Raw genomic sequence first — 55,666 nt, forward strand, 5'->3', positions numbered from 1 at the left:
TCCGTCGGCACGACCTCGAGGCCCGGCGCGAACAGCTGCGCGCGGATGAGGAGCGCCATCACGCCGCCGATGGCGAAGTAGATGAACGACGTGATCAGGTACATGTACCCGATGGTCTTGTGGTCGGTGGAGGTGATCCACTTGACCAGCACGTTGCCCTTGCGCTCAGCGCTGGTGCTGATGGGGCTCTGCGTGCTCGTGGGCGATGCCGTGGCGGTCATCCCTGTCACTCGCCTTCCGTGGTGTCGACGTTCTCGTCGCGCTCGGGGTCGATGTTCCCATCGCCCGTGAAGGGGTTGATCGACTCGTCGATCGGGCCGACGTTGCCCTCGGCCTCGAGGCTCTCGAGGTAGGCGTCGTACTCGGCCGGGCTCACGAGCTCGACGTTGAAGAGCATGGCCGAGTGGTACTCGCCGCAGAGCTCCGCGCACTTGCCGCGGAAGACGCCCTCCTGCGAGCCGGTCTCGAAGTACATGTGGTTCGTGACGCCCGGGAGCATGTCCTTCTTGTAGAGGAACTCCACGATCCAGAACGAGTGCGCCACGTCGCGCGCCTCGAGGGTGATCTCGATCGACGAGTCGGTCGGGAGCACGAGGGTCGGGAGCGACTCCTGCTGCAGCTGGCCCGTAGCAGGGTCCTCCTGCGCCTGGATGCCCTGGAAGTGCACCGGGTCCTGGCCCTCGCGGTCGTAGACGAAGTCCCACGACCAGCGCTTGCCGTAGACGGTGATCGAGTAGTCGGGGTCGGCGTTCGGCTCCTCGATGATCGCCTGGTCGCGCGCCGTGAAGGCGAAGAAGCCGGCGACGAGGATCACGGGCACGATGGTGAAGAAGATCTCCATCGGCATGTGGTAGCGGAGCTGCACGGGCAGGCCGACCTGGCCCTTGCGGCGACGGTACGCGATCGCCGCGAAGATCATGAGGCCCCAGGTGATGATGCCGACGGCGAGGAGCACGATCCACGAGGTCGTCCAGAGGCCCATGATGCGGTCGACGTGGTTCGTCAGGCCCGGGTCTGCGGGCATGAAGCCCTGCAGCTGCGCCTGGGTGCAGCCCGCGAGCGCGAGGGCGACCACCACGGCGACCGGGGCTGCGATCCAACGAGATCGACGATTGCGCACTGTCTTCCTCCGAGTCGGTGAACGTCGGTATCGATCCTAGTACCCACAGCGCACGCTCAGGCCCCCGCGACGCCCCTCAGAGCGCCGGATGCGAGCCCGCCCGGGGACGCGCGAACGCCGCCGGCCGGGTGGCCGACGGCGTGTCGCGGGATGGGGCGCTGCGGATGCCTAGTGGAACGAGTCTCCGCAGGCGCAGGAGCCCCGCGGCGCATCGCGCTGCGCTCGCGGGGTCGCTGCTAGTGGAACGAGTCTCCGCAGGCGCAGGAACCCTGCGCGTTCGGGTTGTCCATCGTGAAGCCCTGCTTCTGGATGGTGTCCTCGAAGTCGATGGTCGAGCCGTCGAGGTACGGGACGCTCATGCGGTCGACGATCACCTCGACCCCGTCGAAGTCGCGCACGACGTCGCCGTCGAGGCGGCGCTCGTCGAAGTAGAGCTGGTAGATCAGGCCCGAGCATCCGCCGGGCTGCACGGCGACGCGCAGCCGCAGGTCGTCGCGGCCCTCCTGGTCGAGCAGCCGACGCACCTTGTCGGCGGCGGTGTCGGTGAGCGTGACGCCGTGCGTCGCGAGATCCGTCATCTGCGTGCTCCTCTCAGCCTCGAGCGTTGCAGCGCCCGAGGGCTCCAGTGTATTCCCGCCGTCGCTCAGGCGGAGCGGTCGCCGGCGCGGGCGAGCAGCAGCGCCTCGGCGCCGATCGCGCGGCGCAGCACGTCGAGGTGCTGCGACTCGTTGGGGCTGTGCGCCATCGTCGCCGGGTCCTCGACGCCGGTGACCAGGATCTGCGACTCGGGGAACTGCGCGACGAGGTCGGCGATGAACGGGATCGAGCCGCCGATGCCCGCCTCCACGGGCTCCGCGCCCCACGCGTCGGCCATCGCGCGCTTCGCCTCCGTCGCGCCCCAGCCGCTCGCGTCGACGAGGAAGGGGTCGCCGAGGTCGATCGAGTCGTACTCGACGTGCGCGCCGAAGGGCGCGTGGGCGCGGATGTGGCGGTCGAGCGCCGCGAAGGCGTCCTCGGCCGACTGGCCGGGCGCGATGCGGGTCGAGATGCGGAAGCGCACGGTGGGCAGGATCGTGTTCGACGCGTCGGCGACGCTCGGCGCGTCGATGCCCGTGAGGGTCACCGACGGCTTCGCCCACACGCGGCTCAGCAGCGGGCCCGAGCCGATGAGCTCGACGCCGTCGAGCACCGCGGCCTCCTCGCGCACGTGCGCCTCGGTCTGCTCGGGCACGTCGAGCTCGGCCTCCGTGAGCCCCTCGACGGCGACCGAGCCGTCCTCGTGCCAGAACGACGCGGCGAGGCGCGCGAACGCGAGCATCGCGTCGGGCACGAGGCCGCCGACCATGCCGGAGTGGCTCGCGTGGCCGAGGGTGGAGACGCGCACGTTGAACGCGACGTTGCCGCGCAGGGCGACGGTGAGCGAGGGCGTGTCGACCGACCAGTTGTCGGAGTCGGCGACGACGATGACGTCGGCGCGGAGCGTGTCGGCGTGCAGCTCGAGGAAGCGCTGGAACGAGCGGGAGCCGTGCTCCTCCTCCCCCTCGATGAACAGCGCGATGCCGAGCTCGGGGTCGACGACCTCGGCGAGGGCGCGGACCGCGGCGATGTGGGCGATGACGCCCGCCTTGTCGTCGGAGGCGCCGCGGCCGAAGAGGCGGCCGTCGACCTCCGTGGGCTCGAACGGCGGGGTGCGCCACAGCGCCTCGTCGCCCCAGGGCTGCACGTCGTGGTGCGCGTAGAGCAGGATCGACGGCTTCCCCGCCTTCGGGGCGCGCACGGCGAGCACCGCGGGCTGGCCGAGCGCGTCGGTGTCGCCGATGGGCGCGCGCTCGATCGTGACGCGCTCGAAGACGCCGGTGCCCTCGGCGAGCCGCTGGACCGCCTCCGCGCTCGCCTGCACGTGCGCGGGGTCGTAGGCGTCCCACGAGACGCTCGGGATGCGCACGAGCGCCTTCAGGTCCTCGACGGCGCGGTCGAAGCCGGCGTCGACGGCGGCGAGGACGGCGCGATCGCGCTCGGACAGGGCGGCGGCGCCGTCGGCGAGCGGGCGCGCGGTGGAGGTCTCGGGAGTCGTCATGCGCACGATCCTAGGCGCCGCCGTCGGCGCCCTGCCGCGGTACCATGGGACGATCCCCGCTCCAGCGACGCAAGGACCCGACGTGCCCCTCTTCAGCCGCTCCGACGCCAAGAAGGCTCAGCCCGAGCCGCAGCCGGAGGGCCGCCGCACGCCGAAGCAGTCGGAGCAGATCGCCCGCAACCGCCGCCCCCTGGTCCCCGAGGACCGCAAGGAGGCGCGGCGCCAGATGCAGGACAAGATGCGCGCCGAGCGCGAGAAGGCCCGTCTGGGCTTCGAGCGCGGCGAGGAGCGCTACCTGCCGGTGCGCGACCGCGGCCCGATCCGCAAGTACGTGCGCGACTGGGTCGACGCCCGCCTCTCGCTCGGCACGCTCGCGATGCCGATGATGATCGTCGTCCTCGTGCTCACCTTCATCAACGACCCCCAGTGGCGGGTCGTCGCGAACATCGTCCTGTGGGCGTTCGTGCTGCTCGTCGTGCTCGACTCGGTGTTCATGGCCTGGCAGCTGCGCCGGGTGCTCAAGTCGAAGTTCGGCGCGAAGGACGCGAAGGGCCACGGCTGGTACGCGACGATGCGCGCGGTGCAGCTGCCCTTCATGCGCATGCCGAAGCCGCAGACGAAGCTCTTCCGCTACCCGGAATGATCGCGGGCCGCGCCCCGGCCTAGCGGCCGGCGAGCCCGCGGTTGATCTCGCGCGCCCAGCCGGGCCCGCGGTAGACGAACGCCGTGTAGCCCTGCACGAGGCTCGCGCCGGCGTCGAGCCGCGCGCGCACGTCGTCGGCGGTCTCGACGCCGCCGACCGAGACGACCGCGACCTCCGCCGGCAGCGCCGCGCGGAGGCGCCGCAGCACCTCGAGCGAGCGGGCTGCCACGGGAGGCCCGGAGAGGCCGCCGGCGCCCGCCGCGGCGACGACGGCAGGGTCGGTGCGGAGGCCCTCGCGCGAGATCGTCGTGTTCGTCGCGATGACGCCCGCGAGGCCCAGCCGGGCCGCGAGCGCGGCGATGCCGTCGACCTGCTCGTCATCGAGGTCCGGGGCGATCTTCACCAGCACGGGCACGTCGCCCGCCTGCGCTCGGATCGCCGCGAGCAGCGGCTCGAGCACGCGCTCCTCCTGCAGGCCGCGCAGGCCCGGCGTGTTCGGCGACGAGACGTTGACGGCGAGGTAGTCGGCCACGGGCGCGAGCGCCCGCGTCGAGGCGAGGTAGTCGGCCTCGACGGCGACCGCGTCGTCCGCGTCGACGACGCGGCTCTTGCCGATGTTCACGCCGATGACGGGGCGCGAGCGCGCCTCGCGCGCGGCGGCGATGCGGTCGGCCGCGGCCGCCGCTCCCCCGTTGTTGAAGCCCATCCGGTTGACGAGCGCCCGGTCGTCGACGAGGCGGAAGAGCCGCGGCCGCTCGTTGCCGGGCTGCGGCTGCGCGGTGAGCGTGCCGACCTCGACGTGGCCGAAGCCGAGCGCGCCGAGCCCCGCGATCATCGTCGCGTCCTTGTCGAAGCCGGCGGCCACGCCGAACGGCGTCGGGAACGCGCGGCCGAGCGCTCGGGTGGCGAGCGACGGGTCGGTGCGCACGCCGGGCCGCGCGGCGCCGGCAGCTCGGATGACCGCGGCGCCGAGGTGGTGGGCGCGCTCGGGGTCGACGTGCCGGAAGCCGTGGCGGAAGACGAGGTCGTAGGCGGTCACTCGGTGCGCTCCTGCTGCTCGCGGCGGTCCTCGCGGAGCCCCGCGATGGCGGTCTCGAAGTCGTCGAGCGACTCGAAGGCCTGGTAGACGCTCGCGAAGCGCAGGTAGGCGACCTCGTCGAGGTCGCGCAGCGGCGGCAGCACCGCGAGGCCGATGTCGTTCGCGTCGATCTGGCTCGCGCCGGTCGCGCGGATCGTCTCCTCGACCGCCTGCGCGACCTGCGCGAGGTCGGCGTCGCTCACGGGCCGGCCTCGCGCGGCCTTCCGCACGCCCTCGACGACCTTGTCACGCGAGAACGGCACGAGCACGCCGTTGCGCTTCACGACCGAGAGGCTCGCGGTCTCGGTCGTGGTGAAGCGGCGCCCGCACTCGGTGCACTGGCGCCGGCGGCGGATCGAGAGGCCGTCGTCGCTCGTGCGCGAGTCGACGACGCGCGAGTCGGGGTTGCGGCAGAACGGGCAGTGCATCAGCGGGCCTCCTCGACGCGGCCGGCTTCGAACTGGGCAGGTTCGAAGCGAGCGGTGATGGCCTCGCCGTGCGCGGGCAGGCCCTCGGCGCCGGCGAGCGCGACGACCGCGTCGCGCACCGCGGCGAGCGCGGCCCGGTCGGAGCGCACCACCTGCTGCGGGCGCAGGAACGTCGCGGCGCCGAGGCCTGCGACCCGGCGCGCCTGTCCGCCGGTCGGCAGCACGTGGTTGGAGCCGGCCGCGTAGTCGCCGAGGCTCACGGGCGCGAACGGGCCGAGGAAGATCGCGCCGGCGTGGCGGATGCGGGCGAGCACGGCGTCGTCGTCGGCCGTCTGGATCTCGAGGTGCTCGGGCGCGTAGGCGTCGCTCACGCGCGCGGCGTCGTCGAGATCGCGCACGAGGACGATCGCCGACTGCTCGGCGCCGAGCGACGCGATGACGCGCTCGGCCGCGTGCGTCGCGACGGCGCGCCGCTCGACGGCGGCGGCGACGCGGTCGGCGAGGCCGGCGTCGTCGGTGACGAGCACCGCGCTCGCGAGCTCGTCGTGCTCGGCCTGGCTCACGAGGTCGGCGGCGACGAGCTCGGCGTCGGCCGTCGCGTCGGCGATGACGAGGATCTCGGTAGGGCCGGCCTCGGAGTCGACGCGGACGGTACCCGCGACGGCGCGCTTCGCGGCGGCGACGAAGACGTTGCCTGGGCCCGTGACGACGTCGACGGGCGCGAGGCCGATACCGGGGACGCCGTGCGCGAGCGCGCCGATGGCGCCCGCGCCGCCCATCGCGTAGACCTCGTCGACGCCGAGCAGCGCGCAGGCGGCGAGGATCGTCGGGTGCGGCAGGCCGCCGTGGTCGGCCTGCGCGGGGCTGGCGACGGCGATCGACGGCACCCCGGCCGCCTGCGCCGCGACCACGTTCATGACGACGCTCGACGGGTAGACGGCCTTGCCGCCGGGCACGTAGAGGCCGACGCGGTCGACCGGCTGCCAGCGCAGCTCGACGACGGCGCCGGGGGCGACCTCCGCGCGCGTCGGGGCGGGCACCTGCGCGGCCGAGCCGACGCGCACGCGCGCGATGGCCGTCTCGAGCGCCGCCCGGACGGCGGGCTCGAGCGCGTCGCGTGCGGCGGCGATCGCGGCGGCCGGCACGCGCAGCGCCTCGGGGCGCACGCGGTCGAACCGCTCGGCCTGCTCGAGGAGCGCCTCGGCGCCGCGCTCGCGCACGTCGTGGACGAGGCCGGCGGCGGCGGGCAGGGCCGCCTCCACGTCGATCGCGGGCCGGGGGAGCAGCGCGCGCAGCGCCTGCTCGTCGGGCAGGTCGGTGAGATCGAGGCGTCGGAGCACGGGTTCCATCGTAGGCGCGCCCGCGCACCGCGGCCGACCTGCGTCGGCTCGCGCAGGCTGTCCGAGCGAGCGCACTCGAGTGGCCACTTCCTGCATCGAGTGGCCACCTCCTGCATCGAACGGTCACGATGTGCTGCAACGAGCGACCACTCCCAGCAGATCGTGACCACTCATCGAAGGAAGTGACCACGCATCGAAGGAAGTGACCACTCATGACCACTCACCGCGCGAGGTGACCGCTCAGTGCACGAAGCGACCACTCAGAGAGCACGGCGCGAAGGAGCGAGCGCGCCCGGGCGCGGGTCGCGCCGCGGGCTACGCGATCGAGGCGGGGCCGAGCAGGCTCTTGATCTCGCCGAACAGGTCGCTCGAGACCTTCACCTGCAGCGGCAGCGCGAACACGCGCTCGACCTCCGGCCGCTCGAGCGCGAGGCGCACGTCGGTCGGGCCGGCGTGCCGCTCGAGCAGCGAGCGCAGGTCGCGCATCGCCTGCATCGAGGCGCGCCGCTCGGGGATGCGGAGCTCGAGCGGGCGCGTCTCGTCGACCGGCTGCACGTCGGGGGTGTCGATCATGTTCGCGTGGATCGTGAACCCGTCGTCGCGGGTGCGGACCCGGCCGCGCACGACGACGACGGCGTCGTGGACGAGCGCCGCGCGGAACTCCGTGTACGACTTGCCGAGCACCATGATCTCGATCTCGCCGCCGAAGTCCTGGACCGCGATGATGCCGTACTGGTTGCCCGAGTTGCGGGCCACGCGGTGCTGCACCGTCGTGATGAGGCCCGCGATCGTCACCGTCTCGCCGTCCTCGACGGTCTCGGCGAGCTCCTGGATCTGGTGCGTCGAGTGCTTCGCGAGCTCGAGCTCGAGCCCCGAGAGCGGATGGTCGGAGACGTAGAGGCCGAGCATCTCGCGCTCGAACGCGAGCTTGTCGCGCTTGCCCCACTCCGGCCGGTCGGGCACGCGGTCGGCGACCGTGTCGAGGTCGTCGAAGATGTCGCCGAACAGGTCGACCTGCCCGTTCGCCTCGTTGCGCTTGATCTTCACCGCGGCATCGACGGCGTCCTCGTGGATCTCGAGCATCGCGCGCCGCGTGGCGCCTGTGGAGTCGAACGCGCCCGACTTGATGAGCGACTCGACGGTGCGCTTGTTCGAGACTCCGACCGGGACCTTCTTCAGGAAGTCGTGGAACGTCGTGTACGCGCCCTCGCGCTCGCGCGCCGCGATGATGCCGTCGACGACGCCCTCGCCGACGTTGCGCACGGCGCCGAGCCCGAAGCGGATGTCGTCGCCGACGGCCGTGAAGTACAGCGACGACTCGTTGACGTCCGGCGGCAGGACGGTGATGCCCATCCTGCGGCACTCCGAGAGGTAGATCGCCATCTTGTCCTTGGAGTCGCCGACGCTCGTGAGGAGCGCGGCCATGTACTCCGCCGGGTAGTGCGCCTTGAGGTAGGCGGTCCAGTACGAGATGACGCCGTACGCGGCCGAGTGGGCCTTGTTGAACGCGTAGTCCGAGAAGGGCAGCAGGATGTCCCAGAGGGCCTTCACCGCGGCCGGCGAGTAGCCGCGCTCGCGCATGCCGCCCTCGAAGGTCGCGTACTGCTTGTCGAGCTCGGCCTTCTTCTTCTTGCCCATCGCTCGCCGCAGGATGTCGGCCTCGCCGAGCGAGTAGCCGGCCACCTTCTGCGCGACGGCCATCACCTGCTCCTGGTAGATGATGAGGCCGTAGGACTCGCCGAGGATGTCGGCGAGCGGCTCCTCGAGCTCCGGGTGGATCGGCGTGATCGGCTGCTGGCCGTTCTTGCGCAGCGCGTAGTTCGTGTGCGAGTCGGCGCCCATGGGGCCGGGACGGTAGAGCGCGATGACGGCCGAGATGTCCTCGAACGAGTCGGGCTTCATGAGCCGCAGCAGCGAGCGCAGCGGCCCGCCGTCGAGCTGGAACACGCCGAGCGTGTCGCCGCGCTGCAGCAGCTCGTACGCGCCGCGGTCGTCGAGCTCGAGCGTCTCGAGGTCGAGCTCCACGCCCCGGTTGGCGCGGATGTTGTCGAGCGCGTCCGAGACGATCGTGAGGTTGCGGAGCCCCAGGAAGTCCATCTTGATGAGGCCGAGGGACTCGCACGCCGGGTAGTCGAACTGGGTGATGATGGCGCCGTCCTGCTCGCGCTTCATCACGGGGATGATGTCGATGAGCGGGTCGGACGACATGATGACGCCGGCCGCGTGCACGCCCCACTGGCGCTTGAGGTTCTCGAGGCCGCGCGCCGTCTCGAAGACCGTCTTGGCCTCCGGGTCGGTCTCGATGAGCGCCCGGATGTCGCCCGCCTCCTTGTAGCGGGGGTGGTCCGGGTCGAAGATGCCCGAGAGCGGGATGTCCTTGCCCATCACCGCGGGCGGCATCGCCTTCGTGAGCTTCTCGCCCATCCCGAAGGGGAAGCCGAGCACGCGGGAGGAGTCCTTGAGCGCCTGCTTCGACTTGATCGTGCCGTAGGTGACGATCTGCGCCACGCGCTCGGTGCCGTACTTCTCGGTGACGTACTTGATGACCTCGCCGCGGCGACGGTCGTCGAAGTCGATGTCGAAGTCGGGCATCGAGACGCGGTCGGGGTTGAGGAAGCGCTCGAAGATGAGGCCGTGGTGGAGCGGGTCGAGGTCGGTGATGCGCATCGCGTACGCGGCCATGGATCCTGCGCCGGAGCCTCGACCGGGGCCAACGCGGATGCCGTGGTCCTTCGCCCAGTTGATGAAGTCGGCGACGACGAGGAAGTAGCCGGGGAACCCCATCTGCGAGATGACGCCCATCTCGTACTCCGCCTGCGCCCGCACGGCGTCGGGCACGCCGCCCGGGTAGCGGCGCTCGAGGCCCGTGGCGACCTCCGCGCGGAACCACGACTCCTCCGTGTGACCCTCGGGCACCGGGAAGCGGGGCATGTAGTTGGCCGACTCGTCGAACTCGACCGAGCATCGCTCGGCGATGAGGAGCGTGTTGTCGCACGCCTCGGGCATGTCGCGGAAGAGGTGGCGCATCTCGGCCGCCGACTTCACGTAGTAGCCGCCGCCGTCGAGCTTGAAGCGGTTCGGGTCGTCCATCGTGGCGCCCGACTGCACGCACAGCAGCGCCTCGTGGCTCTTCGCGTCCTCGGCGTTCGTGTAGTGGAGGTCGTTCGTCGCGAGCAGCGGCAGGCCGAGGTCCTTGCCGAGCCGCAGCAGATCGTCGCGCACGCGCCGCTCGATCTCGAGCCCGTGCTCCATGAGCTCGAGGAAGTAGTTCTGGGCGCCGAAGATGTCGCGGTAGCGGGCGGCCGCCTCGACCGCCTTGTCGTACTGGCCCAGGCGCAGGCGCGTCTGCACCTCGCCCGAGGGGCAGCCGGTGGTGGCGATGAGGCCCGCGGCGTGGCGCGAGAGCAGCTCGTCGTCCATGCGCGGCTTGAAGTAGTAGCCCTCCATCGACGCGTACGACGAGAGGCGGAAGAGGTTCGACAGGCCCTCGTTCGTCTCGGCGAGCAGCGTCATGTGCGTGTACGCGCCGCCGCCCGAGACGTCGTCGCCGGGCGACGCGTCCTGCCCGCCCCACTTGACGCGCGTGCGCTCGGAGCGGTGGGTGCCGGGCGTGATGTACGCCTCGGTGCCGATGATGGGCTTCACGCCCTGCGCGCGCGCCGCCTTCCAGAACTCGTAGGCGCCGAACACGTTGCCGTGGTCGGTCATCGCGACCGCCGGCATCCCGTGCTGCTCGACCGCCTGCATGAGCTCCGAGATGCGCGCTGCGCCGTCGAGCATCGAGTACTCGGTGTGGACGTGGAGGTGCGCGAAGGAGTCTGCCATGGCCCCTCGATCCTACGTCCGGGCGCCCACGCGGCTCGCCGCCGACGCGCCCCCTGGGCGCACCCCGGCGGCGCTCCCGCTAGTCGTCGCGGAGCAGCTCGAGCGCGTGCGCGAGGTCGGCGGGGTACTCGCTCGCGAAGACCACCTGCTCCCCCGTCGCCGGGTGCCGGAAGCCGAGCCGCTTCGCGTGCAGCCACTGCCGCTCGAGGCCGAGCCGGGCGCTGAGCGTCGGGTCGGCGCCGTACATGGTGTCGCCGAGGCACGGATGCCGGCGGGCGGCCATGTGCACGCGGATCTGGTGCGTCCGTCCGGTCTCGAGGTGCACCTCGAGCAGGCTGCCGGTGCGGTGCGCCTCGAGCGTCTCGTAGTGCGTCACCGCGTGCTTGCCGCTCGTGACGACCGCGAAGCGCCACTCGTGGCTCGGGTGGCGGCCGACGGGCGCGTCGATCGTGCCGGCGAGCGGATCCGGGTGCCCCTGCACGGCCGCGTGGTACACCTTCTCGACCTCGCGGTCGTGGAAGGCGGCCTTCAGCCGCGTGTAGGCCAGCTCGCTCTTCGCGACCACCATGAGCCCGCTCGTGCCGGCGTCGAGCCGGTGGACGACGCCCTGCCGCTCGGCGGCGCCCGAGGTGGCGACGTCGACGCCGGCCGCGGCGAGCGCCCCGACGACCGTCGGTCCGTGCCATCCCATGCTGGGGTGCGCGGCGACGCCGGCGGGCTTGTCGACGACGACGATGTCGGCGTCCTCGTGCACGATGCCGAGGTCGGGCACGGGGGTCGCGACGATGCGCGGCTCCTCGCGCGGCCTCCACGTGAGGTCGAGCCAGGCGTCGCCCTGCAGCCGGTCGGACTTGCCGAGCGCGCGCCCGTCCTGCACGGCCCCGCCGTCCTCGAGCATCGCGACGACCGCGGTGCGCGAGAGGCCGAGGAGCTTCGAGATGCCGGCGTCGGCGCGCACGCCGTCGAGGCCCGGCGGCACCTGGAGGAACCGCGACTCCATCAGCGGAGCGGCTCCGTCGTGTCGCCCGCGGGCTCGGCCGAGGCGTCGGGCTCGTCGGTGCGGCGCACGCCGTCGAGGCCGATGTTCGCGAGCACGAGCAGCACGATCGCGATCATCGAGGAGACGATGAAGATGTCGGCCACGTTGAAGATGGCCGGGAAGCCCCACACCTGGATGAAGTCGACGACGTGGCCGACGAACAGGCCGGGCTCGCGCACGAGCCGGTCGGTGAGGTTGCCGAGCGTGCCGCCGAGCACGCCGCCGAGCGCGAGCGCCCAGCGCGACGAGCCGATGCGGCGCAGCTGCAGCACGATGAACACGGCCACCGCCGCGGCGAGGATCGTGAAGATCCAGGTCGAGCCGGCCGCGAGCGAGAACGCCGCGCCGGGGTTGCGCACGAAGTGCCACTGCAGCAGCTCGCCGAGCACCGGCTGCCGCTCGCCCTCGCGCATGGTGGCGAGGATCCATTCCTTCGTCGCGAGGTCGAGGCCGTACGCGACGGCGGCGGTCCCGAGGACGAGCCCCAGCATGCGCCAGGAGATCGGCCTCGGGACCGCCGTCGTGGAGTCGGTCACCGAGCGGGTGCTCAGCTGCCGCTGCCCTGCCCGCCGAAGGCGAGCGAGGAGGAGCGGTCGAGGTCGCGCAGCTGGCTCTCGATGTAGCCGCGCAGCTTGAGGCGGTAGTCGCGCTCGAAGCTCTTCAGCTCGTCGATCTTCGACTCGAGGCCGGTCTTCTGCTGCTCGAGCTTGGCCTTCGCGTCGGCGTACTCCTGCTCGAGCTCGGCCTTGCGGGCCTGCGCCTGGTCCTCGATCTCCTGCGCGGAGGCCTCGGCGGCGGCGATGAGCTCGTCGCGCTTCTGCTCGCCGGCTGCGATGTGCTCGTCGTGGACGCGCTGCGCGAGGGCGATGAGGCCGTTCGCGTCGGCGCTCGGGCCGGCGGGGACCTCGGCGACCGGGGCGGGCTCGGCGGCCTCGGGCTGGGCCTCGACGACGGACTGCTCGGCCTCGGCGGCCTCGGCGGGCTGGGCGGCGGCCTCGGCCTGCGCTGCGGCGGCCTCGGCCTGCGCTGCGGCGGCCTCCGCCTGCTCGGCGAGCTGCTGCTTGAGCTGCTCGTTCTCTGCGCGGAGGGCGTCGAGCTCGGCCGTGTCGACCTCGGGCGCCTCGGCCTGCTCGGCGGGCGCGGGTGCGGCCTCGACCGGTGCGGCGACGGCGCCGCCGGCCTTCAGCTGCTCGTTCTCGGCGCGGAGCGCGTCGTTCTCGTCGACGAGGCGACGGAGCTCCGTGACGACCTCGTCGAGGAAGTCGTCGACCTCGTCCTGGTCGTAGCCGTCGCGGAAGCGGGTCGTCTCGAAGCGCTTGTGGACGACGTCGTCAGGAGTCAGTGCCATGTCGTGCCTTTCTTGGTCGGCCGCCGGCCCTGAGAGATCGGCGGCGCTGAATCACTGTACCCGTCGCGGACGGCGTGCCCTCGATCCTAGCCCGCGCGCCGACCCGCACCTACGGGCCGGCTGTGCGCGCGGCTCAGACGAGGGCGGTGCGGAACGGTCCGACGATGGACATGAGGATGAGGAGGGCGAGCAGCAGCACGAGCATCGCCAGGTCGAGCGCGACGCCGCCGATCCGGAGCGGCTTCACGAACCGCCGCACGAAGCGCAGCGGCGGGTCCGTGACCCGGAGCACCCAGATCGAGAGCACGAGCACGAACCCCTTCGGGCGCCAGTCGCGCCGCAGCTGCGTCACGAGGTCGAGGATGATCCTCGCCCAGAGGAGGTAGGTCGCGAGCAGCGCGGCGGTGTGGACGATCCAGGCGAGGATCGAGACGACGGGCACCGGGACGTCAGTGGGCGAAGACGGCCGAGTCGGCGTCCTCGTCGACCGAGCGGCTGCCGGAGACGGCGATGTGCTCGGGGCTCAGGAGGTAGACCTTGGTGGTCACGCGCTCGATGCGGCCCTGGAGGCCCTGGGTGAGACCGGCCGAGAAGTCGATGAGGCGACGCGCGTCGCCATCGGTCATCTGCGACAGGTTGATGATGACGGGCGTGCCGTCGCGGAACGCCTCGGCGATGGCCTTGGCGTCCTTGTACTGGCGCGGGTGCACCGTGAGGATCTCGCTCATGTCGCTCACCTTCTGCGCCGCGCGCAGCTTCGTGACGGGGGCGCGGCGCGGCTCCTCCGCGCGCTCGCGGGGCTGCGGCTGCGCAGCCCGCTCGTGCTCCTCCGTGCGGTCGACGGGGCGGACCTCCTGGGTCAGTTCGTCCTCCTCGGCGAAGCCGAAGTAGATCGCCGCCTTCTTCAGTGCGTTGCTCATGGGATCCTCCTCCTGGGGTGCGTCCACGCTATCCGCCGGCAGGGCGGTTGCCCGTGATTGCCGTGCCGATCCGCAGGTGTGTCGCGCCGTGCTCGATGGCCTCGCGCCAGTCGGCGCTCATGCCCGCAGAGATCCAGTCGGCGGCGGGCTCGATCGCGCGGACGCGCTCCGCGAGCCGCGCGAGCCGCTCGAACGCGCGGCCGGGCTCCTCGTCGAGGGGCGCGACGGCCATCACGCCGCGGAGGCGCAGCGCCTCGGAGGCCGCCACGCGCTCGGCGAGCGCGTCGAGGCCGTCGGGCGCGACGCCGCCGCGGCCCGGGTCGTCGGTGAGGTTGACCTGCACGAGCGCGTCGCGCACGGGCCGCTCGCCGTCGCCGCCCTCGAGCGCGTCGACGAGCGCCGCGGAGTCGATGGAGTGGAGCACGTCGGCGTAGCGGGCGACCTGGCGCGCCTTGTTGCGCTGCAGCTGCCCCACGAAGTGCCACGTGAGGCCGAGGTCGGCGGTCTCGAGCGCCTTGTCGCGGGACTCCGGATGCCGGTTCTCGCCGAAGTCGCGGTGGCCGGCGGCCGCGAGCTCGCGGACGAGCGACGCGGGGTGCCGCTTCGTGATGACCACCAGCGTGACGGGACGCGCCCGGCGCGCGTCCTCGAGCTGCTCGAGGAACGCGGCCAGGCGCGTCGCGGGGGCGTCCGTCATGCGGGTCAGCGCAGGAAGTCGGGGAGGAACTCGTCCTCCTCCTCGTCCACCTGCGTGAGGGGCTGGACCGGTCCGGTCAGGTGGTCGGCGACCGGCGGCGCGGGCACCGCGCGGCGCTCCTCGCCCTCGGGGCCGGGCGCGCTGCGGCGCTCGTCGCCGCGGGGGCGGAGCCCCATGTCGCCGCGGGCGGCGGTGCGGATGACCGAGTCATCCTCCTTCACCACCGGGCCCGCGCCGTCGAAGCCGGCGGCGATGACCGTGACGCGCACCTCGTCGCCGAGGGTGTCGTCGATGACCGTGCCGAAGATGATGTTCGCCTCGGGGTGCACGGCCTCCTGCACGAGCTTGGCCGCGTCGTACGTCTCGTGGATGCCGAGGTTGCTGCCGGCCTGGATCGAGAGGAGCACGCCGTGCGCGCCGTCGATCTTCGCCTCGAGCAGCGGGCTCGCCACCGCGAGCTCGGCCGCCTTGATCGCGCGGTCGGCGCCGCGCGAGGAGCCGATGCCCATGAGCGCGGAGCCCGCGCCCTGCATGACCGACTTCACGTCGGCGAAGTCGACATTGATGAGGCCGGGCGTCGTGATGAGGTCGGTGATGCCCTGGACGCCCGCGAGCAGCACCTGGTCGGCCGTCTCGAACGCCTCGACCATCGAGATGCCCATGTCGGAGATCTCGAGCAGGCGGTCGTTCGGGACGACGATGAGGGTGTCGACCTCGTTCTTGAGCGCCTCGACGCCCGCCTCGGCCTGCGCCTGGCGGCGCTTGCCCTCGAACGAGAACGGCTTCGTCACGACGCCCACGGTGAGCGCGCCGAGGCTCTTGGCGATGCGCGCGACGACGGGCGCGCCGCCCGTGCCCGTGCCGCCGCCCTCCCCCGCGGTGACGAAGACCATGTCGGCGCCCGCGAGGGCCTCCTCGATCTCCTCCGCGTGGTCCTCGGCGGCGCGTCGGCCGACCTCGGGGTCGGCACCGGCGCCGAGGCCCTTGGTCAGCTCGCGGCCCACGTCGAGCTTGACGTCGGCGTCGCTGAGCAGCAGCGCCTGCGCGTCGGTGTTGATGGCGATGAACTCGACCCCGCGCAGCCCGAGGTCGATCATGCGGTTCACGGCGTTGACGCCGCCGCCGCCCACGCCGACCACCTTGATGACGGCGAGGTAGTTGTTGTTGGTAGTCACGCTCGGCCCCTCGATCGAACCCTCAACCTCTACTTGAGGTTTAGAGAATTCCTCACTTCAATCCTGACGAGGACGACGCTACGGCGGGCCCGGCCGGGGCCGTGGGAGCGACTCGGCGTTTCGCGCGCGGCGCCGCCAAGAAAAAGAATCGTCAGGTTCCTGACGGACCGGACGAGCCCCTCAGGAGCCGCGGACGACCGGGTGCTCGGGGGCGCGGACGTCGAGCACGACGGCCACCGCGGGGTCCTGCGTCGCGAGCAGCGCCTCGACGACGTCGGCCTTCAGCCGGCTGTCCTCCGCGCCGCCCCAGCGCACGCTCTGGCCGCTCGCCAGCGCCAGGCGGATGTCGGAGGGCGAGGGAGCCTCGATGCGCTCGGTCGCCTCGAGCACCGACGGCGGCACCGACACGAGCATCGACGCGACGGCCTCGAACTCCGGGCTCCCGAGGTCGATGCCGTCGAGCCGAGGCAGCGCCGAGGTCTCGGCGTCGACGCCGCCGAGCACGACGCCCGCGGCGTCGATGACGACCTCGCCGCCCTCCCCGGGCGCGACCGCGACCGGGCGGCGCTCGACGAGGTGCACGACCACGCTCGAGGGCGGCACGACGTCGACCCGGAACGACTCGATCTGCGGGATCGCGCGCAGGCGCTCGGCCACGGCCTCCTCGGTCACGGTCGCGATCGGCTGCCCCACGCTCCCGGCGAGCGCCTGCTGCACGACGGCGGGGTCGAGCCGCTCGGCGCCCTCGACCCGGACCTCGCGGACGGCCATGAGCGGCGACCAGACGAGGCCGACGAGCACGAGGAGCGCGAGTGCGAGCCCGCCCGCCGCGAGCAGCGCCGTGCGCGCCCGGCGGCGCGCGTCGGCGGTGAAGCGCCGCACCTCCGCGCGCTCCTGCCGACGCCGCTCGCGCGTCGCCGTGCGGGCGTCGCGGCGCGCCTCGCGCGCCTCCTCGCGGTCGGTGCGGCGCTGCGCGCGCTCGGCCTCGCGCCACGCGCGGTCGACGCGCTGGGCGTGCGAGCCGCGCCCCTCCCCCGCGTGCGCGGCCGGCTCGAGCGGGGCGACGGGCGCCGTGGGCTGCTCCTCGTCGAGCTCGGCGTACGCGGCGAGCGCCCAGCGGCGCGGCTCCTCGACCGCATCGCCCGCCGTGGGCCCGGGCGAGGATCGCGGCGAGGGCGCCGAGTCGAGGCGGAAGGGATCGAGGTCGCGGTCCCACGAGCGCCGGCGGCGCGCGGGCGCCTCGCCCCTGACGGCCTCCTCGGCCGCCTCGGGACGCTCGAAGCCCTCGGGCCGCCTCACGCCTCGTCGCCTCCCAGGGCGTCGAGCACCTGCGGGATGATGCGGTAGACGTCGCCGCACGAGAGCGTGACGATGATGTCGCCCTCCGTCGCCAGCGCCGCCGCGCGTTCGGCGGCGCGCTGCCAGTCGGGCAGGAAGTCGACGTGCGCGGGGTCGTCGAAGCGGTCGGCGACGAGCGCGCCGGTGACGCCCGGGATCGGGTCCTCGCGCGCGCCGTACACGTCGAGCACGACCGTGTGGTCCGCGACCCGCTCGTACACCTCGGCGAACTCCCCCGCCATGTCGCGGGTGCGCGTGAACAGGTGCGGCTGGTGGATGGCGATGATGCGGCCCTCGCCGATCACCGTGCGCGCGGCGGTGAGGGCCGCGTCGACCTCGGCCGGGTGGTGCGCGTAGTCGTCGAAGACGCGCACGCCGCGGCGCTCCCCGTGCAGCTCGAAGCGGCGGCCGGTGCCCGAGAACGCGCCGATCGCGCGCGCCGCCTCGGCGGGCGCGTGGCCCATCGCGACGAGCGTCGCGAGCGCGCCGACCGCGTTCACCGCGTTGTGGCGGCCCGGCACGCCCACCCGCACCTCGACGGTCTCGCCGCCGACCTCGACGGTCGCCGCGGCCGCCTCGCCGAGCTCGATGCCCACGATGCGGACGTCGGCGTCGTCGGCCTCGCCGAAGGTGACGACGCGCTCGTGCGCCACGAGCTCGCGCACGCGGCGAGCGCCCTCGTCGTCGGCCGAGATGACGACGGCCTCCGAGGCCGCGTCGGCGAAGCGCGCGAAGGCGGCGTCGAAGGCCGCCGGCGTGCCGTAGTGGTCGAGGTGGTCGGTGTCGACGTTCGTGATGAGCGCGACCGCGACGTCGTAGAGCAGGAACGAGCCGTCGGACTCGTCGGCCTCGAGCACGAACTCGTCGGCCGAGCCGTGGCCGCTCGAGCTGTCGAGGCCGGCGATGATGCCGCCGTTCACGAAGCCCGCGTCGACGCCGAGGCCGCGCAGGCCGAGCACGACCATGCCCGTGGAGGTCGTCTTGCCGTGCGCGCCCGCGATCGCCACGACGCGCTTGCCGCGCGCGAGCACGTGGAGCGCCTGGGAGCGGTGGAGCACCGGGATGCCGCGCTCGCGCGCGACGAGCAGCTCGGGGTTGTCGGGCCACAGCGCGCTGGTGACGACCACCGCGTCGACGTCGGCCTGCAGATCCATGTTCGCCGCCGCGTGGCCGATGGCGACCGTCGCGCCGCGCTCGACGAGCCGGTCGACGGTCGCGGAGCCCGAGCGGTCGGAGCCGCTCACGGCGATGCCCTCGTCGAGCAGCATGTGCGCGATGCCGGACATGCCGGATCCGCCGATGCCGATGAGGTGGACGCGCTCGATCCGCTCGGGGATCGGCTGGGTGAGATCGGGTTCGATCATCGCTGCCTCCTGCTCGCTGCCGCGCGCTCGACGAGGTCGCTCATGCGATCCGCGCCGTCGGCGACGCCCGCGCCCGCGCTCGCCGCGGCCATCCGGGCCACCCGGCCCTCGTCGCGCAGCAGCGGCACGAGCCGTGTGCGCACCCATTCTGCCGTGAACTCGGCATCGGGCACGAGCAGGGCGCCGCCGCTCGCCACCTGGTCGGCGGCGTTCAGGCCCTGCTCGCCGTTGCCGTACGGCAGCGGCACGTAGACGGCGGGCAGGCCGACCGCCATGAGCTCGGAGACGGTGAGGCTGCCCGCGCGGCACACCACGAGGTCGGCCGCGGCGAGCGCGAGGTGCATGCGGTCGAGGTACTCGATCGCGACGTAGTGGTCGACCTCGGCGGGCTCGAAGTCGGTCTGCCGGCCGCCGGAGAGGTGCAGCACCTGCCAGCCGGCGTCGACGATGTCCTGCGCGCCCGCGACGATGGCGCGGTTGAGCGAGCGGGCGCCCTGCGAGCCGCCGGTGACGAGCAGCGTCGGGCGCTCGGGGTCGAGGCCGAGCTCCGCCCGGGCGCCCGCGCGGAGCGCCGCGCGGTCGAGGCCCGTGATCTCGGCGCGCAGGGGCATGCCGACGAACGAGCCGCGCATCCGGGTCGTGCGGTACGAGAGGCCGACGTGCTCGGTCCAGCGCGCGCCGAGCACGTTCGCCAGACCGGGCTTCGCGTTGGCCTCGTGGACGGCGATCGGCACGCCCTCGAGGCGCGCGGCGCGGTAGGCGGGCGCCGCCGCGTAGCCGCCGAAGCCCACGACCACGTCGATGCGCCGCTCCCGGATGAGCGCGCGCACCTGCGCGACCGCCCGGCGCCAGCGGCCCGGGAACCGCAGCGCGGCCGCGTCGGGCCGGCGCGGGAAGGGCAGCTTCTCGATCGTGACGAGCTCGAGGCCCGCGCGCGGCACGAGCTCCCGCTCGAGGCCCTCGGCCGTGCCGAGGATGGTGAGCTCGGCGTCGGGGTGCCGCTCGAGGAGGCGCGCGGCCGTCGCGAGCATGGGGTTCACGTGGCCGGCGGTGCCGCCGCCGGCGAGGAGGATGCGCACGGGTCAGCCCTTCGCGGCCGCGGCCGGCGGCTCCTCGGCGTCCGCCGCCTCGAGCTCGCCGCGCGCGGCGGGGTTGTCGACGCGCTCCAGCGAGAGCACGACGCCGATGATGGCGAGGGTCGCGATCAGCTGCGAGCCTCCGGACGAGATGAGCGGCAGCGGCACGCCGAGCACGGGCAGGAGGCCGAGGACGACCGCGATGTTCACGAGCGCCTGGCCGACGATCCAGACCATCGCCGCGCCCACGACGACGCGCGTCATCTGCCGCTTCGCCTGCTGGACGATGCGCAGCATCGTCCAGGCGAGCAGCCCGAAGAGCGCGAGCACGACGACGGCGCCGACGAGGCCGAGCTCCTCGCCGATGATGGCGAAGATGTAGTCGTTGTCGGCCGCGGGCAGCCAGTTCCACTTCGCGCGGGAGTTGCCGAGGCCGACGCCGAAGAGGCCGCCCGCCGAGAGCGCCCACGTGCCGTGGAGCTGCTGCCAGCAGCCCGAGTAGTAGTCGGCGTCCGAGCAGCCGTCGATGAACGCCGTGATGCGGCGGACGCGCGAGGCGCTCGAGAGGATGACGGGCACGGCGAGGACCCCGAGGATCGCCACCGGCAGCGCGAGGTGCCACCAGCGGACGCCCGCGAACCACAGGGCGCCGAAGACGACGAGCGCCATGATCGAGACGGTGCCGAAGTCGTGGCCGAGCAGCACGAGGCCGATCGCGAGGCCCGCGACCGGCACGATCGGGATCCACGCCTGCCAGAAGCTCGTGATGACCTTCTGCTTCCGGGTGAGGATCATGCCCATCCAGACGATGAGCGCGAGCTTCAGCAGCTCGCTCGGCTGCAGGCTGAAGCCGGCGACGTTGATCCAGTTGCGGTTGCCGCCGATGGCGCGCCCGAGCGGCGTGAAGACGAGCAGCTGCAGCACGATGCCGGCGCCGACCGCGATCCACGCGATGCGCGGCCAGAAGCTCGCGGGCAGCCGCGAGGCGATGAGCATGATCGCGAGGCCGACGGCGGCGAAGGCCGCCTGGCGCACGAACGACGAGAAGAACGAGGCGCTCGCGGTGTAGCTCTCGACCGACGAGGACGAGAGCACCATGACGAGGCCGAACGCGACGAGGAAGACCGTCGTGCCGAGCAGCAGCGAGGCGTGGAGCGACGGCGCGCCGAACATGGTGCGCACGCGCACCATGGCGCGCTTCGCGCCGCGCTCGAGCGCGCCGGCCTCAGCCTGCCGGGGAGCCGCCGTCGTCGCCATGCGCTCCCCTCTCCCGCACCGCCGCCGCGAACCTGTCGCCGCGGTCTGCGTAGCTCTCGAACTGGTCCATCGATGCGGCCGCCGGGGCCAGCAGGACCGTCGTGCCGGGCTCGGCGTGCGCTGCGGCCGCCTCGACGGCCAGCCGCATCACCGCACCAGTGTCCGCCGTGTCGACCTCGACGAGCGGGATGCCGGGGGCGTGTCGCGCGAACGCCGCCGCGATCGGGGCGCGGTCGACGCCGATCGCCACAGCGGCGACGATGCGTCCCGCGTGCCGCTCGACGAGCGGTGCGACGTCGGCGCCCTTGAAGAGCCCGCCGAGGATCCACACGACGCGCGGGAACGCGCTCAGCGAGCCCTCGGCCGCGTGCGGGTTCGTGGCCTTCGAGTCGTCGACGAAGCGCACGCCGTCGATCTCGGCGACGAGCTCGGTGCGGTGGCGGTCCAGCCGGAAGGAGCGGATCGCCTCGCGCACCTGCGCGGGCTCCGCGCCGAAGGCGCGCGCGAGCGCGGCCGCGGCGAGCACGTTGCGCGCCATGTGCGGCGAGCGCAGGCCCGCCGGCTCGAGGTCGGCGAGGTCGGCGAGCTCGAGCGCCGAGCGGTGCCGCTCGTCGAGGAAGGCGCGGTCGACGAGGATGCCGTCGACGACCCCGAGGTCGCTCGGGCCGGGCACGCCGAGCGAGAAGCCGATCGCGCGGCAGCCCTCGACGACCTCGGCGTCCTCGACCATCCGCATGGTCGCCGGGTCCTCGACGTTGTAGACCGCCGCGACGCGGGCGGCGTTGTAGACCTTCGCCTTCGCGTCGCGGTAGGCGTCTGCGGAGCCGTGCCAGTCGATGTGGTCGTCGTCGAGGTTGAGGCACACGGCCGAGTGCGGCGAGATCGCGCCGGCGCCGGTCGTGGGCAGGCCGTGCAGCTGGAAGCTCGAGAGCTCGACGACGAGCGCGTCGAAGCCCTCCGGGTCGCGCACGGCATCGAGCACCGGCGTGCCGATGTTGCCGACCGGCGCGACGCGCACGCCGGCCTCGCGCAGCATGTGCGCCGCGAGCTGCGTCGTCGTCGTCTTGCCGTTCGTGCCGGTGACGAGGATCCAGTCGGCGGCGCGCACCTTGTCGCGCACGCGCCACGCGAGCTCGACGTCGCCCCAGACGGGGATGCCTCGCTCGGCGGCCGCGACGAGCCAGGGATGGTCGGGGCGCAGGCCGGGCGAGGCGATGACGAGCTCGGCGCCCGTGAGGGCCTCGGGCAGGTCGTCGCGACCGGCGTCGACGATCGGCACGTCGAGCACGCCGAGGATGGTGCGTCGCTCGTCGTCGACGCGCTCGGCGACCGCGGTCACCGTCGCGCCGAGCTCGACGAGCGTGTCGACGGCGGCGAAGCCGGAGACGCCGAGGCCGAGCACGGCGACGCGGAGGCCGCTCCAGTCGTGGTGCCAGGAGGCGAGGTCGTCGACGCGGGTCATCGGTGCTCCATCACAGCGCGCGCAGCGCCCACTCGAAGTAGAACAGGCCGATCGCGGCGGCGACGAAGAGGCCGCCGACGATCCAGAACCGGACGACGATCGTGACCTCGGCCCAGCCCTTCAGCTCGAAGTGGTGGTGCAGCGGCGTCATGAGGAACACGCGCTTGCCGCCCGTGGCCTTGAAGTAGGCGCGCTGGATGATCACCGAGCCGGTCACGATGATCGGGAGGCCAGCGACGAGCAGCAGCAGCAGGTGCGTGTCGGTCATGACCGCGAAGCCGGCGAGCGCGCCGCCGAGGGCGAGCGAGCCGACGTCGCCCATGAAGATCTGCGCGGGGCTCGTGTTCCACCAGAGGAAGCCGATGAGCGCGCCCGCGAGGGTCGCGGCGAGGGTGGCGACGTCGAGCGGCGACTCCACGCTGTAGCAGCCGTCGCCGGCTCCCTGGGCGCGGCAGGACTGGTTGAACTGCCAGAAGGCGATGAAGGCGTAGCCCATCGTCGAGAGGATGACGGCGCCCGTCGCGAGGCCGTCGAGCCCGTCGGTGACGTTGACGGCGTTCGACGCCGAGACGTTCATGATGAGGATCCAGAGCACGAAGAGGATGCCGCCGATCGCGCCCCACGCGGTGAGGTCGAGCCACGCGATGTCGCGGACGCCCGAGATGACGGCGTCGACCGCCGGCTCTCCGTCGTGGCTCGGCAGCGTGATCGCGAGCACGCCGAAGAGCACGGAGACGACGACCTGGCCCGCGACCTTCGCCCAGCCGCCGAGGCCGAGCGAGCGCTGGTTCGAGATCTTCAGGAAGTCGTCGACGAAGCCGACGGCGCCCATCCCGACGATGAGCAGCAGGATGAGGAGGGCCGGCAGCGTCGGCGCGTCCTGGCCGAGCAGCTTGCCGCCGAAGTAGCCGACGAGCGTGGCCGTGATGAAGACGAGGCCGCCCATCGTGGGCGTGCCGCGCTTCACGTGGTGCGTCTGCGGGCCGTCGTCGCGGATGAACTGGCCCCAGCCGATCCGCGTGAACGCGCGCACGAACAGCGGCGTCGCGAGGAGCGACACGAGGAGGGCGATGCCTGCGGAGGCGAGCAGGACGAGCATCAGCGGGTTCCGATCCGCTCGGCGAGCGCGAGGAGGCCCGACACGTTCGACGACTTCAGCAGCACGACGTCGCCCTCGACGAGCTCGGCGCGCAGGAGCGCCTCGGCCTCGTCGGCGGTGGCGACCCAGGTCGTGTCCTGCCCGAAGGAGGACTCGAGCTCCGCGGCGTCGTGGATGGGCTTGGCGCCCGCGCCGACGACGACGAGGCGCTCGATGCGCAGGCGGGTGACGAGGCGGCCGAGCCGGTCGTGCTCCTCGACCGCGTGCGGCCCGAGCTCCGCCATCTCGCCGAGCACGGCGACCGAGCGGCGGCCGGCCTGGCGGGTCATGTGCGCGAGCGCGCGGAGCGCAGCGGCGGTGGAGTCGGGGCTCGCGTTGTAGGCGTCGTTGATGACGGTGATGCCGCCGCCGGGCTCGAGCACCTCCATGCGGCCGCGCTCGGCGCGGGGCATGCTCGCCACGTCCTCGATCGCCTGCGCCACGTCGAGCCCGAGCACGTCGACGACCGCGAGGGCGGCGAGCGCGTTCATGACGTGGTGCTCGCCGAGGATGCGCATGCGCAGCGGCCACGACTCCTCGCCGCGGTGCACGGTCGCGACCGTGCCCTCGAGGGTGGAGTCGACGCCGTCGGCCCAGAGCCCCGTCGGGTCGTCGGCGGGGCCGGGGTCGGTGCCGAACCAGGCCACGCGGGCGGCGGTCGCTGCGGCCATGCCGCGCACCCGCTCGTCGTCGCGGTTGAGGATCGCCACGTGCTCGGGCGCGAGGTCGCGCACCATCTCGGTCTTCGCGCGCGTGGTCGTCTCGATGCCGCCGAACTCGCCCGCGTGGGCGAGGCCGACCTTGAGCACGACGCCGATGTCGGGGTGCGAGAGCGCGGTGAGGCGCGCGATGTCGCCCTCGTAGCTCGCGCCCATCTCGAGCACGAGGTAGCGGGTGCCCTCGTCGATGCGGAGCATCGTCATCGGGGCGCCGACCTCGTTGTTGAACGACTTCACGGGGCTCACGGTGGCGCCGTGGCGCTCGAGGGCCGCCTGGAGCATGTTCTTCGTCGTGGTCTTGCCGTTCGAGCCGGTGATGCCGACGACCGTGAGCTCGTTCGCGGCCCGCACGCGCCGGATGACGTCGGCGGCGAGCGACTGGAGCGCCGTCACGCCCGAGGGGACGAGGATGTGCGGCACGTCCTGCTCGACCTCGCGCTCGGCGACGACGAGCGCGGCGCCGCGCTCGAGCGCTGCGTCGATGAAGCGGTGGCCGTCGGTCGTCTCGCCGGGCATGGCGAAGAAGAGGCCGCCGGCCTCGACGAGCCGGGAGTCGGTCTCGACCGAGCCGGTGACGAGCACGTCGTCGCCGACGAGCCTGCCGCCGACCGCCTCGGCGATCTCGCTCGCGCGCAGGCGCAGCATCAGAGCCACCCCGCCTCGTGCAGCGCGAGGCGCGCCTCGTCGCGGGCGACGAAGGGCTCGCGGACGCCGGCGACGTCGCGGTAGTCGGCGTCGCCGGGGCCCGCCCACAGCACGGTGTCGCCCTCGCCGGCGAGCGCGATCGCCTCGCGGATCGCCGCCTCCTCGGGGCTCGCCTCGAGCACGGGCTTCTCCCCCGCCGCGGCGCGCGCGCCCGCGAGCACCTGCGCGCGGATGGCCGCGGCGTCCTCGGAGCGCGGGTTGAAGTCGGTCACGACGACGGCGTCGGCGAGCTCGGCCGCGATGCGGCCCATGTCCTCGCGCTTCGTCGCGTCGCGGTCGCCGTCGGCGCCGAACACCATGACGAGGCGGCCCTCGGTGACGCGGCGCAGCGCTTCGAGGGTCTGCGCGAAGGCGTCGGGGCTGTGGCCGTAGTCGACGAACACCGCAGGCCCCTCGTCGCCCGAGACGCGCTCGATGCGCCCGGGCAGGGTCGCGCGCATGCCGCGGTCGATCGACTCGGTGATGGCGTCGATCTCGAAGCCGTCCTCGACGAGCATGAGGATCGCGATGGCGGCGTCGACGGCCATGTGCCGGCCGATGAACGGGATCTGCACCTCGATCGCGCGCCCGTCGATGCCGGTGAGCGTGAACGAGGTCGACGCGGGCGTCTCCTCCCAGATGTCGACGTGCCAGTCGGCCTCGCGGCCCGGCTCGCTCGTGACGGTCGTGACGGGGATGCGGCTGCGCTCGGCGATGCGCGCGCCCCACTCGCCGTCGACGCACACGACGCCGCGCTGCGCGCGGTCGGGCGTGAAGAGCTCGGCCTTCACGTCGAAGTACGCCTCCATCGAGCCGTAGTCGTCGAGGTGGTCGTGGCTGAGGTTCGTGAACGCGACCACGTCGAAGACGACGCCGTCGATGCGGTGCCGCTCGATCGCCTGCGCGCTCACCTCGAGCACGGCGGCGCGCACGCCCGCCTCGCGCATCCGCGCGAGCAGCGCGTGGAGCTCGCTCGCCTCCGGCGTCGTGAGCTTCGACGTGACGACGAGGTCGCCCACGTGGCGCTCGGCGGTGGTCGAGAGGCCCGTGACGAAGCCGAGGTCGGCGAGCAGGCCCTCGAGCATGAACGACGTGGAGGTCTTGCCGTTCGTGCCGGTGATGCCGTACAGCTTCGGCGGCTGCTCGCCCGTGCGGTAGACCCACGCGGCGATCTCGCCGAGCGCGGCGCGCGGCTCGTCGACGACGATGACGGGCACGTCGACCGCGGCCTCCGCGGCACCGGCGGGGTCGGTGACGACGGCGACCGCGCCGCGCTCGACGGCGTCGGCCGCGAAGGCCGCGCCGTGGCGCCGCGCGCCCGGCAGCGCGGCGAAGAGGTCGCCGGGCTGCACGTCGGAGGAGTCGTTCGTGATGCCGGTCACCTCGACGCCGTCGAGGTCGGCCTCCACGTCGAGCGCGAAGGCCTCCGCCAGGCCCGCCAGGGGCCTCGGTGCGGGGTGCTCCGGTCGCAGGATCCTCGGGGTCACACCCGCCACGGACTTCCTTCCCTCATCACTGCTGATCCGCGGTCCACTCGAGCGGCACGTCGGGCTGCTCGGTCGTGCTCGGAGGCACGTCGTAGTGGCGGATCAGGAGGTTCACCATATCGTGGAAGGCGGGGATGGCCCCGGCGCTGGTGCGCTGGGTCTGCGGGCTGTCGTACATCGTGACGACCACGAACTGCGGGTCGTCGACGGGGAACACGCCGGCCACGGAGATCATCATCCGGTCGGGGTCGTAGCCCGATCCGTCCTCGTACGCCATCTGCGCCGTGCCGGTCTTCGCGGCGATCCGGTAGCCCTCGATCGGGAACGTGTCGTAGCCGTAGTCGGTGACGACGTTCTCGAGCGCCGCGAGCGTCTGCTCGGCGGTGCCGGCCTCGACGACCCGCTCCCCCTCCGGCAGCTGCGGCTGCGTCACCTCGCCGTCGGCGCTCGTGCAGGAGTCGATCATGTGCGCCGGCAGGTGCACGCCGCCGTTCGCGAGGGCCTGGTAGGCGGAGGCGACCTGGATGGGCGTCGCCGCGATGCCCTGGCCGAAGAGCACGTTGAGGCGCGTCTGCGGGTCGAGCGACGCGGGGTCGCGGAGCGCCGCCGCCTGCTCGCCCGCGAAGTCGACGGCGGTCCGCTCGCCGAAGCCGAAGCGGTCGAGGTAGTCGAAGTAGTCGGCGCGGTCCATGTCCTCGGCGAGGCGCACCATGCCCGAGTTCGACGAGTTCACGAGGATGCCCGCGCTGGTCCACTGCTCGACGGGGTGCGAGTGGGCGTCGCGCACGCGCACGCCCGGCGCCGTGTACGTCCACGGCACGCTGAGCTCCTCGTCGTTCGTCGTGAGCCCCAGGTCGAGCATCGCGGCGTACGCGAACGTCTTGAAGATCGAGCCGGGCTCGTAGGCCGCGGTGAAGGCGCGCGAGCCGCGGTCCTGCGACCGCGAGGCCGTGGGGTCGTTGGGGTCGACCGTGGGCGCCTCGGCGACGGCCGCGATGGAGCCGTCGGTGCGCATGACGATGGTCGTGCCGCTGCGGGCGCCGAGCTGCGCCGTGTACTGCGCCGTGAGCTGCTGCACCTGGTACTGCACGTCCGCGTCGATCGTGAGCCGCACCGTCCCGCCGTCGACCGGATCCGTCGTCACCACCGAGCCCGGGATGGGGGTGCCGTCGGCGCCGCGGTCGAAGGTGCGGCTGCCGTCCTCGGCGTCGAGGCACGCCTCCTCGCTGCGCTCGAGGCCCGCCAGCGGCTCCGTGACACCGGTGAAGCCCACGAGGTTGCCCGCGACGGAGCCGGCCGGGTACACGCGCTGCGGGTTGAGCCGGAGGTACGCGTAGGGCAGCCCGAGGTCGCGGATCGCCTCGAACTGCCGCGCCGTGAGGCCGGTCGAGAGCACGAGGTAGTCGGAGTCGGGGTTGCGCTCGAGCTCGGCGTCGAGGGTCGCCTGCAGGTCGTAGGGGTCGTCGCCCGTGATGGCGCCGATGCGGGTGAGCGCGTCGCCCACCGTGACGAGCTCGTCGACGCCGTCGACGCCGGGCTGCAGGTCGCGGGTGTAGCGGGGCGAGACGGTGAGGTCCCAGCGGTCGACGCTCTCGGCGAGCACCGTCCCGGCGGCGTCGACGATGGGGCCGCGCGTGCCGAAGATCGTCTGGCTCACGCCGCGGCGGCCGTCGGCCTCCGCGTTGAGCGCCTGCGCGCGCACGACCTGGATGTCGGCGAGGCGCACGACGAAGGCCGCGAGCAGCGCGAACGTGACGAGCGCGACGAGGGTGGTCCGGGTGCGGTTCCGGCGCTTGGCTGCCATGGTCACCTCCGGTCGGTCACGGTATCGGCCACCGGCGCCCGCGCCCGGTCGCCACGCCCTCACTCGCCCGCGGTCGCGGGGAGCAGGGTGCCGGGGGCGGGCTGCTCGGCCGCTGCCGGCGGCACGGTCGGCGTGACCGGCGTCGCGGGCGCCGCGCCCTCGACCGACGCCTCGCCGGCGGGCAGCAGCATGCCCGGGTACGTGCGCGCGGCCTCGGTCTGCGCATCCTGCACGGTCGCGGCCGCGGCCGGCTGCTCGGCGAGCAGCGCGTTGGGCACGTACATGCCGGAGCGGTCGACGGTCGGGGCCTGCATGTGGAGGCCGTCGGGGCCGCCGGCGGTCGCCGCGCCCGCGAGCGTCAGGAACTGCGAGGGCTGGCCGGCGAGCATGCCGAGCTCGTCGGCCGAGACGGCCACGTTCTGGGGCGAGGAGAGCACGGCGACGTCCTCGGCGAGCGACTGCTCGCTGCGGGCGAGCGCCGTCGACTGCCCCTGCAGGGCGCTCAGGCGGTACGCGCCCTCGCTGATCGCGACCGAGAGGCCGAGCTGGGCGACGACGATGCCGGCGAGGCCCGCGAGCGCGACGACGCCGTGGACGAGGCGCGGCGCGCGGCGGAGCGCGGGCGCCGGCAGCGCGCGCAGGTGCCGCTGCGGCGCCTCGTCGGGCCGCTGCTGCGGCTGCGCGTGCAGGTCGAGGACGGCTGCGGTGGTCATGCGTGCTCCCCTGCGGTCGGTTCGATCGGTCGGATGCGCTCTGCGGCGCGGAGGCGGACGGGGGCGGAGCGCGGGTTGGCCGCGCGCTCGTCGTCGTCGGCGAGCTCCGCGCCGCGCACGAGCAGCCGCAGGTGCGGCCGGTGCTCGGGCAGCTCCACCGGCAGCCCCGGCGGGGCGGTGGAGGCAGCGGCGGCCTGGAGCGCGCGCTTGACGATGCGGTCCTCGAGCGACTGGTACGCGAGCACCACGAGCCGGCCGCCGACCGCGAGCGCGTCGATCGCCGCGGGCATCGTGGCCTCGAGGATCGCCAGCTCCTGGTTCACCTCGATCCGCAGCGCCTGGAAGACGCGCTTGGCGGGGTGGCCCTGGTTGGCGAGCGCGCGCGGGGTGGCCGCCTGGAGGATGTCGACGAGGCGCCCGGACGTCTCGATCGGCGCCTCCTGCCGCGCCGCGACGATCGCGCGGGCGTAGCGGCCCGCGAGCTTCTCGTCGCCGTAGACCTGGAAGAGGCGCGCGAGCTCGCGCTCGCTGCGCTCGGCGAGCACGGTGGCGGCGGTGACGTCGCCCGCCTGCCCCATCCGCATGTCGAGCGGGGCGTCCTTCGCGTAGGCGAAGCCGCGGTCGGCGTCGTCGAGCTGGAGGCTCGAGACGCCGAGGTCGAGCAGGATGCCGTCGGCGGCCTCGACGCCGGCCGCCTCGAGCGCGAGGTCGATGCGGTCGTAGGTGGCGGGCACGGGCCGGAAGCGGTCGCCGAAGCGCGCGAGCCGCTCCCCCGCGAGGCGGATGGCGTCGGGGTCGCGGTCGATGCCGGCGACGACGAGCGTCGGGTGCGCCGCGAGCATCGCCTCGGTGTGGCCGCCCATGCCGAGGGTGCCGTCGACGACGACGGGGGTGCGGCCCGCGGCGGCGGCCGCCTCGATCGCCGGGGCGAGCAGCTCGAGCGTGCGGTCGAGCATGACGGGGATGTGGAGCTCGGATGCGTCCATGTCGTTCCTGGCCCTGTCCCGATCCCTGATCCCCATCCGTACGACGCGTCGCCGGGGAAGGTGCGGCGCGGCGGACAGCTGGGGGTCGGGGGCCGGGTCAGAAGATGCCGGGGATCACCTCCTCGGTCGTGCTCGCGAAGTCGGCCTCCTTGGCCGCGTAGTACTGCTCCCACGCGCCGGTGTCCCAGATCTCGGCGCGCGTGCCCGCACCGATGACGGTGAGCTCGCGGCCGAGGCCGGCGTACTGGCGGAGGTTGGGGGGCACCGTGATGCGGTGCTGGCTGTCGGGCTGCTCGCTCGAGGCGCCCGAGAGGAAGAGGCGCAGGAAGTCGCGCGCACCGGCCGAGGTGAGCGGCGCCTGCCGGATCTGCTCGTGCACGCGCTCGAACTCGCGCACCGAGAACACGTAGATGCAGCGCTCCTGGCCGCGGGTGAGCACGACGCCGCCCTCGAGCTCCGGCCGGAACTTCGCGGGGAGGATCACGCGGCCCTTGTCGTCGAGCTTGGGCGTGTGCGTGCCGAGGAACACGGTCGCCCCCTCTCGTCCGGCCTGCGAGCAGATGCACCGACCTGGTCGGTTGCTCCACTGTACTCCACTTCGCACCACTTTTCTCAGTGGCAGCCCAGGAATCGCGGCGATTCCTCAGGCGTGGAGCGGCAGAACGAGGTGGAGGGTCTTTCGCCTGCCGAGGGCACGCTGGCGCGCCGCGACGCACCCCTGCGGCGCGGCGGCGGCCCGGGCGCAACGGCGGGTCGCCCGGGTGGAGGCGGATGGAGGGCGCACGACGACGGGGCCGGCTCGAGCGAGCCGGCCCCGTGGAGGGTCGTGGAGGGCGCGTCGGCCCTCAGCGGTTCAGGCGGGGATCACTCCCGGCGGTTGCGGTCGTCCCACTCCTGCGCGAGGCGGTCCATGAGGGAGCCGCCCTGCTTGGCGCCGACGGGGCCGGAGCCGCTGCGGCCCGGGCGCGCGCTGTCGTCGGCGGAGGCGGGGCGGGAAGCGGCAAGGGCCCACAGGGCGCCGGCGACCGCGATGCCGAAGCCGGCGACGCCGAGCACGGCGAGCTTCATCGTGACGCCGACGACGACGAGGACGAGCCCGACGGCGATGCCGAGGACGCCGACCGCCACCTTCGTGTAGTCGACGGTCCTGGGACCGCCGGACGTGTTGACGATGTCGGCCTCGTGCTTGTAGAGGTTGCGCTCCATCTCGTCGAGGAGTCGCTGCTCGTGCTCCGAGAGCCCCATCTCGCACCCCTTTCGCTGCTCGCTGGTGCGGGCGATCAGTCTACGCGGCATCGCTGTCAATAGCATGTGGAGTTGTGTCGGCACAGCAGCGCTTCGCCCGAGCCGTCGACGGCTCGCTCCAGGAGTTCCTCGACGAGCGCGAGGCGGTGCTCGCCGAGGTCTCGGCCGACGCCGTCCCGCTCGTGCAGCGCGTGCGCGAGCTGGTCTCCGGCGGCAAGCGCGTCCGGAGCGCCTTCGTGCTCTGGGGCTGGCACGCCGTGACCGCCGCGCGGCCCGACGCGCCGCACACCGCGGGCACCGAGCAGGACCCCGCCTGGGCCGACGCCGTGGGCGTCGCGACCGCGATGGAGCTCATCCACGCGGCAGCGCTCGTGCACGACGACATCATCGACGGCTCCGACACGCGCCGCGGACGACCGGCGATGCACCGCGCGCTCGAGGCGATGCACCGCGACGCGGAGTGGGCGGGCGACGCCCGCGCCTGGGGCACGAGCGCGGCGGTGCTCGTGGGCGACCTGCTGCTCAACTGGGCCGACGACCGCATGCTCCTCGCCTGCCGCGCCGCCGAGCACGGCGACGCGGTCCACGACGAGTACCGGCGGATGCGCGAGGAGGTCACCTTCGGGCAGTACCTCGACGTGCTCGAGGAGGCCGCGTGGATCCGGCAGGACCCCGCGACGCTGCTCGACCGCGCGCACACCGTCGCGATCCACAAGTCGGCCCGCTACTCGGTCGAGCGCCCGCTCGCGCTCGGCGCGCTCCTCGCGGGCGCCGACGACGCGCAGCTCGAGGCGCTCTCGGGCTACGGCCTGCCCGTGGGCCTCGCGTTCCAGATGCGCGACGACCTGCTGGGCGTCTTCGGCGACCCCGAGGTCACCGGCAAGCCCGCGGGCGACGACCTGCGCGAGGGCAAGCGCACCGTGCTGGTCGAGATCGCGCGGCAGCGGCTGACGCCGAGCGTGCGGACGATGCTCGACGAGCTGCTCGGCGACCCGGAGCTCGACGAGCGCCAGATCGCGATCCTGCAGGACGCGATCCGCGGCTCGCAGGCGCCCGAGCGCCTCGAGGCGCTCATCGACCGCTCGGTGGGGCAGGCGCTCGAGTCGCTGCACGAGGGCGCGCTCTCGCGCTCGGCCGTGCTCGAGCTCGAGCGGCTCGCCGACACGGTCGCGAAGCGCGACCGCTAGCGGCGACCCCGCCGCAGGCTCAGCCGAGCAGCTGCGCCGCGCGGCGCACGGCTGCCTTCTGGCCCGCGCGCATCGCCGCGAACGGCGTCATGCCGAGCGCATCGTCCTCGGCGAGCATCCAGTCGATCGCCTCGTCCTCGGTGAGGCCGAGGTCGAGCAGCACCAGCAGCGTGCCCTTGAGGTCGGGCAGCGGCTCGCCGTCGCGGATCGCCGCCGCCGGCACCTGCAGCGGGCCGTTCCGGCGCGAGCCGGGCAGGCGGTGCTCCTCGACGAGGCGGTGGATGCGCCCGACCGGCTGGCCGAGGATGGTCACGAGCTCGGGCACCGAGAGCCAGGTGGAGTCTTGCGTCACCCGACCATCGTGGCAGAGCGGGGCGACCTGCGCCGCGGACGGCGTGGAGCCGCGGCGGAGCGCATGCGCCCGCCTATGCTCGCCACGTGCCCGTCGACCCCCGCGATCCCGTCATCGGACGGCTCATCGATCGACGGTACGAGGTGGGCGAGCGCATCGCCCGCGGCGGCATGGCGAGCGTGTACGAGGGCATGGACCTGCGGCTCGACCGCAAGGTGGCCGTCAAGGTCATGCACCCGCACCTCGGCGACGACCCGCAGTTCCGCGAGCGCTTCATCCAGGAGGCGAAGGCCGCGGCCCGGCTCGCGCATCCGAACGTCGTCAACACCTACGACCAGGGCGAGGACGACGGCTTCGCGTGGCTCGTGATGGAGCTCGTGCCCTCGATCACGCTGCGCGACCTGCTCGCCGAGCGCGGCAGGATCACGCCCGACCAGGCGCTCGACGTGCTCGAGGCGATCCTCGCGGGCCTCGCGGCGGCGCACCGCGCCGGCATCGTGCACCGCGACCTCAAGCCCGAGAACATCCTGCTCGCGCACGACGGGCGCATCAAGATCGGCGACTTCGGCCTCGCGCGAGCGGCGACGGCGAACACCGCGACCGGCAAGGCGCTGCTCGGCACGATCGCCTACCTCTCCCCCGAGCTCGTCACCCGTGGCTTCGCCGACACCCGCAGCGACCTGTACGCGGTCGGCATCATGCTCTTCGAGATGCTCACCGGCCGGCAGCCCTTCACGGGCGACGAGCCGATGCAGATCGCCTTCCAGCACGCGAACGAGCAGGTGCCGCTCCCCTCCTCGGTCGCCCCCGGCGTGCCCGAGCAGCTCGACTCGCTCGTGCACTGGGCGACGCAGCGCGATCCGAACCTGCGGCCCGCCGACGCCGGCGAGCTGCTGCGCGAGGTGCACGCGCTGCGCGAGGGGCGCCCGACGACGGCGACCTCGATCCTGCCGAGCGTGTCGGAGGACGACCGCGCGACGACCGTGATCCAGGCGCCGCGGCCCGGGCGCCGCCGGCCGCTCGCCGTGCAGGAGCCCGAGACCGTCGCCGACGAGGGCGACGGCGTCGCGACGGCCGCGCTGTCGCGGCGCGCGACGGTGCAGCGGCGGCGGGGCATGCTCTGGCTCGCGCTCGTGCTGCTCGGCGCGCTGCTGGCCGCGGGCCTCGGCTGGTGGTTCAACCTCGGCCCGGGCGGGCGCTCGACCGTGCCCGACGTGGCCGGCAGCCCGCGGTCGGAGGCCGTCGCGCTGCTCGCCGATCACGGCATCGAGGTCTCCGGGGTCGTCTCCGAGCACGACTACGACACGGCCGCCGGGAGCGCGCTGCGCACCGACCCGCCCGCGGGCACCGAGATCGGCAACGGCGGCGCCGTGCAGCTCGTCCTCTCCTCGGGCCGGAGGAGCCTCGCCGTGCCGGACCTCCGGGGCCTCCCGGTCGAGGAGGCGCGGTCCGAGATCGAGGCGCAGGGCTTCGCGGTGGCGGACGGCGAGCCCGACGCGATCTTCTCGGGCGACGTCGCGCGCGGCGCCGTGCTCGCGGCGTACGCGCCCGACGGCACGCCGCTCCGCGATCTCGACGAGCTCGAGGAGCGGTCGCCGATCTCGATCGAGCTCTCGCTCGGGCCCGTGCCCGCCGCGGCGGGCCAGAGCGCCGAGGAGGCGACCGCCGCGCTCGCGCAGGTGGGCCTCCAGGCCGACTTCTCGGCCGAGGAGCACTCGCGCGAGGTGCCCGCGGGCGTGCTCATCTCGGTCTCGATCCCGGAGGGCGAGGTCCGCGAGGGCGCGACGATCGGCGGCGTCGTCTCGCTCGGCCCGCGGATGGTCGACGTGCCCGGAGTCGTCGGGCGCTCGATCTCGGAGGCCGTGCAGGCGATCACCGACGCGGGGCTCGTGCCCGAGCTGTCGACGAACGTGCCCGAGCCGCTCCACGCGATCACCCCGGTGCTCGGCCAGGACCCCGAGGGCGGCCAGCTCGAGGAGGGCGAGACCGTGGGGATCGACGCCACCTACTGACGCGAGCGGCCGCCGCCCCGGAGGACGACGGCCGCATCGGCGCAGCGGATCAGCGCTGGCGCAGCTCCTCGGCGACGAGGAACGCCAGCTCGAGCGACTGCATGTGGTTGAGGCGCGGGTCGCAGAGCGACTCGTAGCGGGTCTCGAGCGCGAGCTCGTCGATCTCCTCCGCGCCGCCCAGGCACTCCGTGACGTCGTCGCCCGTCAGCTCGACGTGGATGCCGCCGGGGTGCGTGCCCACCGCGCGGTGCGACTCGAAGAAGCCGCGCACCTCGTCGACGACGTCGTCGAAGCGGCGCGACTTGTAGCCGTTCTTCGTCGTGATGCCGTTGCCGTGCATCGGGTCGGTCACCCACAGCGGCGTGGAGCCGAGCGCCTTCGACGCCTCGAGCAGCGGCGGCAGCGCCTCGCGGATGCGGCCGGCGCCCATGCGGGTGATGAAGGTGAGGCGGCCGGGCTCGCGCTCCGGGTCGAGCCGGTCGACGAGCGCCTCCATGTCGGCGGCCGTCGTCGACGGGCCGAGCTTGACGCCGATGGGGTTCCGCACGCGGGAGAAGAAGTCGACGTGCGCGCCGTCGATCTCGCGGGTCCGCTCCCCGATCCACTGGAAGTGGCTCGAGGTGTTGTAGGCGAGGCCCGTGCGCGAGTCGATGCGCGTCATCGGCCGCTCGTAGTCCATGAGGAGGCCCTCGTGGCCCGTGAAGAACTCGACGCCCCTGAGCTCGTCGAAGTTCGCGCCCGCAGCCTCCATGAAGCGCACCGCGCGGTCGATCTCGCCCGCGAGCGCCTCGTAGCGCGCGAACGAGGGGTTCTGCGCGAAGCCCTTGTTCCACGAGTGCACCTGGCGCAGGTCGGCGAAGCCTCCCTGCGTGAAGGCGCGCACGAGGTTCAGCGTCGAGGCGGCCATGTGGTAGCCGCGCAGGATGCGGTCGGGGTCGGCCGCGCGCGACTCCTGGGTGAAGTCGTAGCCGTTCACGATGTCGCCGCGGTACGCCGGCAGCGTGAGGTCGCCGCGGGTCTCCGAGTCGCTCGAGCGCGGCTTCGCGAACTGGCCCGCCATGCGGCCCATCTTGATGACCGGCATCGCCGCGCCGTAGGTGAGGACGACCGCCATCTGCAGGATCGTCTTCACGCGGTTGCGGATGTTGTCGGCCGTCGCGCCCGCGAAGGTCTCGGCGCAGTCGCCGCCCTGCAGCAGGAAGGCTTCGCCGCGCGCCGCGGCGGCGATGCGCTCGCGCAGCACGTCGACCTCGCCCGCGAAGACCAGCGGGGGCGCGCTGCGCAGCTCGCGCCGGACGCGCTCGAGCTCCGCCTCGTCGGGCCACGCGGGCTGCTGCTTGATCGGGAGCTGCCGATACGCGTCGAGCCCATGCTCGATGGAGCCCGGGATCGCGATCGTGTCCGTCATCACACTCATGCCCTTCGCGGCGCGCACGCCGCCGTCGTGGTCGGCGCGGGATGCGCGCCGCCCTCCAGCCTAGCGACCGGGCGGGTGCCCGGACGGCTCGGCGTCGCCCGCTCAGCGCCCGTCGCGGCCCGCGGCGAGCGCCCGGCGCTCCGCCTCGACGCGCGACTTCACGCTCGAGGCGTAGACGTCCACGTACTCCTGGTCGGAGAGCCGGTTGATGGCGACCATGATCTCGTCGGTGATCGACCGCAGCACGAAGCGGTCGCCCTCGAGGTTGTAGTAGCGCGAGAAGTCGAGCGGCTCGCCGAAGCGGATGCCGATGCGGCCCACGCGCGGGATCCGGCGGCCGATCGGCATGATCTTCTCGGTGTCGACCATGACGCACGGGACCACCGGCACGCGCGCGTCGAGCACCATGCGCGCGACGCCCGTGCGGCCGCGGTAGAGCTTGCCGTCGGGGCTGCGGGTGCCCTCGGGGTAGATGCCGATGAGCTGGCCCTCGGCGAGCTTGTCGAGCGCGGCCGAGAGGCTCTGCGAGCTCGCGGCGCCGCCCGAGCGGTCCATCGGCAGCTGGCCGACGCCGAGGAAGAACCAGCGCACGAGTCGGCCCTTGAGGCCCTTGCCGGTGAAGTAGTCCGACTTCGCGAGGTAGTAGACCCGCCGGTCGATCGTGAGCGGCATGAGGAAGGAGTCGATGACCGACAGGTGGTTGCCCGCGATGATCGCGCCGCCGTGCTCGGGGATGTTGTCGAGCCCCACGACCCACGGGCGGAACACCCGGTTCATGAACGGGCCCACGACCCAGTGCCTCAGCAGCCAGTAGAACACTCGCACCTCCCGCGCCCGGCAAGCCTAGGGCAGGGGATGCGCGGGCGGCCGCATCCGCCACGCTCGCGCCGGATCCCAGCCGTCTTGGACGGACGACCGTAGGATGTGGGCAACGCACGAGAGCCGAAGGAGTCGCAGTGCCCCACATCACCGTCCCCGAGGGCGTCGTCCCGCCCATCGTCCCCGCGGACCCCGATGCGAACGTCACCGACCTGCTCGAGGACACGCTCCGCCGCTCCCCCGACTCCGCGCTCTTCTCCGTGCCCGAGGGCGACGGCTGGCGCCACATCACGACGCGCGAGTTCCACGCGCAGGTGATCGCGCTCGCCAAGGGCTTCGTGGCCGCCGGCGTGCAGCCGGGCGACCACGTGGGCTTCATGTGCCGCGTGCGCTACGAGTTCTCGCTCGTCGACTTCGCGCTCTGGTACGCCGGCGCCCGCATGGTGCCCGTCTACGAGACGAGCGCGCCCTCGCAGATCGAGTGGATCCTCTCGGACGCGGGCGCGACCCGCATGATCCTCGAGGACGCCGAGCTCGTGAGCCGGTTCGACGAGGCGCACGGCGAGCTGCCGTCGATCGCCGAGGTGTGGCGGATCGACCGCGGCGACCTCGACCGGCTCGTCGCGCAGGGCGCCGACGTCGCCGACGACGAGATCGAGCGCCGCCGCTCGCTCGCGAAGGGCGCCGACCTCGCCACGCTCATCTACACCTCGGGCTCCACGGGCCGCCCGAAGGGCACGATGCTCTCGCACGCCAACTTCGTCGAGCTCTGCCGCAACGCCAAGGAGGCGCTCGCCGAGGTCGTCGCGCCCGGCTCGTCGACGCTCCTCTTCGTCACGCAGGCGCACGTCTTCGCGCGCTTCATCTCGGTGCTGGCGATCGCCTCGGGCGTGCGCGTCGGCCACCAGGCCGACACGAAGCAGCTCGTCGCCTCGATGGGCTCCTTCCAGCCCACCTTCTTCCTCGCCGTGCCGCGCGTGTTCGAGAAGGTCTACAACGCGAGCGAGCAGAAGGCGGAGGCCGGCGGCAAGGGCAGGATCTTCCGCAAGGCCGCGCAGGTCGCCGTCGCGCACTCGAAGGCGCTCGACGCCGGGCACGTGCCGATCGGCCTGAAGCTCCAGTTCGCGCTCTTCGAGCGCCTCGTGCTGTCGAAGCTGAAGACGGCGCTCGGCGGCAACGTCCGCTACGCGGTGTCGGGCTCGGCTCCGCTGTCGACGTTCCTCGCGCACTTCTACCGCTCGCTCGGCATCCGCATCCTCGAGGGCTACGGCCTCACCGAGACCACGGCGCCGCTCACCGTGAACGTGCCCGACCGCTTCAAGATCGGCACGGTCGGCCCTGCGATCCCCGGCAACGGCGTGCGCATCGCCGAGGACGGCGAGGTGCTCGCGAAGGGCGTCTGCGTCTTCCAGGGCTACTGGCAGAACGAGGCGGCGACCGCCGAGGCCTTCACCGAGGACGGCTGGTTCCACACCGGCGACATCGGCCGGCTCGACGACGAGGGCTACCTCTCGATCACGGGCCGCAAGAAGGAGCTCATCGTCACGGCCGGCGGCAAGAACGTCGCACCGAACGCGCTCGAGGACCCGATCCGCTCGAACACGATCATCGGCCAGCCGGTGGTCGTCGGCGACCAGCGGCCATACATCGGCGCGCTCATCACCCTCGACTCCGAGATGCTGCCGACGTGGCTCGAGAACAACGGCCACGACAAGGGCCTCTCGCTCACCGACGCGGCGCAGCACCCGGCGGTGATCGAGGAGGTGCGGCAGCAGATCGTGCGCGCGAACGCGGGCGTCTCGCGCGCCGAGTCGGTGCGTCGGTTCACGATCCTGCCGGTGGAGTTCGTCGAGGCCAACGGGCACCTCACGCCGAAGATGTCGATCAAGCGGCACAACATCCTCAAGGACTTCGCCGACGACATCGAGGGCCTGTACGCCCAGGGCGGCAGCGCCCACGACGTCGGCGAGTGACGCGGATCCGGTGACGGCGGCGGACGGGGCGGCGGTGGGCGCATGATCGTGCCGGCCGCGGCCCAGGACGCGGCCGCGGTCGCCGACCACTACGACGAGCTCGACCTCGTCTACCGCCGGGTGTGGGGCGAGCACGTGCACCACGGCCTCTGGACGACCGGGCGCGAGTCGCCGACCGAGGCCGTGGAGGCGCTCGTCGACGCCGTCGCCGAGCGCCTCCGGCTCGCGCCCGGGCAGACGGGCGTCGACATCGGCTGCGGCTACGCCGGCACCGCCCGGCGGCTCGCCGCCACCCGTGGCGCTCGCGTCACGGGGCTCACGCTCTCGGCCGAGCAGGCGCGGTTCGCGGCGGCGCAGCCGGGCGAGGGCGTCGAGGTGCGCGTCGCCGACTGGCTCGACAACGGCCTCCCCGACGCCGCGTTCGACGCGGCCTGGTCGATCGAGTCGAGCGAGCACATGGTCGACAAGCCGGCGTTCTTCGCCGAGGCGCACCGCGTGCTCGCGCCCGGCGGCCGGATGGTCGTGTGCGCGTGGCTCGCGCGCACGGGCGCGCGGCCGTGGGAGGTGCGCACGATGCTCGAGCCCATCTGCCGCGAGGGGCGCCTGCCCTCGATGGGCACGCAGGAGGAGTACGAGGCGATGGCGCGCGAGGCCGGCTTCCGGGTCGTCGGCTTCGACGACGTCAGCCGCCGGGTCGCCCGAACCTGGACGATCTGCGCCCGGCGGGTCGCCCGCGCGGTGCTCGTCGACCGCGAGCTGCGCGGCATCGGGCTCCGCGCGCGCAACCGCGTCTTCGCGCTGTCGATCCCGCGGCTCATCGCCGCGTACCGGACCGGCGCGATGCGCTACGGCATCCTCACGCTCGAGCGGCCGGTCGAGCCGGCGGCCTGACGATCAGCGCCGCGGCGCCCGGCTCAGTACCAGGGCGCCGCGCGCACGGCCTCGAGCGCCCGGGCGCGCATGCCGCGCTCGAGCGACTGCAGGTAGAGGCGGCCGTCGAGGTGGCCCATCTCGTGCTGCAGCATCTGCGCCATGAGGCCCTCGCCCTCGAGCACGACCTCGGCGCCGTCGAGGTCGACGCCCTCGACGCGGCACCACGGGTGGCGCGGCGTCGGGAAGCCGAGGTCGGGCACCGACAGGCAGCCCTCGTCGACGAGCTCGGGCTCGCCGCGCACCTCGACGATGCGCGGGTTGAGCACGTAGCCGACCTCGCCGTCGACGTTGAACGAGAAGGCCGCCTGCGCCGTGCCGATCTGGCAGGCCGCGACGCCCGCACGGCCGGGGAGCCGCACCGTGTCGAGGAGGTCCTGCACGAGCGCCGCCGTGCCGGGCGCGGCCGGGTCGACCGGCTCCGCCTTCGAGCGCAGCACGGGGTCGCCGAAGACGCGGATCTCGCGGACCGTCATGCCGGGCGCACCACGACGATGAGGTCGCCGGCCTCGACCGGCGTGGTGCCGGTGAGCGCCAGGCGCTCGACGGTGCCGCCGACGGGGGTCGTGATGGCGGCCTCCATCTTCATCGCCTCGATCGTGGCGACCGGGTCGCCCGCTGCGACCTCGTCGCCCTCGGCCACCTTCACCGTGACGGCGCCCGCGAACGGCGCGGCGACCTGGCCCGGCTGACCGGCGTCGGCCTTCTCGGCCTGCGGCTTGTCGACCTGCACGGAGCGGTCGCGCACGTACACCGGGCGCAGCTGGCCGTTGAGCACCGTCATGACGGTGACGATGCCGTCGTCGTCAGGGGTGCCCACGGCCTCGAGCTCGACGTTGAGGGTGACGCCGCGGCCGATGCCGACCTGGTGCTCCTCCCCCGCCTGCATGCCGTAGAGGTAGTCGATCGTGTCGACGACCGAGAGGTCGCCGTACTGCTCGCGCGTCTCCTTGAACGCCTTCGTCGGTCCGGCGAAGAGCAGCTCGTTGAGGGCGTCCTGGCGGTCGGCGCCGGGCTCGCGCAGGCGCGCGGAGTGCTCGGCCGGCACCGGCTTCACCGAGATGTCGACCGTGCGGCCCTCGAGCACCTTCGAGCGGAAGGGCTCGGGCCAGCCGCCCGGCAGGTCGCCCAGCTCGCCGGCCATGAAGCCGATGACGGAGTCGGGGATGTCGTACTTGCGCGGGTTCTCCTCGAAGTCGGCCGGGTCGACGCCCTGCGCGACGAGCTGCAGCGCGAGGTCGCCCACGACCTTCGAGGAGGGGGTCACCTTCGTCGGGCGCCCGAGGATGCGCGAGGCCTCCGCGTACCAGTCCTCGATCTTCTCGAAGTCGTCGGCGAGGCCGAGCGCGATCGCCTGCTGGCGCAGGTTCGAGAGCTGGCCGCCGGGGATCTCGTGGTGGTACACGCGGCCCGTGGGACCCGGCAGACCCGACTCGAACGGCTTGTAGAGGCGGCGGACCGCCTCCCAGTAGGGCTCGAGGTCGCTCACGGCCTGCAGCGAGAGGCCCGTGTCGCGCTCGGTGTGCGCGACGGCGGCGACGAGCGCCGACAGCGAGGGCTGGCTCGTGGTGCCCGACATCGCGGCGCTCGCCACGTCGACCGCGTCGACGCCCGCGGCCGAGGCCGCCAGCAGCGTCGCGAGCTGGCCGCCCGCTGTGTCGTGCGTGTGCAGGTGCACTGGCAGGTCGAAGCGCTCGCGGAGGGCCGCGACGAGCTTCGCCGCGGCGCCGGCGCGCAGCAGGCCCGCCATGTCCTTGATCGCGAGCACGTGGGCGCCCGCGTCGACGATGCGCTCTGCGAGGCCGAGGTAGTAGTCGAGCGTGTAGAGGTCCTCGGCCGGGTCGAGCAGGTCGCCCGAGTAGCAGAGCGCCACCTCGGCGACGCCCGTGCCCGTCGCGCGCACCGCGTCGATGGCGGGGCGCATCTGGTCGACGTCGTTGAGGGCGTCGAAGATGCGGAAGACGTCGACGCCCGTGCGGGCGGCCTCGTCGACGAACGCGCTCGTCACCTCGGTCGGGTACGGCGTGTAGCCGACGGTGTTGCGGCCGCGGAGCAGCATCTGCAGCGGGATGTTCGGCATCGCCTCGCGCAGGCGCGCCAGGCGCTCCCACGGGTCCTCGCCGAGGAAGCGGAGCGCGACGTCGTAGGTCGCGCCGCCCCACGCCTCCATCGACAGCAGCTGCGGCGTGAGCCGCGCGACGTGCGGCGCCACCGCGACGAGGTCGGCGGTGCGCACGCGGGTGGCGAGCAGCGACTGGTGCGCGTCGCGGAAGGTGGTCTCGGTGACGGCGAGCGAGGTGCGCTCGCGCAGGGCCTTCGCCCAGCCCTCGGGCCCGAGCTCCTGCAGGCGCTGGCGCTCGCCCGCGGGCGCCTCGGCCTCGAGGTCGACGGCCGGCAGCTTGATCGCCGGGTTGATGACGCCGTCGGCGGCGCCGTTCGGCTGGTTCACCGTGACGTCGGCCAGCCAGGCGAGCACCTTCGACGCGCGGTCCTTCGGCGGGTTGATGCGCGTGAGCTCCGGGTGCTCGTCGATGAAGCGGGTCGAGACGTCGCCCGCCTGGAACTCCGGGTGCTCGAGCAGGTTGAGCAGGAAGGGGATGTTCGAGGCCACGCCGCGGATGCGGAACTCGCTCACCGCGCGGTGCGCGCGGGCGATCGCGGTCTCGAGGTCGCGGCCGCGGCACGTGACCTTCGCGAGCATCGAGTCGAAGTGCGGGCTCACCTCTGTGCCCGGGTTGATCGTGCCGCCGTCGAGGCGCACGCCCGCGCCGCCCGGCGAGCGGTACGCGGTGATGCGGCCCGTGTCGGGGCGGAAGCCGTCGGCCGGGTTCTCGGTCGTGACGCGGCACTGCAGGGCCACGCCGTGCATCCGGATCTCGTCCTGCGTGAGCCCGAGCTCGGCGAGCGTCGCGCCCGCGGCGATGCGGATCTGGCTCGCGACGAGGTCGACGTCGGTGATCTCCTCGGTGACCGTGTGCTCCACCTGGATGCGCGGGTTCATCTCGATGAACACGTGCGTGCCGGCGCGCTCCCCCGCCGTCTCGAGCAGGAACTCGACCGTGCCGGCGTTCTCGTAGTCGATGGAGCGGGCGAAGGCCACCGCGTCGCGGTGCAGCGCGGCGCGCGTCTCCTCGTCGAGGTTCGGGGCGGGCGCGAGCTCGACGACCTTCTGGTGGCGGCGCTGCACCGAGCAGTCGCGCTCGAACAGGTGCACGGTGTCGCCCGCGGCGTCGGCGAGGATCTGCACCTCGATGTGGCGGGGGCGCACGACGGCCTGCTCGATGAACATCGTCGCGTCGCCGAAGGCGCTGTCGGCCTCGCGCATGGCGGCCTCGAGCGCCTCGCGGAGGTCCTCGCGGCGCTCGACGAGGCGCATGCCGCGCCCGCCGCCGCCGGCGACCGCCTTGCAGAAGACCGGGAAGCCGATCTCGTCGGCGCCGTCGAGCAGCACCTGGAGGTCCTGCGTCGCGGGCGTCGACCGCAGCACGGGCACGCCCGCGCTGATCGCGTGCTCCTTCGCCGTCACCTTGTTGCCGGCCATCGCGAGCACCCGCGGCGGCGGGCCGACGAACGCGATGCCGGCCTCTGCCGCGGCGGTCGCGAGCTCGGGGTTCTCGGAGAGGAACCCGTAGCCGGGGTAGATGGCGTCGGCGCCCGCCTCCTTCGCGACGCGGACGATCTCGCTCACCGTGAGGTACGCGCGCACCGGGCGACCGGGCTCGCCGATCTGGTACGCCTCGTCGGCCTTCTGGCAGTGGAGGGAGTTGCGATCCTCGTGCGCGTAGACCGCGACGGTGCGGATGCCCAGCTCGTTGGCTGCTCGGAACGCGCGGATGGCGATCTCTCCACGGTTGGCGACGAGGAGCTTCTGGAACATGCGTTGACCCTCCAGGGTGCGGCGGCGCGGGCTCCTCAATCTATCTGGCGTAGGCTTGACCGCCGTGCACGTACTCTCCATCAGCTCCCTCAAGGGCGGCGTCGGCAAGACGACCGTGACGCTCGGCCTGGCCTCTGCGGCGTTCGCCAAGGGGCTCCGCACCCTCGTGGTCGACCTGGACCCCCAGTCGGACGCCTCGACCGGCATGGACATCGAGATCGAGGGCCGCCTCAACGTCGCGGACGTGCTCTCGAACCCGAAGGACAAGGTCGTCCAGCAGGCCATCTCCCCCTCGGGCTGGACCCAGGGCCACGGCGGCACGATCGACGTGCTCATCGGCAGCCCCTCCGCGATCAACTTCGACGGGCCGCACCCGACGATCAAGGACATCTGGAAGCTCGAGACGGCCCTCACGACCGTCGAGAACGACTACGACCTCGTCCTCATCGACTGCGCCCCGAGCCTCAACGCGCTCACCCGCACGGCGTGGGCCGCCTCCGACCGCGTCCTCGTCGTCACGGAGCCCGGCCTGTTCTCGGTCGCCGCAGCCGACCGCGCGCTCCGCGCGATCGAGGAGATCCGCCGCGGCCTCAGCCCGCGCCTCCAGCCGCTCGGCATCGTCGTGAACCGCTCGCGCCCGCAGTCGCTCGAGCACCAGTTCCGCATCCAGGAGCTCAAGGACATGTTCGGGCCGCTCGTGCTCGAGACCGTGCTGCCCGAGCGCACCTCGATGCAGCAGGCGCAGGGCGCGGCCCGGCCGCTGCACGTGTGGCCCGGCGAGGGCGCGCAGGAGATGGCGCTGCAGTTCGACGAGCTGCTCCAGACGGTGCTGACTGCCGCGGGCCGCGGCGGCGGCGAGGCCGCCTCCGGCCGCAAGGTGCCGGCACCGACCGCCGCCGGCGACGCCGACGCGGCCGCCGAGCTCGAGGCGGCGGAGTCCGCCGAGGGCGACGAGCAGGCCAAGTAGCACCACCCCAGCACGACGAAGGGCGCCTCCCGCGGGAGGCGCCCTTCGTCGTGCTGGGGTGGTGGGCCTATGCGGTGCGGCTGCGGCGCGCGCGGCGCGCGGCGAGCTCGTCGACCTGGTGCTCGTCGACCGGCGTGACGTCGAGCTCGATGAGCTGCGTCTCGACCTCGCGGAGCACCTTGCCGACGGCGATGCCGAAGACGCCCTGGCCGCGGCCGAGGAGGTCGATGACCTCGTCGGTCGAGGTGCAGAGGTACACGCTCGCGCCGTCGGACATGAGGGTGATCTGCGTGAGGTCGCGCACGCCCGCGTCGTGGAGCTGCTGGATCGCGACGCGGATCTGCTGGAGCGAGATGCCGGCGTCGAGCAGGCGCTTCACGAGCTTGAGGACGAGGATGTCGCGGAACGAGTAGAGGCGCTGGCTGCCCGAGCCGTGGGCGGGACGGATCGTCGGGACGACGAGGTCGGTGCGCGCCCAGTAGTCGAGCTGGCGGTAGGTGATGCCGGCCGCCTCCGCGGCGATGGCGCCGCGGTAGCCGACGGCGTCGGACTCCTGCGGCAGGCCGTCGGTGAAGAGCACGCCCAGCTCGTAGGGGGCGTCGCCCGCCGGCTGGTCGACCTGGTCGGGGTCCTTGCCCTCGCGCATCGACGTTCCTTCCGCTGTGCTGTGGGGGCTCAACCTTCAAGAAGGGGTTGAGTGTTCCCACCGTAGCGACCCGTCGCCCCGCTCCTGCGGGGAGGGCGCGGCGTGTCGTCGCCGAGTCTACGCCGCGCCGCCCACGGGCGGCAGTGCTACACGCCCAGCGCGTCGCGCGTGAGGATGTCGCGGAGCGCCTGGATGTGCCCCGCGAGGTCGCGCGCGGCCTCGGCGGCGCGGGCCTGGCTGCCCGTCTCGCGGCGGCCGCGGATCGGCGCGAGCGCCGACTCGATGAGCGCCGCCTCGCGCTGCGCGGCCTGGCGCATGCCGCGCAGGTGGCGCGGCTCGATGCCGAATCGCTGGAGCTCCGCGAGCGCGCGCAGCGCCTGCAGCGCGTCCTCGCCGAAGGGCTCGGCGCCCGGGATGAGCTGGGCGGAGATCGCGTCGGCGAGCAGCTGCTTCGACGCACCGGCCTCCGACTGCAGCTCCGCGCGCGACAGGCGGCGCTCCGCGGTGAGGATCGAGGGCGCCTCGACCCGCACGTTCGCGCCCGGCAGCTGCGGGGTGCGGCCTGCGTCGATGTCGTCGAGGTGGCCGAGGATGACCTTGAGCGGCAGGTAGTGGTCGCGCTGCAGCGTGAGGATGAAGCGCAGCCGCTCGAGGTCGGCCTGGTCGAACTTGCGGTAGCCCGAGGGCGTGCGCTGCGGCGTGATGAGGCCCTGGTCCTCGAGGAAGCGCAGCTTCGACGGCGAGAGGTCGGGGAACTCGGGGCCGAGCTTCGCCAGCACCTGGCCGATCGACAGGAGGCCCGCAGGCTTCCTCGCGGTCTGTGCGCTCACGCCCGGGGCTCGAGGTCGAGCCGCGAGCGGTAGAACGTGAGGCGGAACTTGCCCACCTGCACCTCGGCGCCGTCGCGCAGCGCGACGTGGTCGACCCGCTCGCCGTCGTGGTACGTGCCGTTCAGCGAGCCGAGGTCGCGCAGCTCGAACTGCGTGCCCGTGCGCGAGAACTCGGCGTGACGGCGCGAGACGGTGACGTCGTCGAGGAAGATGTCGGCGTCGGGGTGGCGGCCGGCGATCGTGGAGTCCTGGTCGAGCAGGAAGCGCGCGCCCACGTTGGGGCCGCGGCGCACGACGAGGATGGCGGAGCCGGACGGCAGCGACGCGACCGCCTCGCGGTCCTCGGCGGAGGTGCCCGAGAGCATCGACGCGAGCTGCGCCCGGTAGTCGTCGCCCCACGACTGCGTGCTCTCGCCGTCGCGGCCCGGCGTCCCGGAGTCGTGCTCGGTCATGCGCTTCCTCCACGCGGTTCCGGCCGGCGGCGCCGGCGAGTGACGATCAGCATAGCGATCCGAGCCTGTGCGACGCCCACGGGGACCGAGGCACGCGCACGCTCGAACCATCGACACTAGCGGAGCCGGAGCCCGGCCGGGACCGGTCTCAGGCCGCCCAGCCGAGCGCGCGCAGGAGCGCGGCGGTGCCCGCCGCGGCGGCGACCGCGACGATGAACGGCGCGCGCACCGCGAAGAGCCCCGCGGCCACGAGCACGGCGGGGATGCGCGCGTCGGCGACGAGCGCCTCCCCCTGCCCGAGCGCCTGCACGGCGACGAGGCCCGCGAGCAGCGAGACGGTGAGCAGCTCGAGCGTGCGGCGCGGCCGCGGCGCGTCGAACAGCGCCGGCGGCACGGCGTAGCCGAGCAGCTTGATCGCGAGCACGGCGATGCTCGCGAGCAGGATGAGGTGCCAGAGCGTCATGCGCCGCCCTCCCGGTCGTGCTCCTGGCCGTGCTCGACGCCCGCGCTGCCGACCGGCCCGGGGCGCTCGTGGGCGCCGTGCCGGTGCTCGGGCCCGCCCGGATCCGGCATCCGAGACTCGTGGCGCGGGCCGAGCACGTTCGTGAGGCCCACGACGACGCCGACGAGCGCGGCGACCACCACGGGCAACCCGGCCGGCAGCGCGGGCAGCAGCGCCGCCGCGGCGACGGCGCTCGCCGCGGCGACCGCGATCGCCTGCCGGCCCTTGAGCCGCGGCCAGAGCAGGCCGACGAAGGCGGCGGCGGCAGCGGCGTCGAGGCCCCACTGGCGCGGGTCGCCGAGCAGGTCGCCCAGCAGCGCGCCGCCGAGGGTCGCGAGGTTCCACCCGATCCAGATGCCGACGCCCGTCACCCAGAACCCGACGCGGCGGGCGCGCGGCTCCTCCTGCGCGAGCGCGACCGCGGTCGACTCGTCGATCGTCACGTGCGCCGCGACGGGCAGCAGCGCCCCGCGCGGGTCGACGACGCGGCGCACGCTCATGCCGTAGAGGGCGTTCCGCAGGCCCAGCATGGCGGCGCTGGCGACGCCCGCGACCCCGCCGCCCGCGGCGACCGCGCCGATGAAGGCGAACTGCGAGCCTCCCGAGAACATGAGCATCGACAGCACCATCGCCTGCCACACGTCGAGCCCGCTCGCGACGGCGAGCGCGCCGAACGAGAGGCCGTAGGCGCTCGTGGCGACCACGACCGACACGCCCTCGCGCCACGCGCGCCGCACCGGATCCATCCCGCCAGGCTAGGGCGCCGGAGCGGCCCGGGCCGCCATGGGCGTCGGGGGCCGCGGGTAGCGTGGGGGCATGCACCTCATCGTCGGCGAGGACGGCCTCGCGCGGCCGCCGTGGGCGGCGACCGACCCGCTGCTGCGCGCCTACTACGACGAGGAGTGGGGCATGCCCGTGCGCGACGAGCGCGGGCTGTTCGAGCGGCTCTCGCTCGAGGCATTCCAGTCGGGGCTCTCGTGGGCGACGATCCTGCGCAAGCGCCCCGCGTTCCGCGAGGCCTTCGCCGGCTTCGACCCCGACGCCGTCGCCGCCTTCGACGAGGACGACGCGCTGCGGCTCATGGCCGACGCGGGCATCGTGCGCAACCGGCGCAAGATCGACGCGACGATCGGCAACGCGCGCGCGACCGCGGCGCTGCGCGCCGACGGCGGCCTGCCGGCGCTGCTGTGGTCGGCGCGGCCGGCGACGACCCCCGTGCCGTCGTCCTTCGCGGAGGTGCCCACGCAGTCGCCCGAGTCGGTCGCGCTCGCGAAGGCGCTGCGCGCCCGCGGGTTCGCCCACGTCGGCCCGACCACGATGTTCGCGCTCATGGAGGCCGTCGGCATCGTCGACACCCACCTCGTCGGCTCCCACCGCCGCGGCACGAGCGGCGCCTGGCTGCCCGACGGAGCCCCGGATCCGCGGTTCGCGGCGCCCGGCGCGAGGGCCGCGGCGTGAGCGGGATGCGCGGCATCGTCGTCGTCCAGTCGCGCCCCGAGGACGACGTCGCCGACGCCGAGCTCGAGGCCATGGTGCGCTTCGGGCGGCTCGACGCCGCGCGCATCCACCGCATCCGGCTCGACCGCGAGGCGCCGCCGGCGATCGACCTCACGGACGTCGACGGCATCCTCGTCGGCGGCGGGCCCGCGAACTTCACCGACCCGCCCGGCGTCGCGCCGGCCGCGCAGGCGGTCGTGGTGCCCTGGCTCACCGACCTCGCCGCCGCCGTGCTGCGCGCCGACCTCCCCTACCTCGGCGCGTGCCTCGGGCTCGGCGCCGTCGTCCACGCGCTCGGCGGCCGGATGGTGAAGGGCGTCGCCGAGTCGGTCGCGCCGGTCGAGCTCACCCTCGTCGGGCAGGACTGGCTCACCGACGGCCTGCCGCGGGCGTTCACCGCGTTCGGCGGCCACAAGGAGGGCATCGTCGACGCGCCCGCCGGCACCGAGCTGCTCGCGGTCTCGGCCCTGTGCGCGCACATGCTGCGCGTGGGCGAGCACGTCGTCGCGACGCAGTTCCATCCTGAGCTCGATGGCCCCGGGCTCGCGCAGCGCATCGTCGCCTACCGCGACCACGGCTACTTCTCCCCCGCCGAGGTCGACGACCTCGTCGCCGCGGGCCACGCCGCCCGCGTCGAGCACCCGCAGGAGATCCTCCGCCGCTTCGCCGAGCGCTACGGGCTCGCCGCGTGAGCGGGGCAGGCGCGTCGCGGGTCGTCGTCGCGTTCGACGCGTTCAAGGGCTCGCTCACGGCCGAGGAGGCGTGCGCAGCCGCCGCGCGCGGCGTGCGCACGGCGGTGCCGGATGCGACGGTCGTCGCAGCTCCGATGGCCGACGGCGGCGAGGGCAGCCTCGACGCGCTGCTCGCGCGCGGCGGCTCGGCCCGTTCCACGGCCACGGTCGACGCGATCGGGCGGCCCGCGACGGCCACCTGGATCCTCGACGGCGACGAGGCGGTCGTGGAGCTCGCGCAGGCCGCCGGCCTGCCGCAGGTCGAGGACGCGCCGCTGCGGCCGCTCGAGGCATCGACCGCCGGGCTCGGCGCCGTCGTGCGCGACGCGCTCGACGCGGGCGCCGCCGGCATCACCCTGCTGCTGGGCGGATCCGCCACGACCGACGGCGGCGCCGGCCTGCTCGTGGCGCTCGGCGCGCGGCTGCTCGACGCCGCAGGCGCGCCGGTCGCGCCGGGCGGCGGCGGGCTCGCGGAGGTCGCGTCGCTCGACCTCTCGGGGCTCGACCCGCGGGCGCTCGCCGTCCGGTGGCGCTTCGTGACCGACGTCGACGCGCCGCTCACCGGACCGCTCGGCGCCGCGGCCGTGTTCGGCCCGCAGAAGGGCGCCTCGCCCGCCGACGTCGCCGCGCTCGACGCCGCCCTGGCGCGCTTCGCCGCGATCGGCGCCGAGGCGCTCGACGTGCCCGTCGCGGCGATCGCCGACGTGCCCGGCGCGGGCGCCGCGGGCGGCGTCGCCTCGGTGCTGCGGGCGCTCACCGGCGGCGAGGTCGTCGCGGGCGGCGCCTGGTTCGCCGCGCTCGCCGGCCTCGACGAGGCGCTCGACGGCGCCGCGCTCGTGCTCACGGGCGAGGGCCGCTTCGACGGGCAGTCGGCGGGCGGCAAGGTCGTCTCGGTCGTGCACGCCGCTGCCGTGCGGGCGGGCGCGCGGCTGTGCGTGCTCGCCGGATCCGTCGACCCCGACGCGGCCGCCGCGATGGGCGTGCCGGCGTTCTCGCTCGCGACGGGCCCCGCCGACCTCGCCGCGCTGCAGCGCGACGCGGCACGTCTCCTCGAGGCGGCCGCCGCATCCGCGACCCGCCTCGCGCTGGGGCGCTAGCTGCCCCGGCGTCAGCCGGCGGCGGGCTCCGCCGCGGGCTCCGCGTCGCGCAGCGCACCGGCGGCCTCGAGCAGCCCGAGCGCCCGCACGCGCTCGGCCGTCGTGCCGTGCACGGCGAGGATGAGCTCGTCGGCGTCGGCCTCCACCTGGAAGCGGCGCAGCTGCTCGGCGGCCTGCTCGCCCGGGCCGAGGGCCGTGTGCTGCGTCATCTTGAGGATGCCGGCGGCCTGCGGGCTCGCGGCGAGCGCGTCGAGCTCGTCGTCGCCGATCGTCTGGCCGATGGGGTTGCCGCGCAGCAGGATCCCCTTCACCCGCGAGCGCACCACCTGCTGCTGCATCGTGCGTGCCTCCTCGAGCGTCGGCGCGACGACGGCGTTGATGCCCGCGATGACGTGCGGGGCGTCGAGCTGCTCGCTCGGCCGGAAGGTCTCGCGGTAGGTCGCGACGGCCTGGTGCAGCGCGTCCGGGGCGAAGTGCGAGGCGAACGCGTAGGGCAGGCCGAGCCGCGCCGCGAGCTGCGCGCCGAAGAGCGACGAGCCGAGGATCACGAGCGGCACGCGCGTGCCCTCGCCCGGGATCGCCCGGATGCCCGGCACGACCGAGGCGCCGGCCAGGTAGCCCTGCAGCTCGACGACGTCCTCGGGGAAGCGGTCGGAGGCGTGGATGTCGCGCCGCAGCGCCGCCCAGGTGCGCTGATCGGTGCCGGGAGCGCGGCCGAGCCCGAGGTCGATGCGGCCGGGGTGCAGCTCGGCGAGCGTGCCGAACTGCTCGGCGATGACGAGCGGCGAGTGGTTGGGCAGCATGACGCCGCCCGAGCCGAGCCGGATCCGCTCGGTGTGCGCCGCGACGTGGGCGATGAGGACGCTCGTCGCGCTCGACGCGATCGAGGGCATGTTGTGGTGCTCGGCGTACCAGACCCGCTCGTAGCCCAGCCGCTCCGCCTCCTGCGCGAGCGCGACGGAGCCGGCGAGGCTCTCGCGCACGGTCTCGGTCGGGGCGATGGGGGCGAGGTCGAGGATCGAGAGGCGCATGCCGGAGGCAACCGAGCGGCCCGCCGGTCTGTTCCCGACGGGCCGCTCGGATGCTGCGGAGGCTGCCGCTAGACCGCCTCGAGCACGATCGCCGAGCCCTGGCCGCCGCCGCCGCAGATGCCGGCCGCGCCGATCGCGCCGCTGCCGGCCTGCGCGAGGCGGCGGGCGAGGTGGCCGACGATGCGGGTGCCGCTCGCGCCGATCGGGTGGCCGAGGGCGATCGCGCCGCCGTTGGCGTTGACGATCTCGGCGTCGACGCCGAGCTGGCGCGTCGAGACGAGCCCGACGGCCGCGAAGGCCTCGTTGATCTCGACCGCCTGCAGGTCGGCGGCGGTGCGGCCCGCGCGGCCGAGCGCCTGCTCGATCGCGTCGGCGGGCTGCGAGTGCAGCGAGACGTCGGCGCCGGCGACGAAGCCGGTGGAGAGGATGCGGGCGATGCCGGTCACGCCGTGCTCGGCGGCCCAGGCGTCCGAGACGAGCACGACGGCGGCGGCGCCGTCGGTGATCTGCGAGGCGTTGCCCGCCGTGATGGTGCCATCGCTCACGAAGGCGGGGCGGAGGCCCGCGAGCGACTCGGCGGTCGTGTCGGCGCGGACGCCGTCGTCGGTCGACACGGTGACGCTGCGGCGCCCGCCCGTCTCGATCGGCACGATCTCGTCGTCGAGCGCGCCCGACTCCTGGGCCGCGGCCAGGCGGCGGTGCGACTCGGCGGCGAACGCGTCCTGCTGCTCGCGCGTGACCTCGAAGCGCTCGTTGAAGCCGTCGGTCGACTCCCCCATCGGCACCTCGTCGAAGGCGTCGGTGAGGCCGTCGAACTGCATCGTGTCGATGAGCGAGGTCGCGCCGAACTTCGAGCCGGCGCGCAGCGGCGCCGCGTGCGGCGCGAGCGTCATCGACTCCTGCCCGACGGCGACGACCACGTCGGCCTCGCCGAGCTGGATCATCCGGTGGCCCGTGACGATCGCCTCGGTGCCCGACAGGCACACGGCGTTGACGCCGAGCGCGGGCACGGTCATCGGGATGCCGGCGCCCACCGCCGTCTGGCGGGGCGGGTTCTGGCCGACGGTCGCGGGCAGCACCTGGCCGACCACCACGGCGTCGACCGCGTCGGCCGCGACGCCGGCCTTCTCGAGCGCGTGCTTCGCCGCGTGCGCGCCGAGCGCCGTCGAGGGCACCTGGGCGAGCTGTCCGAGGAACCGCGCGAACGGGGTCCTGGCGTAGCCGGCGATGAGGGTCTGAGGCATGGTGACTGCTCCTTCGCAGCTCGGGGACGCGCGCAGGTCGTGCGCGCCTCCAGCCTACGCGCGTCGGCTCGGGACGTGCCGGGCGGCGGCGGCTCCCAGGCGCACGGGGTACAACGGAGCCGGATCCGTGCACGGGTCGGCGCCCGGCCGCCCGCGCGGACGGAAGGAGGCCGCCATGACCGACGAGCACCGCGAGCCGGAGCCCGGCACCGACGAGGCGCGCGCCGACCAGCAGCAGGTCGACGAGCAGGCGCACCACGACCCGGAGACCGAGGAGGACACCGCCTCGGGCGGCGCTCCCCAGGGGAGCTGAGACGAGCGGAGGGGCCCGGCGTCGCACCGGGCCCCTCCGCGTGCGCCGCACAGGCGCTGCCGCTCAGTCGCGGCGCGCGTCGTTCCCCTCGGGCCACTGCTCGGCGGTGTCCTCGTGGCCGGAGGTCGGCCGCGCCTCGCCGGCGCCCTCGTACCACTGCTCCGCCGTGTCCTGGTGGCCGCCCTCCGTCGCGACCGCAGGCCGCGCCGCGTCGTCCGCCAGGCTCGCGCCGGAGGCCGGGTCATGGCTCGACGAGCCGGCGATGTTCACCATCCAGAGGATGCCGAACCGGTCGACGAGCATGCCGAAGGTGTCGCCCCACGGCGCCCGCACGAGCGGCTCGAGGATCTGGGCGCCCTCGGCGAGGCCCTCCCAATACCGCGTGAGCGCCGTCTCGTCGTCGCCCGAGAGCGACACCTGCTGGCCGCCGGTGCCGCGGTCCATGCCCGGGGGCGTGTCGCTCGCCATGAGCGTGTGACCGTCGGCGGTCGTCAGCTGCGCGTGCATGACGAGGTCGGCGTCGTCCGGTCCGCGCGACTGGCCGGACTCCCCGAACGTCGAGACGTCGAGGTCGCCGCCGAAGACGCCGTGGTAGAAGTTCATCGCCTCGCGCGCGTCGCGCTGGAAGGCGAGGTAGGGGTTGAGCAGTGTCGCCATCGAGAGCCTCCGTGTCCGCGGCCGATCGGCCGCTCGGGGCAAGGGTGGCGCACCGGAGGACGCGCCGCTACCCCTCTCGGCCGTGAGGATCCGGAGGATCCCCCACGACTGGGCGCTGACAGGCGGCGGTCCGTTCCGTACGATGGGTCCGACAGCAGCGGCGGACGCCCGCGTGCCCTTGATGAGACGAGGACCGGGTGGACGAGCAGCGGACGCGGGCGGCAGCGCCCGACGACGCCGCGGAGCTGCGCCGTCGCAGCGAGGTGCTCGCCATGCTCGCCCGTCGGCGCCGTCGGCGCCGCACCCTGCTCGGCTCGATCGCCGGTGTCGCGATGCTCGCGGTCGTCGGCGGCTCGCTCGTCGCGTGGAGCGCGCAGGCGCGAGCCACATCGATCGCGGATGAGATCGAGCTGTGGCACGCCGAGCGCGACGACGCGCGCTGCCAGGTCGCGGCGCGGCTCGTGCTCGCGGTCGAGCTGGAGTCGCGCGCCGCGGACGTCGTCGCCGCGGCGGAGCACGTCTCGGAGGCCGAGGACCTGCTCAGCGAGGATGCGCGGCGTGCGTTCCGCGACCAGCGCGCGGCGCTGAGGACGTCGCTCGACTCCGGCGAGCTGCTGACGGAGGACGACCGCGTCACGGCGGCGCGCTGGCGCGCCGAGGCCGAGGCCAGCGGCGATGCGGAGGCCTTCGACGTCGTCGCCGCGTGCACCGCCGAGGCCGCGCAGCGCCGCTCGCCGGTCGAGGGGGTGACGGCCGAGCGCGTCGACGCCCTCGCCGCGGAGCTGCGCGAGCTCGGCGATCCGCGCGCCCTCGACGCTGCGAGGCTCGATGCCCTGGACGCTGCGATCCGGGCGCTCGCCCCCTCCGCGATGGCGCTGGCGGAGGGCCGAGCCGAGCTCGGCGACCTGCGGGCGGCGTTCTCGGCATCCCCGACCGACGTGCTCGCCTCGCTCGGCTCGAGCGACGACGCGGTGCGCGACAGCGCGGAGGCCCTGCGTCGCGACGGATCGCCGCTCGCGGTCCTCGACCTCATCGAGTCGCTCGCGCTGCACGTCGCGTCGGCGTGGATGGCGGAGGCCTGGCAGCTCGAGGCGGACGGTGACGCGGCGGGCGCGGCTGAGCGGCAGTCGGCGGCCGCGCAGGTGCAGGAGGCGATCGCGCAGGCCGCCCCGCGGCCCCGGCCGATCGCGTCGCCGGCCCCTCCGGTCCAGCCGAGCGCACCCGCCCTGCCCGAGGGCCCGCGGCCGAGTGCTCCGAGCTCGCCCGCGCCCCAGCCGACCGCGCCGCCGAGCCCGTCGTCGCCCCCTGTCGCTCCGACCACGCCGCCCGGCCCGGTCGATCCGCCGGTCGACCCGTCTCCCGAGCCCGAGCCCGAGCCCGAGCCGCCCATCTTCCCGACGCCCGTCGATCCGAGGCCCACGCTCCCCGATCCGATCGAGACCACGACGCCGATCGCGCCGGACGGCGCCTGACGATGCGCGAGGAGGCGGCCCCCGCTGCGCACGCCGGCGACGCGACCGCGGCCGTCGCACCGTCGCGCCGTCGTCGCCTCGCGCTCGTCGTGGCCGGCGGCGCCCTCGTCGCCTCCCTCGTGGCCGGTGCGGTCGCCGTCGGCTGGAGCGGCGACGCCCGCGCCGCGGCCGCCGCCGCCGGCATCGACCGCTGGCACGACGAGCACGACGCCGCGGGCTGCGGGCTCGAGGTGCGCATCGTGCGCGCCGTCGCGCTGCAGGACCGCGCCGCCGACGTGCTGGACGCCGCCGCCGACGTCGAGCACGCCGCCGAGCTGCTCGGCGAGCGGCAGCGCTCCGCGTTCGGGCTGGGCCGGTCGGACCTCCTCGGCTCCTTGGCTGCCGGCGACTTCGTGACTGCCGACGACCGCGCGATCGCCGAGCGGTGGACGACGGCCGCCGACCGCGCATCGGAGCCCGCGGCCTTCGACGTGCTCGGCGCCTGCGTCGCCGGGGCCGCGGCCGCCCGGCCGGCGCCCGCCGTCGACGCCGGCGCCGAGGAGCTCGAGCGCGAGCTGCGCCGGCTCGGCGACCCTCGCGACTTCGACGACGCGCGCATCGACGGCCTCGAGGCGGCGATCGCCCGCTTCGCACCCGCCGCCATCGCGGTCGCCGAGAGCCGCACCGACCCCGCGGCGATGCGCGACGCGTTCGCGAT

At 73.9% G+C, this 55,666-nt stretch carries 53 protein-coding genes (2 of these 53 cut by a window edge); 12 read left to right on the forward strand and 41 right to left on the reverse strand.

Annotated features, from left to right (window positions below; translation table 11 throughout):
• The 4 genes from ctaD to IEW90_RS09220 form a co-directional block, all read right to left on the reverse strand.
• Positions 1 to 221 carry the 5' portion of an aa3-type cytochrome oxidase subunit I gene (ctaD, locus tag IEW90_RS09205; RefSeq protein ID WP_188717842.1) on the reverse strand. It extends 1,513 nt beyond the left edge of the window, so 221 of the gene's 1,734 nt are visible here — the first part of the coding sequence; it begins with the start codon at positions 219 to 221; its stop codon lies off the left edge, out of view.
• A gap of 5 nt (positions 222 to 226) precedes the next feature.
• Positions 227 to 1,078, reverse strand: a complete 852-nt coding sequence (gene ctaC, locus IEW90_RS09210) for an aa3-type cytochrome oxidase subunit II (protein ID WP_229679575.1) — start codon at positions 1,076 to 1,078, stop codon at positions 227 to 229.
• Positions 1,079 to 1,356: 278 nt separating this feature from the next.
• The gene (locus tag IEW90_RS09215) at positions 1,357 to 1,698 is read right to left on the reverse strand and encodes a HesB/IscA family protein (RefSeq protein WP_188717843.1); all 342 of its coding nucleotides are present in this window, start codon (positions 1,696 to 1,698) and stop codon (positions 1,357 to 1,359) included.
• Positions 1,699 to 1,763: 65 nt separating this feature from the next.
• A complete protein-coding gene (locus tag IEW90_RS09220; RefSeq protein WP_188717844.1) occupies positions 1,764 to 3,197 on the reverse strand; it encodes a dipeptidase in 1,434 nt (477 codons plus the stop codon).
• Positions 3,198 to 3,279: 82 nt separating this feature from the next.
• Between IEW90_RS09220 and IEW90_RS09225 the strand changes: the two genes are divergently transcribed.
• A complete protein-coding gene (locus tag IEW90_RS09225) occupies positions 3,280 to 3,840 on the forward strand; it encodes a DUF3043 domain-containing protein (RefSeq protein WP_188717845.1) in 561 nt (186 codons plus the stop codon).
• A gap of 19 nt (positions 3,841 to 3,859) precedes the next feature.
• Here the strand turns inward: IEW90_RS09225 and IEW90_RS09230 are convergent, their stop codons facing one another.
• The 24 genes from IEW90_RS09230 to IEW90_RS09345 form a co-directional block, all read right to left on the reverse strand.
• On the reverse strand, positions 3,860 to 4,879 hold the full coding sequence (locus IEW90_RS09230) for a quinone-dependent dihydroorotate dehydrogenase (protein ID WP_188717846.1): 1,020 nt from the start codon (positions 4,877 to 4,879) through the stop codon (positions 3,860 to 3,862).
• A complete protein-coding gene (nrdR, locus tag IEW90_RS09235; protein ID WP_188717847.1) occupies positions 4,876 to 5,346 on the reverse strand; it encodes a transcriptional regulator NrdR in 471 nt (156 codons plus the stop codon). The genes IEW90_RS09230 and nrdR overlap by 4 nt, the downstream gene beginning before the upstream one ends.
• Positions 5,346 to 6,686 (reverse strand): histidinol dehydrogenase, encoded by a 1,341-nt coding sequence (gene hisD, locus IEW90_RS09240; protein WP_229679576.1) that lies wholly within the window; start codon positions 6,684 to 6,686, stop codon positions 5,346 to 5,348. The genes nrdR and hisD overlap by 1 nt, the downstream gene beginning before the upstream one ends.
• A gap of 315 nt (positions 6,687 to 7,001) precedes the next feature.
• Entirely contained in the window at positions 7,002 to 10,511 is a 3,510-nt protein-coding gene (gene dnaE, locus IEW90_RS09245; protein ID WP_188717849.1) for a DNA polymerase III subunit alpha, read from the reverse strand.
• Between the two features lie 79 nt (positions 10,512 to 10,590).
• A complete protein-coding gene (locus IEW90_RS09250) occupies positions 10,591 to 11,511 on the reverse strand; it encodes an RluA family pseudouridine synthase (protein WP_188717850.1) in 921 nt (306 codons plus the stop codon).
• The gene (gene lspA / locus IEW90_RS09255) at positions 11,511 to 12,086 is read right to left on the reverse strand and encodes a signal peptidase II (RefSeq protein WP_229679577.1); all 576 of its coding nucleotides are present in this window, start codon (positions 12,084 to 12,086) and stop codon (positions 11,511 to 11,513) included. The genes IEW90_RS09250 and lspA overlap by 1 nt, the downstream gene beginning before the upstream one ends.
• An 11-nt stretch (positions 12,087 to 12,097) precedes the next feature.
• The gene (locus tag IEW90_RS09260) at positions 12,098 to 12,898 is read right to left on the reverse strand and encodes a DivIVA domain-containing protein (RefSeq protein ID WP_188717851.1); all 801 of its coding nucleotides are present in this window, start codon (positions 12,896 to 12,898) and stop codon (positions 12,098 to 12,100) included.
• Between the two features lie 133 nt (positions 12,899 to 13,031).
• Positions 13,032 to 13,340, reverse strand: coding sequence for a YggT family protein (locus IEW90_RS09265; RefSeq protein WP_188717852.1), 309 nt, complete (start codon positions 13,338 to 13,340; stop codon positions 13,032 to 13,034).
• Positions 13,341 to 13,347: 7 nt separating this feature from the next.
• Positions 13,348 to 13,818: a cell division protein SepF gene (locus IEW90_RS09270; protein ID WP_188717853.1), complete on the reverse strand. Its 471-nt coding sequence runs from the start codon at positions 13,816 to 13,818 to the stop codon at positions 13,348 to 13,350.
• A 28-nt stretch (positions 13,819 to 13,846) separates the two neighbouring features.
• Complete coding sequence (locus IEW90_RS09275) at positions 13,847 to 14,515, reverse strand: YggS family pyridoxal phosphate-dependent enzyme (protein WP_188717854.1); 669 nt, start codon at positions 14,513 to 14,515, stop codon at positions 13,847 to 13,849.
• Positions 14,516 to 14,520: 5 nt separating this feature from the next.
• The gene (ftsZ, locus tag IEW90_RS09280; protein ID WP_229679578.1) at positions 14,521 to 15,690 is read right to left on the reverse strand and encodes a cell division protein FtsZ; all 1,170 of its coding nucleotides are present in this window, start codon (positions 15,688 to 15,690) and stop codon (positions 14,521 to 14,523) included.
• Between the two features lie 180 nt (positions 15,691 to 15,870).
• Entirely contained in the window at positions 15,871 to 16,989 is a 1,119-nt protein-coding gene (locus IEW90_RS09285; RefSeq protein ID WP_188717855.1) for an FtsQ-type POTRA domain-containing protein, read from the reverse strand.
• Positions 16,986 to 18,392 (reverse strand): UDP-N-acetylmuramate--L-alanine ligase, encoded by a 1,407-nt coding sequence (murC, locus tag IEW90_RS09290; RefSeq protein WP_188717856.1) that lies wholly within the window; start codon positions 18,390 to 18,392, stop codon positions 16,986 to 16,988. Before murC ends, IEW90_RS09285 begins: the two co-directional genes overlap by 4 nt.
• Positions 18,389 to 19,423, reverse strand: coding sequence for a UDP-N-acetylglucosamine--N-acetylmuramyl-(pentapeptide) pyrophosphoryl-undecaprenol N-acetylglucosamine transferase (locus IEW90_RS09295; protein WP_188718108.1), 1,035 nt, complete (start codon positions 19,421 to 19,423; stop codon positions 18,389 to 18,391). Before IEW90_RS09295 ends, murC begins: the two co-directional genes overlap by 4 nt.
• 51 nt (positions 19,424 to 19,474) lie before the next feature.
• Complete coding sequence (gene ftsW / locus IEW90_RS09300; RefSeq protein ID WP_188717857.1) at positions 19,475 to 20,725, reverse strand: putative lipid II flippase FtsW; 1,251 nt, start codon at positions 20,723 to 20,725, stop codon at positions 19,475 to 19,477.
• Positions 20,694 to 22,187, reverse strand: coding sequence for a UDP-N-acetylmuramoyl-L-alanine--D-glutamate ligase (murD, locus tag IEW90_RS09305; protein WP_188717858.1), 1,494 nt, complete (start codon positions 22,185 to 22,187; stop codon positions 20,694 to 20,696). The genes ftsW and murD overlap by 32 nt, the downstream gene beginning before the upstream one ends.
• 10 nt (positions 22,188 to 22,197) lie before the next feature.
• Positions 22,198 to 23,286, reverse strand: a complete 1,089-nt coding sequence (gene mraY, locus IEW90_RS09310; RefSeq protein WP_188717859.1) for a phospho-N-acetylmuramoyl-pentapeptide-transferase — start codon at positions 23,284 to 23,286, stop codon at positions 22,198 to 22,200.
• Positions 23,286 to 24,689, reverse strand: a complete 1,404-nt coding sequence (locus IEW90_RS09315) for a UDP-N-acetylmuramoyl-tripeptide--D-alanyl-D-alanine ligase (RefSeq protein ID WP_188717860.1) — start codon at positions 24,687 to 24,689, stop codon at positions 23,286 to 23,288. Before IEW90_RS09315 ends, mraY begins: the two co-directional genes overlap by 1 nt.
• Positions 24,689 to 26,224, reverse strand: a complete 1,536-nt coding sequence (locus IEW90_RS09320; RefSeq protein ID WP_229679579.1) for a Mur ligase family protein — start codon at positions 26,222 to 26,224, stop codon at positions 24,689 to 24,691. The genes IEW90_RS09315 and IEW90_RS09320 overlap by 1 nt, the downstream gene beginning before the upstream one ends.
• 16 nt (positions 26,225 to 26,240) lie before the next feature.
• The gene (locus IEW90_RS09325) at positions 26,241 to 28,019 is read right to left on the reverse strand and encodes a peptidoglycan D,D-transpeptidase FtsI family protein (RefSeq protein ID WP_188717861.1); all 1,779 of its coding nucleotides are present in this window, start codon (positions 28,017 to 28,019) and stop codon (positions 26,241 to 26,243) included.
• Positions 28,020 to 28,078: 59 nt separating this feature from the next.
• Positions 28,079 to 28,732 carry a cell division protein FtsL gene (ftsL, locus tag IEW90_RS09330; protein WP_188717862.1) on the reverse strand — a complete coding sequence of 218 codons (654 nt, stop codon included), beginning with the start codon at positions 28,730 to 28,732 and terminating at the stop codon, positions 28,079 to 28,081.
• Positions 28,729 to 29,718 carry a 16S rRNA (cytosine(1402)-N(4))-methyltransferase RsmH gene (rsmH, locus tag IEW90_RS09335; RefSeq protein WP_188717863.1) on the reverse strand — a complete coding sequence of 330 codons (990 nt, stop codon included), beginning with the start codon at positions 29,716 to 29,718 and terminating at the stop codon, positions 28,729 to 28,731. The genes ftsL and rsmH overlap by 4 nt, the downstream gene beginning before the upstream one ends.
• 97 nt (positions 29,719 to 29,815) lie before the next feature.
• Positions 29,816 to 30,247: a division/cell wall cluster transcriptional repressor MraZ gene (mraZ, locus tag IEW90_RS09340; RefSeq protein WP_188717864.1), complete on the reverse strand. Its 432-nt coding sequence runs from the start codon at positions 30,245 to 30,247 to the stop codon at positions 29,816 to 29,818.
• 335 nt (positions 30,248 to 30,582) lie between these two features.
• Positions 30,583 to 30,963: a DUF3040 domain-containing protein gene (locus tag IEW90_RS09345; RefSeq protein WP_188717865.1), complete on the reverse strand. Its 381-nt coding sequence runs from the start codon at positions 30,961 to 30,963 to the stop codon at positions 30,583 to 30,585.
• Positions 30,964 to 31,037: 74 nt separating this feature from the next.
• On the opposite strand from IEW90_RS09345, the gene IEW90_RS09350 reads away from it, so the two are divergent.
• Entirely contained in the window at positions 31,038 to 32,150 is a 1,113-nt protein-coding gene (locus IEW90_RS09350) for a polyprenyl synthetase family protein (RefSeq protein WP_188717866.1), read from the forward strand.
• 19 nt (positions 32,151 to 32,169) lie between these two features.
• Here the strand turns inward: IEW90_RS09350 and IEW90_RS09355 are convergent, their stop codons facing one another.
• On the reverse strand, positions 32,170 to 32,502 hold the full coding sequence (locus tag IEW90_RS09355) for an Rv2175c family DNA-binding protein (RefSeq protein ID WP_188717867.1): 333 nt from the start codon (positions 32,500 to 32,502) through the stop codon (positions 32,170 to 32,172).
• An 86-nt stretch (positions 32,503 to 32,588) separates the two neighbouring features.
• On the opposite strand from IEW90_RS09355, the gene pknB reads away from it, so the two are divergent.
• Positions 32,589 to 34,514, forward strand: a complete 1,926-nt coding sequence (gene pknB, locus IEW90_RS09360; protein WP_188717868.1) for a Stk1 family PASTA domain-containing Ser/Thr kinase — start codon at positions 32,589 to 32,591, stop codon at positions 34,512 to 34,514.
• 49 nt (positions 34,515 to 34,563) lie between these two features.
• On the opposite strand, the gene IEW90_RS09365 is transcribed toward pknB, so the two are convergent.
• Positions 34,564 to 35,922, reverse strand: a complete 1,359-nt coding sequence (locus tag IEW90_RS09365) for a class II 3-deoxy-7-phosphoheptulonate synthase (RefSeq protein WP_188717869.1) — start codon at positions 35,920 to 35,922, stop codon at positions 34,564 to 34,566.
• Between the two features lie 111 nt (positions 35,923 to 36,033).
• On the reverse strand, positions 36,034 to 36,750 hold the full coding sequence (locus IEW90_RS09370; protein WP_188718110.1) for a lysophospholipid acyltransferase family protein: 717 nt from the start codon (positions 36,748 to 36,750) through the stop codon (positions 36,034 to 36,036).
• Positions 36,751 to 36,887: 137 nt separating this feature from the next.
• Between IEW90_RS09370 and IEW90_RS09375 the strand changes: the two genes are divergently transcribed.
• Positions 36,888 to 38,723, forward strand: coding sequence for an AMP-dependent synthetase/ligase (locus IEW90_RS09375; protein ID WP_229679580.1), 1,836 nt, complete (start codon positions 36,888 to 36,890; stop codon positions 38,721 to 38,723).
• Positions 38,724 to 38,765: 42 nt separating this feature from the next.
• Entirely contained in the window at positions 38,766 to 39,614 is an 849-nt protein-coding gene (locus IEW90_RS09380) for a class I SAM-dependent methyltransferase (RefSeq protein WP_188717870.1), read from the forward strand.
• Positions 39,615 to 39,637: 23 nt separating this feature from the next.
• Here IEW90_RS09380 and IEW90_RS09385 read toward each other — a convergent pair whose 3' ends face one another.
• Complete coding sequence (locus IEW90_RS09385; RefSeq protein ID WP_188717871.1) at positions 39,638 to 40,129, reverse strand: peptide deformylase; 492 nt, start codon at positions 40,127 to 40,129, stop codon at positions 39,638 to 39,640.
• Positions 40,126 to 43,530 (reverse strand): pyruvate carboxylase, encoded by a 3,405-nt coding sequence (locus IEW90_RS09390; protein WP_188717872.1) that lies wholly within the window; start codon positions 43,528 to 43,530, stop codon positions 40,126 to 40,128. The genes IEW90_RS09385 and IEW90_RS09390 overlap by 4 nt, the downstream gene beginning before the upstream one ends.
• Before the next feature lie 64 nt (positions 43,531 to 43,594).
• On the opposite strand from IEW90_RS09390, the gene IEW90_RS09395 reads away from it, so the two are divergent.
• Positions 43,595 to 44,497 (forward strand): ParA family protein, encoded by a 903-nt coding sequence (locus IEW90_RS09395; RefSeq protein WP_188717873.1) that lies wholly within the window; start codon positions 43,595 to 43,597, stop codon positions 44,495 to 44,497.
• Positions 44,498 to 44,564: 67 nt separating this feature from the next.
• Here IEW90_RS09395 and IEW90_RS09400 read toward each other — a convergent pair whose 3' ends face one another.
• The 5 genes from IEW90_RS09400 to IEW90_RS09420 form a co-directional block, all read right to left on the reverse strand.
• A complete protein-coding gene (locus IEW90_RS09400) occupies positions 44,565 to 45,143 on the reverse strand; it encodes a MerR family transcriptional regulator (protein WP_188717874.1) in 579 nt (192 codons plus the stop codon).
• Positions 45,144 to 45,289: 146 nt separating this feature from the next.
• The gene (ftsR, locus tag IEW90_RS09405) at positions 45,290 to 45,973 is read right to left on the reverse strand and encodes a transcriptional regulator FtsR (protein ID WP_188717875.1); all 684 of its coding nucleotides are present in this window, start codon (positions 45,971 to 45,973) and stop codon (positions 45,290 to 45,292) included.
• The gene (locus IEW90_RS09410) at positions 45,970 to 46,425 is read right to left on the reverse strand and encodes an FHA domain-containing protein (RefSeq protein WP_188717876.1); all 456 of its coding nucleotides are present in this window, start codon (positions 46,423 to 46,425) and stop codon (positions 45,970 to 45,972) included. The genes ftsR and IEW90_RS09410 overlap by 4 nt, the downstream gene beginning before the upstream one ends.
• Before the next feature lie 148 nt (positions 46,426 to 46,573).
• Positions 46,574 to 46,888, reverse strand: a complete 315-nt coding sequence (locus IEW90_RS09415; RefSeq protein WP_188717877.1) for an AzlD domain-containing protein — start codon at positions 46,886 to 46,888, stop codon at positions 46,574 to 46,576.
• Entirely contained in the window at positions 46,885 to 47,673 is a 789-nt protein-coding gene (locus IEW90_RS09420) for an AzlC family ABC transporter permease (protein WP_188717878.1), read from the reverse strand. The genes IEW90_RS09415 and IEW90_RS09420 overlap by 4 nt, the downstream gene beginning before the upstream one ends.
• 70 nt (positions 47,674 to 47,743) lie before the next feature.
• Here IEW90_RS09420 and IEW90_RS09425 point away from each other — a divergent pair, with 70 nt between their 5' ends.
• From IEW90_RS09425 to IEW90_RS09435, 3 genes are read left to right on the forward strand one after another with little or no spacing between them, the layout of a single operon-like run.
• On the forward strand, positions 47,744 to 48,385 hold the full coding sequence (locus IEW90_RS09425; protein WP_188717879.1) for a DNA-3-methyladenine glycosylase I: 642 nt from the start codon (positions 47,744 to 47,746) through the stop codon (positions 48,383 to 48,385).
• 5 nt (positions 48,386 to 48,390) lie between these two features.
• Positions 48,391 to 49,116, forward strand: a complete 726-nt coding sequence (locus tag IEW90_RS09430; protein ID WP_229679622.1) for a glutamine amidotransferase-related protein — start codon at positions 48,391 to 48,393, stop codon at positions 49,114 to 49,116.
• Positions 49,113 to 50,252: a glycerate kinase gene (locus IEW90_RS09435; protein ID WP_188717881.1), complete on the forward strand. Its 1,140-nt coding sequence runs from the start codon at positions 49,113 to 49,115 to the stop codon at positions 50,250 to 50,252. The genes IEW90_RS09430 and IEW90_RS09435 overlap by 4 nt, the downstream gene beginning before the upstream one ends.
• Positions 50,253 to 50,263: 11 nt before the next feature.
• Here the strand turns inward: IEW90_RS09435 and IEW90_RS09440 are convergent, their stop codons facing one another.
• The gene (locus IEW90_RS09440; protein WP_188717882.1) at positions 50,264 to 51,283 is read right to left on the reverse strand and encodes an LLM class flavin-dependent oxidoreductase; all 1,020 of its coding nucleotides are present in this window, start codon (positions 51,281 to 51,283) and stop codon (positions 50,264 to 50,266) included.
• A gap of 68 nt (positions 51,284 to 51,351) precedes the next feature.
• Complete coding sequence (locus IEW90_RS09445) at positions 51,352 to 52,527, reverse strand: acetyl-CoA C-acyltransferase (protein ID WP_188717883.1); 1,176 nt, start codon at positions 52,525 to 52,527, stop codon at positions 51,352 to 51,354.
• Between the two features lie 175 nt (positions 52,528 to 52,702).
• Here IEW90_RS09445 and IEW90_RS09450 point away from each other — a divergent pair, with 175 nt between their 5' ends.
• On the forward strand, positions 52,703 to 52,840 hold the full coding sequence (locus tag IEW90_RS09450) for a hypothetical protein (protein WP_188717884.1): 138 nt from the start codon (positions 52,703 to 52,705) through the stop codon (positions 52,838 to 52,840).
• 63 nt (positions 52,841 to 52,903) lie between these two features.
• On the opposite strand, the gene IEW90_RS09455 is transcribed toward IEW90_RS09450, so the two are convergent.
• A complete protein-coding gene (locus tag IEW90_RS09455; protein ID WP_188717885.1) occupies positions 52,904 to 53,497 on the reverse strand; it encodes a VOC family protein in 594 nt (197 codons plus the stop codon).
• A gap of 197 nt (positions 53,498 to 53,694) precedes the next feature.
• Here IEW90_RS09455 and IEW90_RS09460 point away from each other — a divergent pair, with 197 nt between their 5' ends.
• Both IEW90_RS09460 and IEW90_RS09465 read left to right on the forward strand, forming a co-directional pair.
• Positions 53,695 to 54,969, forward strand: a complete 1,275-nt coding sequence (locus tag IEW90_RS09460; RefSeq protein ID WP_188717886.1) for a hypothetical protein — start codon at positions 53,695 to 53,697, stop codon at positions 54,967 to 54,969.
• Between the two features lie 2 nt (positions 54,970 to 54,971).
• Positions 54,972 to 55,666: the 5' portion of a hypothetical protein gene (locus IEW90_RS09465; protein WP_188717887.1), read on the forward strand. Its footprint extends 592 nt past the window's final position; only the first 695 of its 1,287 coding nucleotides appear in the window; its start codon is at positions 54,972 to 54,974; its stop codon lies beyond the right edge, outside the window.

The sequence above is a fragment of the Agrococcus terreus genome (genome assembly GCF_014645235.1).
GTDB classification, from domain to species: Bacteria; Actinomycetota; Actinomycetes; order Actinomycetales; family Microbacteriaceae; genus Agrococcus; species Agrococcus terreus.

What these genes read in the sequence shown, in the direction of transcription:
- murD (WP_188717858.1), bottom strand. Translation starts at nt 22,187, where the DNA reads ATGACCCGCGTCGACGACCTCGCCTCCTGGCACCACGACTGGAGCGGC.
- IEW90_RS09455 (WP_188717885.1), bottom strand. Translation starts at nt 53,497, where the DNA reads ATGGCGACACTGCTCAACCCCTACCTCGCCTTCCAGCGCGACGCGCGC.
- IEW90_RS09410 (WP_188717876.1), bottom strand. Translation starts at nt 46,425, where the DNA reads ATGACCGAGCACGACTCCGGGACGCCGGGCCGCGACGGCGAGAGCACG.
- IEW90_RS09295 (WP_188718108.1), bottom strand. Translation starts at nt 19,423, where the DNA reads ATGCTCGCGACGGCCGCGCGCCTCCTCGAGCGGCACCCCGACGCCGAG.
- murC (WP_188717856.1), bottom strand. Translation starts at nt 18,392, where the DNA reads ATGATCGAACCCGATCTCACCCAGCCGATCCCCGAGCGGATCGAGCGC.
- IEW90_RS09215 (WP_188717843.1), bottom strand. Translation starts at nt 1,698, where the DNA reads ATGACGGATCTCGCGACGCACGGCGTCACGCTCACCGACACCGCCGCC.
- IEW90_RS09430 (WP_229679622.1), top strand. Translation starts at nt 48,391, where the DNA reads ATGCGCGGCATCGTCGTCGTCCAGTCGCGCCCCGAGGACGACGTCGCC.
- nrdR (WP_188717847.1), bottom strand. Translation starts at nt 5,346, where the DNA reads ATGCACTGCCCGTTCTGCCGCAACCCCGACTCGCGCGTCGTCGACTCG.
- IEW90_RS09450 (WP_188717884.1), top strand. Translation starts at nt 52,703, where the DNA reads ATGACCGACGAGCACCGCGAGCCGGAGCCCGGCACCGACGAGGCGCGC.
- IEW90_RS09275 (WP_188717854.1), bottom strand. Translation starts at nt 14,515, where the DNA reads ATGACGGACGCCCCCGCGACGCGCCTGGCCGCGTTCCTCGAGCAGCTC.
- IEW90_RS09220 (WP_188717844.1), bottom strand. Translation starts at nt 3,197, where the DNA reads ATGACGACTCCCGAGACCTCCACCGCGCGCCCGCTCGCCGACGGCGCC.
- ftsL (WP_188717862.1), bottom strand. Translation starts at nt 28,732, where the DNA reads ATGACCACCGCAGCCGTCCTCGACCTGCACGCGCAGCCGCAGCAGCGG.
- IEW90_RS09260 (WP_188717851.1), bottom strand. Translation starts at nt 12,898, where the DNA reads ATGGCACTGACTCCTGACGACGTCGTCCACAAGCGCTTCGAGACGACC.
- IEW90_RS09415 (WP_188717877.1), bottom strand. Translation starts at nt 46,888, where the DNA reads ATGACGCTCTGGCACCTCATCCTGCTCGCGAGCATCGCCGTGCTCGCG.
- IEW90_RS09425 (WP_188717879.1), top strand. Translation starts at nt 47,744, where the DNA reads ATGCACCTCATCGTCGGCGAGGACGGCCTCGCGCGGCCGCCGTGGGCG.
- IEW90_RS09270 (WP_188717853.1), bottom strand. Translation starts at nt 13,818, where the DNA reads ATGAGCAACGCACTGAAGAAGGCGGCGATCTACTTCGGCTTCGCCGAG.
- IEW90_RS09315 (WP_188717860.1), bottom strand. Translation starts at nt 24,689, where the DNA reads ATGCTGCGCCTGCGCGCGAGCGAGATCGCCGAGGCGGTCGGCGGCAGG.
- IEW90_RS09345 (WP_188717865.1), bottom strand. Translation starts at nt 30,963, where the DNA reads ATGGGGCTCTCGGAGCACGAGCAGCGACTCCTCGACGAGATGGAGCGC.
- IEW90_RS09445 (WP_188717883.1), bottom strand. Translation starts at nt 52,527, where the DNA reads ATGCCTCAGACCCTCATCGCCGGCTACGCCAGGACCCCGTTCGCGCGG.
- mraY (WP_188717859.1), bottom strand. Translation starts at nt 23,286, where the DNA reads ATGCTCGTCCTGCTCGCCTCCGCAGGCATCGCCCTCCTCGTGTCGCTC.
- rsmH (WP_188717863.1), bottom strand. Translation starts at nt 29,718, where the DNA reads ATGGACGCATCCGAGCTCCACATCCCCGTCATGCTCGACCGCACGCTC.
- IEW90_RS09385 (WP_188717871.1), bottom strand. Translation starts at nt 40,129, where the DNA reads ATGACGGTCCGCGAGATCCGCGTCTTCGGCGACCCCGTGCTGCGCTCG.
- IEW90_RS09390 (WP_188717872.1), bottom strand. Translation starts at nt 43,530, where the DNA reads ATGTTCCAGAAGCTCCTCGTCGCCAACCGTGGAGAGATCGCCATCCGC.
- dnaE (WP_188717849.1), bottom strand. Translation starts at nt 10,511, where the DNA reads ATGGCAGACTCCTTCGCGCACCTCCACGTCCACACCGAGTACTCGATG.
- IEW90_RS09365 (WP_188717869.1), bottom strand. Translation starts at nt 35,922, where the DNA reads ATGACGGACACGATCGCGATCCCGGGCTCCATCGAGCATGGGCTCGAC.
- ftsW (WP_188717857.1), bottom strand. Translation starts at nt 20,725, where the DNA reads ATGGCGACGACGGCGGCTCCCCGGCAGGCTGAGGCCGGCGCGCTCGAG.
- IEW90_RS09400 (WP_188717874.1), bottom strand. Translation starts at nt 45,143, where the DNA reads ATGCGCGAGGGCAAGGACCCCGACCAGGTCGACCAGCCGGCGGGCGAC.
- IEW90_RS09325 (WP_188717861.1), bottom strand. Translation starts at nt 28,019, where the DNA reads ATGGCAGCCAAGCGCCGGAACCGCACCCGGACCACCCTCGTCGCGCTC.
- IEW90_RS09420 (WP_188717878.1), bottom strand. Translation starts at nt 47,673, where the DNA reads ATGGATCCGGTGCGGCGCGCGTGGCGCGAGGGCGTGTCGGTCGTGGTC.
- IEW90_RS09380 (WP_188717870.1), top strand. Translation starts at nt 38,766, where the DNA reads ATGATCGTGCCGGCCGCGGCCCAGGACGCGGCCGCGGTCGCCGACCAC.
- IEW90_RS09440 (WP_188717882.1), bottom strand. Translation starts at nt 51,283, where the DNA reads ATGCGCCTCTCGATCCTCGACCTCGCCCCCATCGCCCCGACCGAGACC.
- IEW90_RS09250 (WP_188717850.1), bottom strand. Translation starts at nt 11,511, where the DNA reads ATGGAGTCGCGGTTCCTCCAGGTGCCGCCGGGCCTCGACGGCGTGCGC.